We start from the raw sequence: 43,040 nt of genomic DNA on the forward strand, positions 1-43,040 counted from the left end.
ACGGACGGTCTTGTGGGGGGCATCTCGGTCGTGGTCGATGAGGCTGAGGCGGTGCAGGGCACTCAGGGCCTGCCGGGCGTCCCGGGCGGAGACGGGAGCCGGGTCCCCGGGCTGCTTCTCGCTGGTGGGGGTGCGGTTCGCGGCGAGGTGGGTGAGAGCAGGGGCGCTGGTCAGGACGTCCTGGGGGATGCCGTTGGGGTCCAGGAGCGCGGTCAGGGCGAGCAGGGGGCGTGCCAGGCCGGCGGGGCGCAGGGTGTCGGCGCGGTCGATGGACAGTGACCATGCGGCGGCCAGGGGCAGGGCCTGGCCGTCGGGCAGGCTGTCGGGGGCGGCGTCGGCGAGGGTGAGGGTGCGGTCGGCCAGCAGTTCCCGGTAGCCGGCCACGCTCTCGCCGGTGTCGATGAGGTAGGCGGCGGCCTGGGCGAGAGCCAGCGGCAGATACCCCAGCTCACCGGCGAGGTCGGCCAGTTCGCCGGCGGATTCCTCGCGGCCGTGGTCGGCCAGGGAATTGGTGAGGTAGGCGAGGGCCTCGGCCTCGGCGAACAGGCCGACTTCGATGTTGCGGCCCATGCCGCAGACGGCGGAGTCGCGGCGGCGGGTGGTGATCAGGGTACGCCCGTGGGGGTTCTCCGGTAGTTGCAGGCCTTGCAGGTCGTTGGAGTCGGCGAGGTCGTCCAGAACAACCAGCCACCGGCACGGCTTCGCGGTGGTCTTGGGGGCGAGCCAGGCCAGGAAGGTACGGGCGGCCTGTTCCGGATCATCCGGGTTGCCACGGCACAGTTCGACGCCGGCCTGGGCGTAGCCGGCCACGATCGCGGAGCGGGTGCTGGCGGTGACCCACACCAGGACGTCCAGGCCGCCACCCGCGCTCTCGTCGTTCCAGGCGGTGAGGGCGTAGTCCGCGGCGAGCTGGGTCTTGCCGACACCGCCCATGCCGGTCAGCAGCTGCGTCAGCACCATGGTGCCGCCGTCCGCCATCGCGCGCAGTCGGACCGTCTCGGCCCGGTGCAGGTAGGAGCGCGCCGGGGGCGGGACGACGCCGACCTGGTGCGGCCAGGCCGCCGGCTCCTGCGGCAGACGCTGATACACGTTCAGCTCGTCGATGTAGCCGCTGTTGGCGATACCGCCGTCGGTGGCCGAGGCATGCCCGGTCTTGTCCACGCTCACCTGGGCGGGTGAAGCATGATCGGCTTCCAGGGCTGGGCCGCGGTAGCCGGTGACCGCTGTGCCGCGGCCAGCGGCTTCGGCGTTGCCGGTGTCCGTCACGGTCACCGAAGGCTCAGGCGTCTCGCCCCGGTCCTTGCCCCACCATTTCCTGGCCATGAGGTGCGTCCCGGTTCTATTCGGAATAGTCGATGCCGGTGTTGGAGCCCTTGCCGCTGGCCTTTCCCGTCCGGTCGGCCCTCGCCGAACCGTCCCCGCGGCCGCCGGGTCGCTTGATGCCGGCGTTGCCGCCGCGGTCGGCCTCACCGGTCCGAGTGGCCTGGTCGACCGGGCCGGCGGAGGCGGGTACCGGCTGCTGGAACAGGGCCCAGATCAAGGCCGCGACACCGACAGCACCCTGAATGGATGCCCCCGTCAGTTCTCCCGCGCCGGGACTGTTCAGCAGCCAGATCAAAGGGGTGGAGACAATCCCCACCCCTCCCAGCACGATGACCATGACCTTCCAGCCCTGCGTCATGCCAACTTCCCCCACATCCCTGACTGGCGATCAGATTTACTGACGATACATCCGCTGTTCCCGCTCCCGGCGTGACGCCGTCCGGAGTGGGAGACGCACCCCGCGCCACCATGGTTCACCGCCTCCCGACCGGCGGGGCGGCAGCGGCGCTCACCAGCCGGTAACCGTACCCGCCGAGCGGCCCGGGGCATGGCCGTAGCCGACGACCACCCACGCCCACCGGGCGTTAGGGCCTGTGTGGAGTTGTGATCAAGGTCGTGATTCGAGGTGTCGGATCCAGAGGAGACCGGCGCATCATTCGAGTCCGGCCTGGTGGCTTTCAGGTTTTTTGTCGTAGCGGACGGTGAGGCCGCGCCAGTCCTTGATCTTGTTGATGGTGCGTTCGACGGTGTTGCGGAGCTTGTACAGCTGCCGGTCGAAGGTGACGGGCCGTCCGCCGCGTGAGCCGCGCTCCTTGCGGTGGGCGGCCTGATCCCTCTTCTCGGGAACGACCGCTTCAATCCCGCGTTCGCGCAGGTGGGAACGCGTCTTGCGGGACGAGTACGCCTTGTGGCCGGCGACTGCGCCGGGCCGGGTACGGGGCCGGCCGACCGGACCGGGAACGCGGATCCCGTTCAGGACGGGGACGAACCGCGGGCTGTCCCCCACCTGCCCCGCGGTGATCTTCAGCGGGAGCGGCAGACATTGCGGCCCGCAGGACAGGTGCGTCCTGGTGGTCAGCCCGCTGCGGGAACGTCCCAGGTCGGCGGCGGCGAGCCGGACCCTGCGCCGACGCCTCACACGTCGTCGCTCTTCCCGCTCCGGGTCCAATTGCCCGTCTTGTTCCCCGCTGGCGTACACGGTGGACCAGTGCCCGAAACGCTCGGGCAACTCCCGCCACTTCGCCCCGTTCCTGAACCGCCACACCACGCCCTCGAAGTGCGCCCGCAGGCTCTCCGGATACGGCCCATACTCACCGACCGGCAGAAACGAGGAGATGAACTCCCACTCGGCATCCGAAAGTTGAGATCAAGACACCCCACCCTTCTACCCCAAAAACCTCGACCCTCCCAGACTGGCGCCCCACGAGATACAACTCCACACAGGCCCTAGCCGCGGTGGGCCGCCACGGCCAGCAGTACGTTGACGAGCAGGTCGGCCGCGTCGGGCCTGCCGTGTTCGCGGGCCCGGTTCGCCATGGCCGTCCGCGCGGCGGGGTCGGACAGCAGCGGGGTCAGTGCCTCGCGCAGGGACGCCGGGGTCGCCTCGCCGGCCAGCGCCACCGCGGCGCCCGCCCGCTCCAAGTGGCGGGCGTTGTGCGCCTGTTCGTTGCCGGCCGAGGAGGCGAGCGGGATGAGGACGGCCGCCTTGCCCAGCGCGGTCAGCTCCGCGATCGTGCCGGCGCCGCTGCGGGAGATCACCACGTCGGCCAGCGCCAGGACATCGGGCAGTTCGGAGCCGACGTAGCCGGTCAGCAGGTAGCGGCCGGCCTGGTCGGCCGGGAGCGCGGTGGTGGCCTGGCGCAGGGCGTCGGCGTTGGCCGGGCCGCACTGGTGGATGACGTTGGCGCAGGTCAGCAGCCACGGCAGGATGTCGCGCACCAGGGTGTTGATCTGCATGGACCCCTGCGCGCCGCCGGTGACGTAGATCGTGGGCAGCCGGCGGTCGAAGCCGTGCAGGCCCAGCGTCTGCACCGCCTTGTCCGCCTGCCCGGTCAGCACCTCGGGGCGTACCGGGTTGCCGGTGACGACCGCGTTGCGGCGTGCCGACTCCGGCAGCAGCGGGAGCGTCGCCTCGGAGGACAGCGCCATGCGGGTCGCGGCGCGGGCGAGGCCGCGGTTGGCCAGGCCCAGCCGGACCGTCTGCTCGTGCACCACGAGCGGCACCCGGCACATCCGGGCCGCCAGCCCGACCGGCACCGCGACGTAGCCGCCGGTGGCCAGCACCACGTCCGGGCGGAAGCCGGCCACGACCGACCGCGCCTGCGCGACGCCGAGCGGCACCCGGCCCATGTCCTTGACGTTGGCGGGCGAGACGAGCTTCAGCGGGTTGCTGGAACGGCGGACCTTGCCGGTCGCCACCGTGGTGAACGGGATGCCCTCGCTCGCGGTGACCCGCGCCTCCAGGCCCTCGGGGGTGCCGACCCACAGCACGTCCAGCGCCCGGCCCTCGGCGGCCAGCCGCGCCTGGAGCGTGCGCACGGCGGTGAGCGCCGGGTAGGTGTGACCGCCGGTGCCGCCACCGGTCACGATCAGGCGGAAGGACTCACTGCTCACGGAGGGACGACCAATCTGGCTGCGCCGGACACGGACCACGCCGGGGTGGGGGAACACCCGGACGATAGCCGATCCCGCGCACCGGCACCGGCCCGGGCACGGGCGGCCGCGGGCCGGCGGCCCTCAGCAGCCGATCCCGGGCACGCGGGTTTCCTCCCGGCCACGCGGGTCATACGTCCAGCACGCTGCGGCATCCCGGCGCCGCACGGACCGGGCGGCGCCTCGCACGTCGTACGAGCGTTCCAGGAGGCACAAGTGACGTCTGCTCAGGCATCGGGCACGGGAGCGTGGCGCCGGGCGCTGCGGCGCACGCCGGGACGGCGGGGATCGCGGGGCACCGCGGTGAGCCCCGGCACGCGCAAGTTCCTGCGGGGGGCCGGACGGGCCGGGTTCGCCGCGCGCGGCGTGGTCTACCTGCTGATCGGCTACCTCGCCGTACGCATCGCTTTCGGCCACAGCGGCGGGGAGGCCGACCGGCAGGGCGCCCTGCGGCACATCGCCGGTGAACCGTTCGGCACCGAGGCGCTGTGGCTGCTCGCCGCCGGGTTCGCCGGCATGACGCTGTGGCGCGGGGCCGCGGCGCTCACCGGCAAGGGGCAGAAGAAGGGCGCGCGGGTGGCGGGCGCGGCGCGAGCGGCCTTCTACGCCTTCGTCTGCTGGGGCACGGCGCTCTACGCCGCCGGCGCGGGCGGCGGCTCCGGCGGGGACAGCTCGTCGCGCGACTGGACCGCCCGCGCGCTGGCCCTGCCCGGCGGCCAGTTCGTCGTGGGTGCGGCGGGGGTCGGCCTGGGATCGGCCGGAGTCGTCATCGTCGTCAAGGCGTTCCGCCGCACGTTCCTCAAGAAACTCGACACCGCGACCATGAGCCCCCGCACCCGGACCGTCGTGACCGCGCTCGGCGTCGGGGGCAACGCGGCCCGCGGCGCGGTCTACGCGGCCGCCGGCTTCTTCGTCCTCGTCGCGGCCATCCGGTTCGACCCGGGACGCGCGAAGGGGATGGACGACACGCTGCGCGCGCTGGCCCGCACACCGGCCGGCCCGTGGCTGCTGGTGACCGTCGCCGTCGGCCTCCTGCTCTTCGGCGGCTTCTCCTTCGCCTCCGCCCGCTATCGCCGCACGTGAACGCGTCCGCCCGGGCTGCGGGGTGCGAACGCGGCGCCCGTCCGGCTTGGGGGGGGAGCGCGTCCGCCGGTCCGACTGATGGCGGAACGCGCCTCCTTGTTGCCGGACTTGGGGTGGCAACGCGTCCGCTCGGTTGACCCGGCGGCGGCACGGGCCCGCGCGCCGGACCCGTGCCGGGAGCGCGTCCACTCGGTCGGCCTGACGGCGGAACGGGCCCGCTCGCCCCGCTCGGGGCGGGAACGCGTCCGACCTCGCGCCTGGACGTATGCGCTCGCCGGCCTGGTGTCTGAGCGGACCCGCCCGCCCGGCTTGGGGCCGGAACGCGTCCGCTCGCCCCGGAACGTCCCCGCTCACCGGCCTCGCGCCTGAACGCCCCCCGCCGCCCGCGCGTCCGAGCGCACCGGCCCGCCGGGACCGCTTGCCGCGGTGCGGGACCTCTCCGACCGCCGGGCCCGCCGACCGCCGCGCGGGCAGTCCGGGGCCGCCCGGGACCGCCTACGGTGCCCGCCTCACCGGCCGGGCCGCGTACCGCCGCCGTGGTCGGCGGGGCGGTGCCACGTCGCCCCGGCAGCGGCCCGCCGGCCGCCCGGTGCCGGGGCTCCGACGCGGCACCGGGCGGGACGGTTCACTCGGCCGCCGCCTCCCCCGGGGCCGGCAGGAAACCGGTGCGGATGAAGTAGGACAGGTAGGTGCGCAGGATGTCGGGGGTGAGGTCGGGGAGGGGGACGCCCGCGCAGCCGGCCGCGCGCAGGGTGCGGGAGGAGTCGAAGGTGCGCCGGACCGGCCGGTGGACGGCGGGTTCGGCCGGGGCGGCCGGCTCGCCGAGCAGGAGCTGGGCGGCGTTGCCGGGCTGGGCCTCGATCCGCTTGCGCCACTGGTCGGCGGGCAACTCCCTTACCGGATAACCGAGTTCGCGTGCCTCCCGGAAGACGTCGGACAGCGCCGGCGGCGCCGGGTGGGTGAGGTGGTGGACGGCCGGGGCGTCGTCGCCGGGGAGGGCGGACAGCGCGACGACGGCGGCGCTGACGTAGTCGACGGGTATCCAGCCGGTGGACTCGTCCGCGTCCTGCGGAATCGCGCCGGCCTGGAGGCAGCCCTTGATCAGGTTCCACAGCAGGTCCTGCTCCTGGCAGGCGCCGCCGCGCGTGTCGCCGGAGATCCGGCCCGGCCGGTAGACGGTCACGGGCACGCCCCTGGCCCGGGCGGCCCGCACGAGTTCCTCGGCCGCCCACTTGCTCTGCGAGTACCCGTCCGGCAGCGCCGTGACCGGGCCGGGCGCGGTCGCCTCGGTGATCGTGCCCGGCGTGTCGGCGGTCGCCGCGAAGACGCCGGTGGTGGAGACGTGGTGCACGGCGCAGCCGGCCGCTGCCGCGAGGCGCAGGATCTCCTCGGTGCCCCCGACGTTCGCGGCGCGCAGGTCGGCGTAGGGGGCGGCGAAGCTGACCTGGGCGCCGTTGTGGACGACGCTCCCCAGGCCGCGGCGCAGGGCGCGCAGGTCGGCGTCGGCCAGGCCCAGGCCGGGGGCCGCCAGGTCGCCGGGGAGCGGGTGGACCAGTCGCGCGTAGTGCTCGCGCCACAGGCCGTACCGCTCCAGGTTGGCGCGTATCCGGCGGGCGCCGTCGGCCGGGTCGGCGGCGCGGACCAGGCAGTCGACCGGCCGGCCGGTGCTCTCCAGCAGGTCGCGCAGCAGATAGGCGCCGAGGAATCCGGTGGCGCCGGTGAGCAGCGTGCGGGTCTGCCCGGCGGGTCCCGGGACGCGGTCGGCGCGGGCCGGGACGATGTCGGGGGCCAGCCGGACGTCCTGGCCCGGTTCGCGGCCGGCGGGGGCCGGCGGTCCTGACGGGTCGTCGTCCGGGTGGCCGAGGGCGCGCAGGACGCCGGCCACCGTGGGCGCGGCGAACAGCGTGCGCAGCGAGGGCCGGACGCCGAGGACGTCCCGGATGCCCTGGGCGAGCCGGACGGCGAGCAGCGAGTGGCCGCCGAGGGCGAAGAAGTCGTCGTCGAGGCCGACGTCGGTGATGCCGAGGGTGTCGGCGAAGACGCCGCACAGGGCGCGTTCGGTGTCGGTGGCGGGGGCGCGGCCGGCGCCGGCGCTGACAGCCGGGTCGGGCGCCGGCAGGGCGGACCGGTCGATCTTGCCGTTCACGGTCAGCGGCAGCGCCTCCAGGGCGACGAACACCGAAGGCACCATGTACTCGGGCAGCACCCGGCCCAGCGCGGTCCGCAGCGCGGCGCCGTCGGCCGCGGGGTGCCCTGGCGCCGCGACCGTGTAGGCGACCAGCCGGCGGTCGCCGGGCCGGTCCTCGCGGACCACCGCGCAGGCCGCGGCGATGTCCGGCAGCGCGGTCAACTCGGCCTCGATCTCGCCGGGTTCGATGCGGAACCCGCGCAGCTTGACCTGGCCGTCGGCGCGGCCGAGGTACTCCAGCTCACCGCCGGCGTTCCACCGTGCCACGTCGCCGGTGCGGTACATCCGGGTGCCGGGCGGGCCGGCCGGGTCGGCCACGAAACGCTCCGCCGTCAGTCCGGGCCGGCCGGCGTAGCCGCGGGCCAGTCCCTCGCCGGCCACGTACAGCTCGCCCGCCACGCCCTGCGGCACCGGGCGCAGCCGGGCGTCCAGCACGTGCACCCGGGCGCCGTCGACCGGGGAGCCGATCGGCACGGTGTGCGGGGTGTCGGCGGGGCCGGTGGCGGGGCGGGCGGTGCCGACGGTCGCGCAGACGGTGGTCTCGGTCGGGCCGTAGGCGTTGAACAGCGGCCGTCCGGCGGCCCATTGGCCCGCCAGCGCGGGTGGGCACGCCTCGCCGGCCAGCACCAGCGTGGTGCCGGGCGGGACGCCGTCGTCGGCGGGCATCACGGCGAGCACGGCGGGCGGGACGGTGAGGTGGGTGACGCCGCGTTCGGCGAGCAGGCGGGCCAGCGGGGCGCCGGGGGCGAGTTCGTCCTGGTCGGCCGTCTCCAGGCAGGCGCCGTTGAGCAGCGCCATGCAGATCTCCCAGAAGGCGGCGTCGAAGCTGATCGACGCCAGCTGGAGCACCCTGCTGTCCGGGGTGACCGCAAGGCGTTCCGCCTGGGTGCGGGCCATCGCGCCGACGCCGCGGTGCGCGACGACGACGCCCTTGGGGCGGCCGGTGGAGCCGGAGGTGTAGATGACGTAGGCGGCCTGGTCCGGCCGGGGCTCGCGCGGCGGGTGGCCGGGTCGCGGGTCGGAGCGCAGGGCGGGGTCGTCGAGGTCGGCGACGGGGACCGGGCCGGCCGGCAGCCGTTCGCGTACGGCGGAGGTGGTCAGGATGAGGGCGGGCCGGGCGTCGTCGAGCAGGTAGGCGATGCGGGACGGCGGGTAGCCGGGGTCGACGGGCAGGTAGGCGGCGCCGGCCTTGAGTACCGCAAGGACGGCCACGACCAGGTCGGCCGACCGGGGGACGGCGAGGGCGACGAGGTCCTCGGCGCCGATGCCGCGGGCGGCCAGGTGGAGGGCGAGCTGGTCGGACCGCTCGTCGAGTCGCGCGTACGTCAGGGTGCCGCGCGCGTCGCGTACGGCGGGCGCGTTCGGTGTGCGGGCGGCCTGGCGGCGGAAGAGCGACGGCACGGTCGATCCCGGTTCGGGTCCGGCCGGCCCGGTGCCCCAGCGTTCGAGACGGGAGCGTTCGCCGGGGACGGCCAACTCGTAGGCGTGGACGGACTGGTCGGGGTCGGCGGTCACCGCTTCCAGCAGGGCGGCCAGCCGTCCGGCGAGGTCGCGGACCGTGGCCTCGTCGAACAGTTCGGTGGCGTACTCCACGTCGGCCCGCAGACCGGCGGTGCCGGCCTCGTCGCGGGTGCGGGTGAAGGCGAAGGTCAGGTCGAACTTGGCGGTCCCGGTCCGCACGGGCAGGCCGGTGACCGTCAGACCGGGCAGGTCGAGCCCGGCGGGCTCCTGGTTCTGGAGCACCAGCATGGTCTGGAAGAGCGGGTGGTGGTCGCGCGAGCGGGCGGGGTTGACCGCCTCCACCAGCCGCTCGAACGGCACGTCCTGGTGCGCGTAGGCGGCGAGGTCGAACTCCCGCACGCGTTCCAGCAGTTGACGGAACGTCGGATCGCCGGACAGGTCGGTGCGCAGCACGAGGGTGTTGACGAAGAAGCCGACCAGGTCGTCGAGCGTCTCGTCGGTGCGGCCGGCCACCGCGGTGCCGAGCGGCACGTCGTCCCCGGCGCCGTGCCGCGACAGCAGGACGGCCACCGCGGCCTGGAGCACCATGAACAGCGTGCAGCCGGACGCCCGCGCCAGACCGGTCAGCGCGCGGTGTGTACGCTCGCCCAGTTCCAGGGTGAACGCATCGCCGGTGTGGCACGCGGTGGCCGGGCGGGGGCGGTCGAGCGGCAGCTCGAGCAGTTCGGGCAGGCCGGTCAACGCCGAACGCCAGAAGGCGAGTTGATCGTTGAGCGGGGATCGCGGGTCGTTCTCGTCGCCCAGCATCCGGTGCTGCCAGAGCGTGTAGTCCGCGTACTGCACCGGCAACGCCTGCCACTGCGGCGCCTGTTGGGCCACCCGGGCGCGGTACGCCTGCCCCAGGTCCCGGCCCAGCGGCGCCATCGACCATCCGTCGCCGGCGATGTGGTGGACGACCAGCACCAGTACGTGCTGGTGGGCGCTGAGCCGCATCAGGCGTGCGCGCACCGGGAGTTGGGTCTCGATGTCGATCGGTTCCGTGGCGGCGCGGGTGACGGCCTCGTCGAGGGCGGCGGGTTCGACGTCGTCCACGGCGAAGTCGAGGTAGGCCGCGGCGGGTTCGAGCACCGACTGCCGCGGCTCGCCGGCCACTTCGGGGAAGACGGTGCGCAGCGACTCGTGGCGGGCGACGACGTCCCCGAGCGCGGCACGCAGCGCGCCGGCGTCCACGCCGCCGTCCATCCGCAGCACGAACGGGATGTTGTAGAGGGCGTTGGGGCCCTCGAAGCGGTGCAGGAACCACAGGCGCCGCTGGGCGGAGGACAGCGGCAGGTCGGCGGGGCGCTCGCCGGCGACCGGGCGGGTGCGGGCCGGGCCCGCGGTGCCGAGGGCGGCGGCCAGCCGGGCGGGGGTGGGGTGTTCGAACAGGGTGCGCACCTCGGTCTCGACGCCGAGCACGGAACGCACCCGGCTGACCAGCCGGGTGGCGAGCAGGGAGTGCCCGCCCATGGCGAAGAATCCGTCGTCGGCCCCGATCCGTTCCACCCCCAGCACGTCGGCGAACAGACCGCACAGGATCTCCTCGCGCGCGCCGCGCGGCCGGCGTGCCCCGTCGGCGTCGGCGGGCCCTTCGGGTGCGGGCAGGGCGCGCCGGTCGACCTTGCCGCTCGGGGTCAGGGGCAGCGCGTCGAGGATGACGAACGCGGACGGCACCATGTAGGCGGGCAGGACGGCGGCCACCGCGTCGGCCAGTTCGGTCCCTCGCGGCGCCGTCCCCCGGGCGGCGACGACGTGGGCGACCAGCCGCCGGTCGCCGGGCAGGTCCTCGCGGACGGTGACGCACGCGGCGGTGACCGCGGGCAGGGCGGTCAGGGTGTTCTCGATCTCGCCGGGTTCGAGCCGGTGGCCGCGCAGCTTGATCTGGTCGTCGGCGCGCGCGACGTGGGCCAGGTTCCCGTCGGCGTTCCAGCGCACCAGGTCGCCGGTGCGGTACATCCGCCCGCCGGCGGCGTCGAACGGGTCGGCGACGAACCGCGCCGAGGTGAGCGCGGGGCGGCCCAGGTAGCCGCGGGTGACGCCGGCGCCGGCGGCGTACAGCTCACCGGTCACGCCCTGCGGCACCGGGCGCAGACCCTCGTCCAGGACGTACAGGCGCATGCCGTCCACGGTGCGGCCGATCGGCGGCGGGCCGTCGGGGCTGTCGGGGACGACCAGGAAGCGGGTGGCGAACGTGGTCGTCTCGGTGGGGCCGTAGACGTTGTGGAACGCGGTCCCCGGGCAGGCGGCCGCGGCGCGGCGCAGCAGGCCGGGCGCGGCGGCCTCGCCGCCGCTGAGCACCAGGCGCAGGTCCTCGAAGGCCCGCGGGTCGGCCTCGGCGACGAGCTGGAACAGGGCCGTGGTCAGGAACAAGGTGGTGGCGCCGGTGCCGGCGGTGACCCGCCGCAGGGCGCGCGGGTCGAGGATGCCCTCGGGGGCGACGGCGATCCGGCCGCCGTTGAGCAGGGTGGCCCAGATCTCGAAGGTGGAGGCGTCGAAGACGTAGGCGGCGTGCATCAGGACGACCGCGGACGCGGCGTCGCGGAAGGCGGAGTCGAGGGCCAGCGCCGCGACGTCCGCGTGGCGGGCCCCGACGGCCTTGGGCGCGCCGGTCGACCCGGAGGTGAACATCACGTACGCGAGCTGCCCGGGGTGGGTGGCCGCCTCACGGGGGCCGGGGGCGGCCGGGGCGCCGGCGGCGAGGTGGCCGGCGGCGTCCACCACCAGGACGGGCAGGCCGGTGCCCGCAGTCCGCGCCCAGGGGTGGCCGGCCAGGTTCTCGCCGACCACCAGTGCGGTCAGTCCCGCGATCCGGGCGACCTGCTCCAGGCGTTCGCGCGGCCAGCCGGGGTCCAGCGGTACGTAGGCGCCGCCGGCCCGGACGATGCCCAGGGAGGCGGTGACCACCGCGGCGGAGCGGTCGAGCAGGACGCCGACGGCGGCCTCGGGGGCCAGGCCGTGGCCGGTCAGGCCGGCGGCGAGTGCCGCGGACAGGTCGTCGAGCCGGGCGTAGGTCAGCTCCGTCGCGCCGGCGCTGACGGCGACCGCGTCCGGGTGGCGGGCCGCGCGGGCGCGGAACAGGTCCGGCAGGGTGCCGGTGCTGCCCGGGGCCGGTTCGGCGCCCCGGCCGGCGGCGAGCAGGTGTTCGCGTTCACCGTCGGCGAGGACGTCCAGGGCGGCGACGGGCCGGTCCAGGTCGCCGGCGAGGGCTTCGAGCACCCGGCGCAGCCGTTCGGCGGTGGACCGCACGGCGTCGGCGGGCAGGACGGCGGGGCGGTGGCCGAAGGTGACGCGCAGGTTGTCGCCGGGGGCGACGGTGAGGGTGAGCGGGTAGTGGGCGGCGTCGGTGCCGCGCAGGCCGGTCACGCGCAGCCCCGGCAGTCCCTCCTGGGCGCGGCGCAGCGCCTCGGCGTCCATCGGGTAGTTCTCGAAGACGGCCAGCGTGTCGAACAGGTCGTCGAGTCCGGTGAGCGCGCGGATGTCGGTGAGGCCGAGGTGCTGGTGGTCCATCAGCCGGGTCTGCGCGGCCTGGAGCCGTTCCAGCAGGCCGCCCAGGGTGTCGGCGGGCCGCACGGTGACGCGGACCGGGATGGTGTTGATGAACAGCCCGACCATGGACTCCACGCCGGGGATCTGCGGCGGCCGGCCGGAGACCGTGGTGCCGAACAGCACGTCGGGCCGGCCGGTGAGCCGGTGCAGCAGGATTCCCCAGGCGCCCTGCACGAGGGTGTTGAGGGTCAGGCCCCGGCCGCGGGCGGTGGCGCGCAGCCGCCCGGTGAGGGATTCGCCCAGGCGCAGGACGTGCTGCTGCGGCAGGTCGCCGCCGGTGCCGCCGGCCGGGGCGGTCCCGGACAGCAGGGTCGCGCCGGTCACCCCGTCGAGGGCGTGGCGCCAGGCGTCGGTGGCCGCCGCGCGGTCCTGGGAGGCGAGCCATTCCAGGTAGGCGCGGTAGGGCGCCACCCGGGGCATCGCCCCGTCGTCGCCGCCACGGGCGTACAGCTCGAACAGTTCCCGTACCAGGAGCGGCATGGACCAGCCGTCGAGCAGGATGTGGTGGTTGGTCATCACCAGGTGGTAGCGGTGGTGGCCGGTGCGGATCAGGGTGAAGCGCATCAGCGGCGGGGTGGTCAGGTCGAAGCGCCGCACCCGGTCGGCGTCGAGGAAGGCGGCCAGCGCGGCGGCCCGTTCGGCCTCGCCGTGGCCGGCCAGGTCGAGTTCGGCGACGTCCGGCGGGACCTCGGCGGCGACGGCCTGGACGGGTTCGTCGAGGTCCTCGCTGAGGAAGCCGACGCGCAGGTTGGCGTGCCGGCGCAGCAGTCCGGCGACGGCGGCGCGCAGCAGCCCGGCGTCGACCGGTCCTTCGATGTCGAAGACGAACTGGGCGGTGTAGACGTCCACGGCACGCGTGTCGTACTGGGCATGGAAGAGCATGCCCGCCTGCAAGGGCGTCAACGGCAGGACGTCCTGGAGCTGGAACCCGGTCACTTGCTTGCTCCCCACTTGATCTGCAGCTTGTCGATCTGGGCCTGGTTCAGGGAGACCAGGGGAAGGTCGGAAGGCGTGTGGCCGCCCGCGTCGGGGGCCTTGGCGTGTTCGGCGATGGCCCGCAGTGCCGCCAGCCATCCGTCGGCCAGCGCGGCGACGTCCTGGCGGGTGAGCAGGTCCCGCGGCCAGGACCAGTGGGCCACCAGGCGCGGTCCGCCCGGCAGGTCCTCGGTGTGCGCGTTGATGTCGAGCACGTGGTGGGCCGGCAGGTCGGGGTCCTCGCTGCGGGGGCCGCCCCCGTCGAGCAGCACCTGCCAGTCGTCGTGGCCGCCGGCCGGTGAACCGGCGTAGCGGCCCAGGTAGTTGAAGCCGATCTGCGGGGTGGGGCCGTCCTTGAGCAGGTCCGCGGCCGCGCCGCCGGCGTGCCGCAGCACCCCGTAGCCGATGCCGTGGTCGGGGACGGCCCGCAGTTGTTCCTTGACCTGTTTCAGCGCCCGGTCGACCAGGCGCGGGTCCCACGCGCGCCCGTCGAGCCGGCCGACCGGGCCGGGGTCGACGGCGACCGGGTACAGGCTGGTGAACCAGCCGACGGTCCGCGACAGGTCGGTGTGCCGGCCGATCTCCTCGCGGCCGTGGCCCTCCAGGTCGAGCAGCACGGCGGAGCCCGGCGTCCCGCGTTCGGCGCGCCACCCGGCGACGGCGAGGGCGAGGCCGGTCAGCAGCACGTCGTCGACGCCGGCGTGGAAGGCGGTCGGCGCGGTGGTCAGCAGCGGCCCGGTCCACTCGGCGGGCAGCGTGACCTTCACCGTCTCCAGGGTCTCGGCGGTGTCGCGTGCCGGGTCGAGCGGGCGGTGGCCCAACTGCGGGTCGGGGGTGCGCAGGATCTCGCGCCACAGCGGCAGTTCGCGGGTGCGCCGTTCGCTGTGCGCCTCGGCCGCCAGCAGTTCCGCCCACCGCCGGTAGGAGGTGAGCACCGGCGGCAGTTGCGGTGCGGCCCCGGCGGCGAGCGCGTGCCAGGCGGTCACCAGGTCGGCGGTGAGCGTCCGCCAGGAGACCGCGTCGACCGCCAGGTGGTGCACGACGATCAGCAGCCGGCCGGGGTCGGCCGGGCCGGCGTCGTACCAGACGGCCTCCAGTACCCGGCCGGCCTGCGGGGCGAGCCGGCGCCGGGCGCTCTCGGCGGCCCGCGCCACGGCCCGGTCGGCGTCGGCGGGGGCGAGCCCGGTGAGGTCGACCCGGGTGAGCCGGTCGTGGGCGGCGACCGCGCCGGGCGGCAGGACCTCCAGGTCGCAGCGGTCCCCGGTGCCCGGCAGGACCCGCATGCGCAGGGTGTCGTGGTGGTCGAGGAGTACCTGGAGGGCGGCGGCCAGCCGGGGTTCGTCCGCGCCGGCCGGGCAGCGCAGGACGGCGGACTGGTTGTAGCCGTCGAGCGTGCCGGGCCGGGCGAGGAACCAGGCGGCGATCGGGGTGGCGGGCAGCCGGCCGACGCCGTTGTCGGCCGTGCGGTCCGGTTCCGCGCCGACCGGCACGGCGACGGCGGCGATCGCCCCCGGGGTGCGGTGGGCGAAGACGTCGCGCGGGGTGACGACGAATCCGGCCCTGCGGGTGAGGCTGACGACCTGGATGGACAGGATGCTGTCGCCGCCGAGGGCGAAGAAGTCGTCGTCGACGCCGACGCCGGTGATGGCGAGGGTCTCGGCGAAGACCGCGCACACGGCCCGCTCGGCCTCGGTGCGCGGGGCCCGGCGCGAGCCGCCGCCGGTGACCGGGCCGGGCGCGGGCAGCGCCCGCCGGTCCGTCTTGCCGTTCGGGGTCAGCGGCAGCGCGTCGAGGCTGACGAAGGCCGACGGCACCATGTGGGCGGGCAGTACGCCCTCCAGCGCCGCGCGCAGTACCGCCGCGTCGTGGGCCGGCGTGCCGCCGGCCGCGACGGTGTAGGCGACGAGCCGCCGGTCGCCGGGGCGGTCCTCGCGCACCACCGCGCAGGCGGCGGCGATCCCCGGCAGCGCGGTCAACTCGGCCTCGATCTCGCCGGGTTCGATGCGGAACCCGCGCAGCTTGACCTGCTCGTCGGCGCGGCCGACGTACTCCAGCGCGCCGTCGGCGTTCCACCGCACGACATCGCCGGTGCGGTACATGCGCTCGCCCGCCGGACCGAACGGGTCGGCCACGAAACGCCCGGCGGTCAGCCCGGCCCGGCCGGCGTACCCGCGCGCCAGCCCCGTGCCCGCCACGTACAGCTCGCCGGCGACACCCGGCGGTGCCAGGCGCAGCCTCGCGTCCAGCACGTACACCCGGGCGTTGTCGACCGGGGCGCCGATCGGCACGGTGCCGCCGGGCGCGTCACCGGTGGGCACCCGGTGGGCGGTGGCGTCGATGGTGGCCTCGGTCGGGCCGTAGAGGTTGTGCACCTCGACGTGCCAGGCGGCGGCGACGCGGGCGGCCAGGGCCGGCGGCAGCGGTTCGCCGCCGGACAGCACCGCGCGCAGGCCGGCCGGCCGGGCGGCGGCGGCGTCGAGGACCGGGGCCAGGAGGGACGGTACGAACTGGGCGAGGGTGACGCCGTGGTCGGACATCCGCCCGGCCAGCAGGCCCGGGTCCCGGTTCGTCGCGGGCGCGACCACGCACACCGACGCGCCGTGCGTCAGGGGCAGCCAGGTCTCCCAGACCGAGGCGTCGAAGCTGGGTGAGGTGCGGGCCAGCACCCGGTCGCCGGTGGTGAGGCCGAGGTGGCCGGCCATCCACACCATGTGGTTGGCCGCCGCCTCGTGGCTGACCACGACGCCCTTGGGCCGGCCGGTGGACCCCGAGGTGTAGATCACGTAGGCCGGGTGCCGCGGGTGCGGGACCGGCAGGGGGGCGCCGGGGTCGCCGGTCCAGGCGGCCTCGTCGTCGAGGTCGACCACCGGCACCGCGGTGTCCGGCAGCCGGTCGCGCGACGCCGCGGTGGTCAGCAGCAGGACGGGGCCGGCGTCGTGCAGCATGTGGGCGACGCGGGCCGGCGGGTAGTCCGGGTCGACCGGCAGGTAGGCGGCGCCGGCCTTCAGCACCGCCAGCATCGCCACCACCGTGGCGGCGGTGCCGCTCACCGCCAGGGCGACCAGCCGTTCCGGGCCGGCGCCGAGCGCGGCCAGGTGGCGGGCGAGGCGGTCGGCCCGCGCGTCGAGCTGACCGTACGTCAAGGTGCCGTCGTCGGCGCGGACGGCGACCGCGTCCGGGGTGCGGGCGGCCGGTACGGCGAACAGCCCCGGAAGGGTGCGCACCGGCAGCGGCCGGGACCGGCCGCGCCCGGCGGCCAGCAGCCGGGCGGTCCCGCCGGCGTCCAGCAGGTCGAACTCGGCGACCCGCAGGCCGGGGTCGGCCGCCGCCGCGCCGAGCAGCCGCACCAGGCGGTCGGCGAGAGCGCGGGCGGTGGCCGGCTCGAACAGCTCCGTGGAGAACTCCAGGGTGCCGTCGAGCCCGCCCGGCGCGGCGTCGTCGAGCCGGCGTTCGGTGAAGGAGAAGGTCAGGTCGAACTTGGCGATGCCGGTGTGGACCGGCACCCCGGTGACGGTCAGGCCCGGCAGGTCGAGCCCGGCCGCCTCCTGGTTCTGCAGGACCAGCATGGTCTGGAAGAGCGGGTGATGGCTCTGCGAGCGCTCCGGGCTCAGCGCGTCGACCAGCCGCTCGAACGGCACGTCCTGGTGCGCGTAGGCGGCGAGGTCGAACTCCCGTATTCGGGCGACGAGTTCACGGAAGGTGGGGTCGCCGGACAGGTCGGTGCGCAGCACGAGGGTGTTGACGAAGAAGCCGACCAGGTCCTCCAGCGCCTCGTCCGTGCGACCCGCGACCGCGGTGCCGAGGGGGACGTCCTCACCGGCGCCGTGCCGCGACAGCAGGACGGCCACCGCGGCCTGGAGCACCATGAACAGCGTGCAGCCGCAGGCCCGCGCCAGCCGGTCCAGGGCGGTGTGCGTCCCGGGGTCCAGTGCGAAGGCCAGCGCGTCGCCCGTGTAGCGCGTCGCGGCGGGCCTGGGCCGGTCGGTGGGCAGCACCGGCGCCTGCGGAAGCCCTGCCAACGCCGAACGCCAGAAGTCGAGTTGACCGCTGACCGCGGACCGCGGATCGCTGTCGTCGCCCAGCATGCGGCGCTGCCAGAGCGTGTAGTCCGCGTACTGCACCGGCAACGCCTGCCACTGCGGCGCCTGTTGGGCCACCCGGGCGCGGTACGCCTGCCCCAGGTCGCGGCCCAGGGGCGCCATCGACCATCCGTCGCCGGCGATGTGGTGGACGACCAGCACCAGCACGTGTTCCTCGGCGCCCAGCCGCAGCAGACTCGCCCGGACGGGCACGTCCACCGCCACGTCGAACGCCTGCGAGACGGCGTCGGCCAGTACCCGGTCCAGGTCGCCCGGCGCGACGTCGCGCGGGCGCAGGTCGGGACGGACGACCGCCGGGTCCAGCACCAGCTGGCGGCCGACCCCATCGACGTCGGGGTGGACGGTGCGCAGGCTCTCGTGCCGCTCCACCAGGTCGGCGAGCGCCGCACGCAGCGCGCCGGTGTCGAGCGGGCCGTCGAGGCGCAGCACCAGCGGGATGTTGTACGTCGCGCTGGGCCCCTCCAGGTGGTTGAGGAACCACAGGCGGCGCTGCGCGAAGGACAGCGGCAGCACCTCGGGGCGTTCCGCGCGGACCACCGGCGGGCGCGCGCGGTCCGCTCCGTCGAGGGCCGCGGCCAGCCCGCCGGGCGTCGGGTGGTCGAACAGGGTGCGCACCTCGGTCTCGACCCCCAGCACCGAGCGCACCCGGCCGGCCAGCCGGGTCGCGAGCAGGGAGTGGCCGCCGATGTCGAAGAACGCCTCGTCCACGCCGACCCGTTCCCGGCCGAGGATCTCGGCGAACAGGCCGCAGAGGATCTCCTCGCGGGCGGTGCGCGGTTCACGCCCGGCCGCGGAGGCGACCACCGCTGGCGCGGGCAGCGCCCGCCGGTCCACCTTGCCGTTCGGCGTCAGCGGCAGCGCGTCCAGGGTGACGAACGCGGACGGCACCATGTACGACGGCAGCTCCCGCCCGATGCCCGCCGCCAGCTCCGACGCCACCGGCCCGGCCCCGGACGCCGGCACCACGTACGCCACCAGCCGCCGGTCGCCCGGCACGTCCTCCCGGATCGTGGTGAAGGCGGCGACGACGCCGGGCAGGGTGCCGAGCACGGTGTCGATCTCACCGGGTTCGATGCGGTAGCCGCGCAGCTTGACCTGGTTGTCCGCCCGCGCGACGTACGCCAGGTCCCCCTCGGCGTTCCACCGCACCAGGTCACCGGTGCGGTACATCCGCCCACCGTCCCCGGCGAACGGATCGGCCACGAAGCACGCCGACGTCAACCCCGCACGCCCCAGATACCCCCGCGCGACACCGGCGCCGCCCAGGTACAGCTCACCCGTGACACCCGGCGGCACCAGCCGCAGGCCCGCGTCGAGGACGTAGGTCCGCATCCCGTCCAGCGGACGGCCGATGGCGGGCAGCCCCGTACCGGAGCGCGGGGTGATGTCGTGGCGGGTGGCGAACGTGGTGGTCTCCGTCGGACCGTAGACGTGCCGGACCCGGACGTCCGGCACGGCCGCCGCGACCCGCTGCATGAGGCCGGGAGCGGCGAGTTCACCGCCGGCGCAGACCGTACGCAGCCCGTCGAGGCAGCCGGGGTCGACGTCGGCGATGACGTTGAACAGCGCGGTCGTCATGAAAACGGCCGTCACCCCTTCGGAGCGCACCGTCTCCCGCAACACATGCGGTTCCAGGGCCTGTTCGGGAGCCACCACCACCCGGCCACCCGCCAGCAACGGCACCCACATCTCGAACGTCGACGCGTCGAAGACATACGCCGAATGCATCAGCACCGCATCCGAGACACCCTCCCCCCACGCCGAATCAGCGGCCAACGCCACCACATCCGCGTGAGAAACGCCCACCCCCTTCGGCACACCCGTCGACCCCGACGTGAACATCACATACGCCAACCGCTCCCCACCCACCACCACCGGCAACACACCCAACTCCCGCGGCACACCCGACACCACCCGGCCCACCGCATCCACCACCACCACCGGCAACCGACCACCCACCTCAACCACCCACGGCAACCCCGCCAGCTCCTCACCCACCACCAACGCCCTCAACCCCGCCACCTCAACCACCTGCCGCAACCGCTCCACCGGCCACCGCCCGTCCAACGGCACATACGCACCACCAGCACGCACCACACCCAACGACGCCGCCACCACCGCCACCGAACGGTCCAACAACACCCCCACCGCACCCTCAACACCCACACCCACACCCACACCAAGACCCACCAACACCCCCGCCAGCACACCCGACAGGTCGTCCAACTCCCCGTACGACAACCGCACCCCGCCACCCGACACCGCCACCGCACCCCGGCACTCCCCCACCCGCGCCGCGAACACCGCGGGCAGCGAACTGGTGTCCGGGGCGGTGGGCAGGGCGTGACCGCTGCCCCAGGCCGCGAGTGCGGCGCTCTCGTCCGGGCCGAGCAGGTCGTAGGAGCGCAGCGGGAGGTCGGGGTCGGCGACGACGCCCTCCAGCAGCCGTACCAGTCGGGCGACCAGGGCTTCGGCGGTCGCGGCGTCGAACAGGGCGGTGGCGTACTCGACGCCGGCCAGCAGCCCGCCCTCGCCGCTCCCCCCGTCCTGGTCGTCCTCGCCGTTCGGGCCGCCCCGACCGCCCTGCTCGGTGAAGGCGAAGGTCAGGTCGAACTTGCTGACGCCGTTGTGGACCAGGCGGCTGCCGACGCTCAGACCCGGCAGGTCGACCTCCGCGACCTCCTGGTTCTGGAGCACCAGCATGGTCTGGAACAGCGGGTGGTGGTCGCGGGCCCGTACCGGATTGACGCTCTCCACCAGCCGTTCGAACGGCAGGTCCTGGTGTGCGTAGGCGGCGAGGTCGAACTCCCGCACGCGTTCCAGCAGTTGACGGAACGTCGGATCGCCGGACAGGTCGGTGCGCAGCACGAGGGTGTTGACGAAGAAGCCGACCAGGTCCTCCAGCGCGGCGTCGGTCCGTCCGGCGACCGGCGTGCCCAGCGGGATGTCGTCGCCCGCTCCGTGCCGGGACAGCACGGTGGCCACCGCCGCCTGGAGCACCATGAACAGGCTGCTGCCGCTGGCGTTGGCCAACTCCCGTACCTGACGGTGCAGTTCGGCGGGCAGAACGCGGGAGTACACGGCGCCGGCCGGGTCGGTCACGATGGGCCGGGGCCGGTCCAGCGGCAGGTCGAGCAGGGTCGGCAGACCCTGCAACGCGTCCCGCCAGAAGGCGAGTTGACCGGCGACGACGCTGCCGGGGTCGGCCTCGTCGCCCAGCATGGCGTGCTGCCAGATCGCGTAGTCGGCGTACTGCACCGGCAGCGGGGACCACGCCGCGGGCCCGCCGGCCAGCCGGCCCCGGTAGGCCTCGGCCAGATCGCGGGCGAGCGGCGCCAGCGACCAGCCGTCGCCGGCGATGTGGTGCAGGACCAGCAGCAGGACGTGGTGCCGCGGGCCGGCGGTGAACAGCCGGCAGCGCAGCGGGAGATCGCGGGTGACGTCGAACGGCCGGGTCGCCGCGTCCCGGACGGCCGCGTCGAGCGCGTCGGCGCCGACCGGTTCCGCCTCCAGCGGTACGGGGACGGCCGCGCGGATCACCTGGGAGGCGGTGCCCTCGTGGTCGGGGAAGACGGTGCGCAGGGTCTCGTGGCGGGCCACGACGTCGCTCAGCGCCGCGCGCAGCGCCGCGACGTCGAGCGGCCCGCGCAGTTCGAGCGCGAGGGGGATGTTGTAGGTGTGGCCGGGGCCGTCCAGGCGGTTGAGGAACCACAACCGCTGCTGGGCCGGCGACAGCGGCACGACCGGCGGGCGTTCGGCGGCGGTCACCGCGGCCCGGGCGCCGGCGGCACCGGTCAGGACGGGCGCCAGCGCGGCGACGGTGGGCCGTTCGAACAGGGTGCGGACCGCGAGTTCGACGCCGAGCACCGTGCGCACCCGGCTGACCAGGCGGGTCGCCAGCAGGGAGTGACCGCCCAGCGCGAAGAAGTCGTCGTCCACCCCGACCGCCGGTACGCCCAGTACGTCGGCGAACAGACCGCACAGCAGGTCCTCGTGCGGGGAGCGCGGGGCGCGTCCCGCGGCGGACCGCGGTGCCGTGGCGGGCGCGGGCAGCGCGCGGCGGTCGACCTTGCCGTTGGGCAGGAGCGGCAGCGCGGGCAGCGTCACGAACGCCGAGGGGACCAGGTGGACGGGCAGCAGGCCGGCCAGGCGTTCGCGCAGCCACCCCGCGGTCGGGGGGACCGGGCCGGCCGGGACGACGTAGGCCACCAGGCGCGGGTCGCCCGGCCGGTCCTCGCGCACCAGGCACACCGCGTCGGCGACCCCGGGCAGCGCGGCCACCACGGCCGCCGCCTCGCCGGGTTCGATACGGAATCCGCGCAGCTTGACCTGGTCGTCGGCGCGGCCGGCGTACTGGAGCGTGCCGTCGGCGTTCCAGCGCGCGAGGTCGCCGGTGCGGTACATCCGGCCGCCGGCCGGGCCGTCCGGGTCGGCGACGAACCGGGCGGCGGTGAGCCCGGGCCGTCCCAGGTAGCCGCGGGCGAGCAGGGCACCGGACAGGTACAGCTCACCGGTGACGCCGGGCGGAACCGGGCGTAACCGGCCGTCGAGCACCCGGGCCCGCGCGTTGTCCACCGGCCGGCCGATCGGGACGCCGCCGTGGCCGGGGGCCGGCGTGGCGACGTGGTGGGCGGTGGCGTCCACGGTGGCCTCGGTCGGGCCGTAGAGGTTGTGCGTCGCGCACCGCCACGTCTCGCTGGTCCTGGCGGCCAGTGCCGCGGTCAGCGCCTCACCGCCGGCCAGGACCGCGCGCAGGCTGCGCGGGGCGTCGAGCGTGGCGTGGTCGAGGACGGTGCCGAGGTGGGAGGGCACGAACTGGGCGAGGGTGACACCGAAGGTGTTCATCCAGCCCAGCAGGGCGTCCGGTTCCCGGTTGGCGTCGGCGGGCATGACGCAGACCGTGCCGCCGAAGGCCAGCGGGAGCCAGATCTCCCAGACCGAGGCGTCGAACCCGGGTGAGGTGCGGGCCAGGACCCGGTCGTCGTCGGTGAGGGCGAGGTGGCCGGCCATCCAGGCCATGTGGTTGGTGACGGAGGCGTGGGTCACCACGGTGCCCTTGGGGCGGCCGGTGGAGCCGGAGGTGTGGATGACGTAGGCGGGGTGCGCGGGGTGCGGCGCGTGCGGCGGGTCGGCGGTGTGGCCGGTGGACCAGGCGGCGGTGTCGTCGAGGTCGAGCAGCGGCGTGCCGGTGGCGGGCAGCCGGCCGGCCAGTGCGGCGGTGGTGATCAGCAGCACGGGCCGGGCGTCGTCGAGCAGGTGGGCGACGCGGGCGGCGGGGTGGTCGGGGTCGGCGAACAGGTAGGCGGCGCCCGCCTTGGCGACGGCGAGCATCGCGGTGACCAGGTCGGCCGAGCGGGGCAGCGCGAGGGCCACGACGTCCTCGGGCCCGACGCCGCGGCCGGTCAGGTGGCGGGCCAGGTCGTTGGCGCGGGCGTTGAGCTGCCCGCGCGTCAGGGTCCGCTCACTGTCGACCAGCGCGACGGCGCCGGGGGTGCGGGCGGCACGCTCCTGGAAGAGTTCGGCCACGGTCGCCGCCGGTACCGGGCGCCGGGCGCCGTGCTCCCAGCGGCGTAGGCGGGCGTGTTCCACGTCGCCGAGCAGGTCGGCGCCGGCGGCGCGCGCGTCGGGGTCGGCGGCCATCGCGTGCGCCAGGCGGGCCAGCCGCTGTCCGAGCGCGGCGGCCGTGCGGCGGTCGAACAGTTCGGTGGAGAACTCCAGGTACCCCTCCAGGCCGGCGGGGCGCCGGTCGTCGGTGTACACCTCGGCCAGCGAGAACGTCAGGTCGAACTTGGAGATCCCGGTGTGCGTGAACTGCGTACCGGCGGTCAGTCCCGGCAGGTCCACCGTGGTGGCCGCCTGCCCCTGGAGGACCAGCATGGTCTGGAAGAGCGGGTGGTGGTTGCGCGAGCGGGCGGGGTTGACCGCCTCGACCAGCCGTTCGAACGGCAGGTCCTGGTGCGCGTAGGCGGCGAGGTCGAACTCCCGCACGCGTTCCAGCAGTTGACGGAACGTCGGGTCGCCGGACAGGTCGGTGCGCAGCACGAGGGTGTTGACGAAGAAGCCGACCAGGTCCTCCAGCGCCTCGTCGTCGCGGCCGGCGACCGCGGTACCGAGGGGCACGTCGTCCCCGGCGCCGTGCCGCGACAGCAGGACGGCCACCGCCGCCTGGAGCACCATGAACAGCGTGCAGCCGCACGCCCGCGCCAGCTCCAGCAGGCCGGCGTGGGTCCGCGGGTCGATCGCCAGGGGCAGGGCGTCGCCCGCGTGCGTCATGACCGCGGGGCGGGGCCGGTCCACCGGCAGGTCGAGCAGTTCGGGGGCGCCGGCCAGCGCGCCGCGCCAGAAGTCGGCCGACGCGGCGCCGGGACCGTCCTGGTCGCCGTCCGCGCCGAGCACGCCGTGCTGCCAGAGGGTGTAGTCCGCGTACTGCACCGGCAGCGGCCGCCAGTGCGGGGAGGCGCCGGCCAGCCGGGCCCGGTAGGCGGTGGCCAGGTCACGGGTGAGGGGTTCCAGGGACCAGCCGTCCCCGGCGATGTGGTGCAGGTTCAGCACCAGCACGTGCGCGTCGGCACCGGTCCGCAGCAGCCGGGCCCGCAACGGCGCGTCGACCGCCACGTCGAACGGCTCGCTCACCAGCGCGGGGAGCCGTTCGTCCGCCCAGCGCCGGGCGGCCGCGCCGGTCGTGCCGGGCGGCGGGTCCTCCACCTCCAGCGGGGTCAGGCCCGCCGCCTTGGCCGCCGGCTCGACGTGCTGGCGGGGTACGCCGTGCTCCTCGCTGAACGTCGTGCGCAGGATCTCGTGCCGTTCCACCAGGTCGGTGACGGCGGCGCGCAGCGCGTCGAGGTCGAGCGGCCCGTCCAGGCGCAGCACCAGCGGGATGTTGTAGGCGGCGTTCGGCCCCTCCAGGCGGTTGAGGAACCACAGGCGGCGCTGCGCGAAGGACAGCGGCAGCACCTCGGGGCGGTCCTGGCGGGTGAGGGGCGGTCGGGCACCCGCCGCCTGTTCGAGCGCGCCGGCGAGGGCGGCGGGGGTGGGGTGGCGGAAGAGCGTGCGGATGTCGGCGTCGGCCCCGAGCACCGAGCGCACCCGGCCGGCCAGCCGGGTCGCGAGCAGGGACTGTCCGCCGAGCCGGAAGAAGTCGTCGTCGGGCCCGACCCGTTCGGCACCGAGGACCTCGGCGAACAGGCCGCAGAGGATCTCCTCGCGCGGGGTGCGCGGCGCACGGCCCGCCCCGGACGCGACCGCCGCGGGGACCGGCAGCGCCCGCCGGTCCACCTTGCCGTTCGGCGTCAGCGGCAGCGTCTCCAGCACCACGAACGCGGACGGCACCATGTACGACGGCAGCTCCCGCCCGACACCCGCCGCCAGCTCCGACGCCACCGGCCCGGCACCGGACGCCGGCACCACGTACCCCACCAGCCGCCGGTCGCCCGGCACGTCCTCCCGGACGGCCACCACGGCGTCGGCGACACCGGGCAGCGCGGCCAGTACGCGTTCGATCTCACCGGGTTCGATGCGGTAACCGCGCAGCTTGACCTGGTTGTCCGCCCGCGCGACGTACGCCAGATCCCCTTCGGCGTTCCACCGCACCAGGTCACCGGTGCGGTACATCCGCCCACCGTCCCCGACGAACGGATCGGCCACGAAGCACGCCGACGTCAACCCCGCACGCCCCAGATACCCCCGCGCAACACCGGCACCGCCCAGGTACAGCTCACCCGTGACACCCGGCGGCACCAGCCGCAGGCCCGCGTCGAGGACGTAGACCCGCATGCCGTCCAGCGGACGGCCGATGGGCGGCACGTCGTCGGCCGACGCCCGGGTGACGTCGTACCGGGTGGCGAACGTGGTGGTCTCCGTCGGACCGTAGACGTGCCGGACCCGGACCCCGGGCAACGCCCGCGCCGTCCGCTGCATCAGCCCGGGAGCGGCGAGTTCACCCCCGGCGCACACCAGGCGCACGCCCTCCAGGACCGTGGGGTCGACGTCGGCGACGACGTTGAACAGCGCGGTCGTCATGAAAACGGCCGTCACTCCCTCGGAGCGCACCGTCTCCCGCAACACATGCGGTTCCAGGGCCTGTTCGGGAGCCACCACCACCCGGCCACCCGCCAGCAACGGCACCCACATCTCGAACGTCGACGCGTCGAAGACATACGCCGAATGCATCAGCACCGCATCCGAGACACCCTCCCCCCACGCCGAATCAGCGGCCAACGCCACCACATCCGCGTGAGAAACACCCACCCCCTTCGGCACACCCGTCGACCCCGACGTGAACATCACATACGCCAACCGCTCCCCACCCACCACCACCGGCAACACACCCAACTCCCACGGCGCACCCGACACCACCCGGCCCACCGCATCCACCACCACCACCGGCAACCGACCACCCACCTCAACCACCCACGGCAACCCCGCCAGCTCCTCACCCACCACCAACGCCCTCAGACCGGCGACCTCAACCACCTGCCGCAACCGCTCCACCGGCCACCGCCCGTCCAACGGCACATACGCACCACCAGCACGCACCACACCCAACGACGCCGCCACCACCGCCACCGAACGGTCCAACAACACCCCCACCGCACCCTCAACACCCACACCAAGACCCACCAACACCCCCGCCAACACACCCGACAGGTCGTCCAACTCCCCGTACGACAACCGCACCCCGCCACCCGACACCGCCACCGCACCCCGGCACTCCCCCACCCGCGCCGCGAACACCGCGGGCAGGGAAGGGACACCGTCGACGGGGAGGGCCGCGCCGCGTCCCTGCGACAGCAGTGCCTCGCGGGTGGAGGCGTCGAGCGCATCCAGGTCGGCCAGCGCGGTGCCGGGGCCGGCGGCGGCGAGGCGGGAGAGCAGCGTGATGATGCCGCGTTCGTGCGGGACGACGTCCTCGGCCCGGTACAGCTCCTCGTTGACGTCGAAGCCGATCAACGGCCCCTGCGCCTCGGAGCGTTCACACACGAAGACGGAGACGTCGTCGACCGGGCCGGTGGACAGCACGCGGGAGACGCCGGGGCTGCCGGCGAAGTCCAGGTCGTACTCGTAGGTCATGATGTTGACGACCACGTCGGAGAGCGCCGCGCCGCCGGTCATGCCGAGGTCGCGGGCGAGCTGCTCGCGGGAGTAGCGGCGGCGGCGCAGTCCGTTGCGCATCTCGGTGGCGACGTGCCGGACGAGATCGCCGACGGTGGCCCGCGGATCGACGTGCACGCGCAGCGGGACGATGCCGGCGGTCATGCCGACCGCGTCGCGCAGGTTGTTGCGGCGGCCGTGGGAGGCCAGTCCGACGCAGACGTCCGCCGAACCGCCGGCCCGGCTGACGTGGACGGCCACCGCCGCCACGAACAGCACGGGCCAGGTGGTCCTGGTCGTCCCGGCCAGCTCCCGCAGGTCCTTCATCACGGCCGGCGCGAGCGTCTCGCCACCGTGCATGCCGACGGCGGACGGGCGGTGTCCGTCCGCCGTGCCCTCCCGGTGTCCACCGGTGGTCGCGTTCCGGGCCGGCCGACGCGGCACGAGGCGACCCCCGCGGTCGCCTCCTGCCGCGAGACTGGCGAACCGGCCGGTCAGGTACGCGCGGTCACTGTCGAAGTCGGCCGACGCCAGGTACTCCTGCTCGCTCGCCACCAGGTCGCCCAGCGGCCCGATCCGGCCGGTGGCCGCACGCCCCTCCACCGCGGCGGTGTACAGCTCGGCGATCCGGCGGGCGAGGACGGAACCGCTGAGGCCGTCCATGACGATGTGGTGGTACCGCGTGTACCACCAGTGCAGCTCCGGCGCGATCCTCAGCAGGGCGTACGTGTGCCGGGGCGCGCCGAGGGTGTCGACGGTCGCCATGTCGCCGGCCATGAACCGCTCGGCGGCCTCGCGCGGATCGGCGGCGCCGCTGAGGTCCACCAGCACCGGTTCGACGGCGGGCCGGCAGGAGATCCGCTGCCGGACCTGGTCGCCCTCGGTGAAGAACTCGGCGTTGAGGCTGTCGCACTCGCGTCCGACCTGGCGCGCGACGCCGAGCAGCGTCTCCGCGTCGAGCGGTCCGCGGATCTCGATGCACTCGCCGATGTTGAACTTCGGGCTTTCCGGGTCCAGTTGCTGTCCGTACCACACGCCTTCCTGAGCCTTCGTCAGAGGAAGGCGTGCGCGGTCGTCCCGCATGACAACTCCACTTTTCTTGGGATGCGATACCGGTCCGCCGGGCGGGAGCGCACCGGACGGGAACACGAAGAAGGCGTGCGGAGGGGGCGTCGCACGTCGTGCCGACCGTGGTCGGCGGGAACTGCGGGCAGGGCGAAGCGCGGTGGGGCGGCGCGGGGGGTGGGGGTCGACGGTCACCCTGCGCCGGAGCGCCTTCCGGCGCGGACCGGCCGGTGGATCCGGCGTACCCGGTGGAACGAGTGGGGCCAACTGCGGTACACGTCAACCGAGTTGGCCGGACGGCACACGCCGGCACCCCGGTCGCGGACCGCGGCCGGGCTGGGTGTGCCGGGGCACTTCGGCGTGCCGGTGCTTCAGGGGGCCGCGAGCGGCTGCTGACCCGGTGATCGTCGCGGCGTCGTCACGGCGGCGTCGTCACGGCGGCGTCGTCCCGGCGTCATCGCGTCCACGGCCCGGGGGCCGTCGGGTCCGCGCCCCGGTGCCGTCGGGGCAGGCGGGCGGCTTCCCGTCAGGACGCGCCGACGGCCGCGCGCGTCACACCGGGGACCGCGTCACCGGGTCCGTCGCGTGGGGTTGAACGCGTTATCCGGTGACCTCGGCGGCCATGGCCTCGACCAGCCCGGCCGGCCGCATGTCGGTCCACACCGTCTCCACGAACTCCAGGCTCTCGGCCCGCGATCCCTCGCCCCGCGCCACCGTCCAGCCGCCCGGGACCGCGAGGGCGGCGGGCCACAGCGAGTACTGCTTCTCGTCGTTGACGAGGACCAGGAACGAAGACGATTCCTCGTCAAAGGGATTTGGCACTTCCACTCCTTCACGATGGCTTCACAAGTCCTCTACAGTAGCCAGAACGCCGGCCGCTGGGAAGACTTGACATGGCACTCCATTCCCCAAGGCCGTGCTACGGACGCGAAGACGCCCCCGCCGAGCGCACGCCCCGCCGATAAAAACGGCCGGGCCGCACGCGCCGCCGAGGCACTCGTCCCGGCCTACCCGGCTTCTTCTGAGCCATACGTCCGCACGGACGGAAATCCATCAGCCGAGGCAGCAGAGTGCCACTCGCCCTGCATTCGAAAAGATTGCCGACGACGCCTCCCAAGACACTGACCTGCCCATTCTGGAAATGCATGGTCCAGGTCACTGTGACAAAGGCATATGCACGGCGGCGCGCGCCGAACGAGCCCCGGCCGTCCCGTGACCGCTACCGGCCAGCCGGCGCACCCGCCTCCCCGTTCGCACACCCGGCCCCCCGACGCCCCCTCCGCCCCGGCCGCCCCACTGCGCCCCGCCCGTGCGCTCGTGCGCCCCCTCTGTCCCAGGTCATGACCGCCGTGACCGGACGACGACGCGAACGAAGGCCCCACCGGTGGCGGCGGAGCCGTTTCGCCCCGCCGCGGGACGGACGCCCGGTGCGGCCCGGCCCCCTCGCCGTCGGGCGCGGCGCCATGGTCGAACAAAGCGTTCGACCGTACGGCGGAACCGAAGAAACGCTCCTTCTGGCCCTGAAGCCGCGCCGAAGCCGCTGCGCGCCCACCGCGATATCCGCCCCGCCTTTCCGCGCGTCCGCCGGACGACAGCACGGCGGACGGAAAATCAAGGCCTCACTTGTGACGACGTTTTCCGGACTGCTAAGGTCGCCGCCATTTCGGCGCCGAGAAGCGCCGCTCACCCAAGAGCGACGAGGTACCCACCGTGCGGACGCAGGACGTTGACGGCGCGATAGCACAGGGAATGCATCCGTGACCGCGGAATCCCGGAAGTCCCGCCTCCCCCGGGATTTCCGGCTCTATTGGCTGGCGGGCGGGGTCGACCGGCTCGGCACCCAGATCTCCGGGCTGGCGCTCCCCCTGCTGCTGCTGGACACCGGCGCGTCGGCCGCGCGGGCCGGACTGGCGGTCACCATCGCCGGGATCGGAGGGCTGCTGGCCGGACCGTTCGCGGCGGTCCTCGCCGACGGACGTTCGCGGCGCCCGGTCATGCTCGGCTCGGCGCTGATCGCCGCCCTCGCGATGGGCGGCGCCACCGCGACGGTGCTCACCCACCACATCTCCCTGCCGCTCCTGGTGCTCGCCATGCTCGTGGAGCGCCTGGCCGCGTCCTGCTACCAGGCGGCGGCCGGCGGCAGCATCGTGCGCCTGGTGCCGGCCGACGCGTATCCGGGTGCGGTGGCCCGGCTCCAGGCGGGCGACCAGGCCGCGCTGGTCACCGGCCCCGGGCTCGCGGGCATCCTGCTCCAGTGCGCCCGCTGGCTGCCGTTCCTCGCCGACGCCGCGTCCTACCTGCTCGCGGCGGTGTGCGTCCGGCTGATCCGCACCGATCTGACGCCACCGGCCGGCGCCGCGGAACACGACGCCGGGGAGACCTTCCTCAGCCGGCTCGCCGCCGGTGTACGCCACGTGCGCGAGGTGCCGTTCCTGCGCTTCGCCCTGGTGTGGATCACCGGCGCCAACCTGCTGCTGATGCTGCTGTCGTACGAGGCGGTCTTCGCCATCCACCGCGCGAGCGGCAACACCCCGGTCGGGCTGATGCTCGCGGTGGCGGGCGCGGCCGGACTGATCGGCTCGCTGGCCGCCCCGGCGCTGGTCACCCGGGTGGGCGGCCGGGCCGTCGTCGTGGCGATCTCCTGGCTGACCGTCCCGGTGGCCGTCGCACTGGCTCCCGGCTCCCCGGTGTGGGTGCACGGCGCGCTGCTCGGCGCCGTCTCGCTGCTGATCCCGGCGGTGGTCGTGGTCGTCCACTCCCGCATGGTGCTCATCGTTCCGCAGCACCTCCAGTCACGGGTCACGTCGGTCTGGGCGACCGCGGCGGCCGTCGTGATGATGGCCGCCCCCGGCGCCGCCGGCACCCTCGCCGACACCATCGGCACCGGCACGACGGACCTGTCCTGCGCCGGCGCGCTGACCCTGCTCGCGCTCTACGCGACGCTGTCCAGGGCGCTGCGCGAGACGTCCCGCACGGCGGTGCCGGGCGCGGTGCCGGGCGCGGTGCCGACGCTGGACGAGGACGCGGTGCCGACGCCGGACGCGGACGCGGTGGTGAACGCGGGCGTCGAGCCGGCGCCGGACTCCGCGCCGGCGTCGGACGCGGACCCGGCGCCGATGCCGAGCGCGGTACCCGCGGCGGACGTTCCGGTGGAGGCCCGGCGGTCCTGATCGGGCCGCGCCCGTTCCCCAACGCCCCTGTGGATCACGGGCGTTGGGGAACGGGCGGTGCCACAGCCGGAGTTCAGACCTGGACGGACGTGTCGCGCTCCTGCGGAGTGGGGCCGGCGGTGGGGGCCGGAGCCGTGATCGCGGGCAGCCGTTCCCCCTCGATGTCGAGGTCGGGCAGGACGCGCCGGAGCCGGCGGGGCAGCCACCAGGCGGCGTCACCGACCAGGGCCAGCAGTGCCGGGACGAAGGTCATGCGGATGACGAAGGCGTCGATGAGCACGCCGAACGCGAGGGAGAAGGCGATCGGCTTGAAGACCGCGTCGGCGCCGGGCACGAATCCGCAGAACACCGCGAACATGATGAGGGCGGCGCCGGTGACCACCCGGGAGGCGTTGCGCATGCCGGCCAGGACGGCGGGGCGGGCCGCGTCGCCGCGCACGTGGGACTCGCGCATCCGGGAGACGAGGAAAACCTCGTAGTCCATGGCGAGGCCGAAGAGCACGGCCATCAGGATGATGGGCAGGAAGCTGACGACCGGGCCGGTGCGCCCGACGCCGATCACCCCGCCGAGCCAGCCCCACTGGAAGACCGCCACCACCGCGCCGAAGGTCGCCGCGACCGACAGCAGGAATCCCAGGCTCGCCTTGAGCGGGACCACGATCGAGCGGAAGACCACCAGGAGCAGCAGCAGCGACAGCCCCACCACGATCAGGGCGAACGGGACCAGGGATCCGGCGAGCCGGTCGGAGACGTCGATGTTGACGGCGGTGGAACCGGTGACGGCGACCTCGGCACCGGTCTGCCGCCGCCACTGCCCCGAGCGGTCGCGGATCGTCTGCACCAGGTGCTTGGTCGCGCCGTCCTCCGGTCCGGAACCGGGGATCACCTGGAAAAGGGTGATGCCGCCGCCAGCCGCGTGGACCGGCGCGGCGACGGCGACCACGTCCGGCAGGGCGCGCAGGTCCTGGTCGAGCCGGACGTCGGTCGCCGAAAGCCCGGCACCGGAAGCACGATCCCCCGCACCGGAGCCCGTACCACTGCTCGAACCCGTACCGCCGCCGGAGCCCGTACCGGAACCCTTACCGCTGTCCGCACCCGCACCCGCACCCGCACCGGAGCCGGAACCCGCACCCGTTCCCGTCGCCAGTACCAGCAGCGGGCCGTTGAAGCCGGGGCCGAAGTGGCGGTCGACGAGGTCGTACGCCTGGCGGGGCGAACTGCCCGCGGCGGCCGATCCGTTGTCGGGCAGGGCGAGCCGCAGGTCGCGGGCCGGGGCGGCGAGGGCCAGCATGCCGATGAGCACGGCGAGCAGGGTGACCAGCGGGCGCCGGGTGACCAGCCGGCCCCAGCGTTCGCCGCGCGAGGCGGCCGTTCCGGCACCGGCCGCGCCGGCCGCCGACGCCCGTTCGCGCCGCTCGGTACGCGAGCCCGGCCGGGGCCGCAGCCGTTCACCGGCGAAGCCCATCACGGCCGGCAGCAGGGTGACCGCCACGGCCACCGCCACCAGCACGGCACCGGCGGCGCCGAGGCCCATGACGGTCAGGAAGGGGATGCCGACGACGGACAGCCCGGCCAGCGCGATGACCACGGTGAGGCCGGCGAAGACCACCGCGCTGCCCGCGGTGCCGGTCGCCCGGGCCGCCGACTCCTCGACCGGCAGGCCGGCCGCCAGCTGGGAGCGGTGCCGGGACAGCACGAAGAGCGCGTAGTCGATGCCCACGGCGAGCCCGAGCATCGCGGCCAGGGTGGGAGCGGTGGAGGAGATGGTGACCACGCTGGTGAGCGCGAGCAGGGCGAGCAGGCTGACGGCCACGCCGGCCACCGCGGTCAGCAGGGGCAGACCGGCCGCGAACAGCGAGCCGAAGGTGACGGTCAGCACCACCAGGGCTATCGCGATACCGATGACCTCGTTGGTGTGACCGCCCTTCTGCGCCTGGTTGCCGTACGCGGCACCGCCGACCTCGACCGTCAGGCCGGCGTGCCGGGCGGCCGCGGTGGTGCCGGTCAGCGCGTCCAGGCTCGCCGGCTTCAGGCTCGTCCGGCTCACCGCGTACTGCACCTCGCCGATGGCCGCCCGCCGGTCCGGCGAGACCACCCGCGCCGCGACCGGGTCGACGACCCCCGCGACCTGCGGTGCCGACTTCGCCGCGGCCATGGTGGCGTCGATCGCGCCGGCGTACGGCCGCTCGGTCACCCGGTGGCCGGGCGGCGCGACGAAGACGATCTGGGCATTGGTGCCGGAGGAGGCCGGGAACGTCCTGGCCATCGAGTCGAGCGCCCGCTGCGACGGCGAACCGGGGATCGTGAACTGGTCGTCGGTGGAACCGCCGAAGGCGAACAGGCAGGCCGCCACCCCCGCCAGTACCGCCAGCCAGGCCGCGAGAACGGCCCTGCGATGCCGGAACGCGCCCCGGCCGAGCCGGAAGAGCAGGGAAGCCATGACGGGCAACTCCTTAGAACATCGACGGGCCGGACCGGGCGGCACCCCCGCCGCACCGGACGGACGGGCGCCGCGGGGACGACGGCCGCCCGCGGGCGGTCCGGCGCCGCCCACAAAAATGTCAGCACTGACACAATAGCAGCAACTGTCATGACTGACAGATTTCACCGGCGTGACAGGATGCGCGGGTGAGCTCAACTGATGTCGGACTGCGTGAGCAGAAGAAGGCGGCCACCCGCCAGGCCCTTCGGCAGGCGGCGCTCCGCCTGTTCACCGAGAACGGCTACGAACGGACCACCGTCCGGGACATCGCGTCGGCCGCGGGCGTGACGGAGCGGACCTTCTTCCGCTACTTCCCCTCGAAGGAGGACCTGGTCTACGGCGAGCTCCTCGACCTGGTGCCGCTGGTGCAGCGGGAGATCGCCGAACGCCCGGCGCACGAGCCCCCGTTGACCGCGGTGCTGGAGGCACTGCTGGCGACGGCCAAGCAGCGCAGCCCGGGGCTGGCGGTCTTCCTGATCTCGCAGCCGGAGCGGTTCGTCGCCAGCCCCTCGCGGCCCGCCCGGCCCGTGCTGTTCGACTTCGAGCACAGCATCGCCGAAGCCCTGCACCACCGGCTGACCGCCCCGGGCGGCACCGGCGCCCCGGACGGCCGGGCCGCCTTCCACGCCGCCGTGTGGGCCAGGGCGTCGGTCGCCGCGATCCGCAGCGCCCTGATCGCCCACACCGACCACGACTTCGACGGCCCCGGCGGCGCGAAACTCACCGGCCTGCTGCGCGAGGCGTTCGCCGTCCTGGAGTCCGGCTGACGGTCCCGCGCGCGTACGGCGGCAGGCGGCGCGGCGGGCGACCGGAAGGCGCGGCGCGGCGTTCGGCGGAGCCTGGGCCGCGTCCGCGCAAAGTGTCAGCTGCGACATCTGTGAGCCGGGACACGTACGACGTCGGTAGGTACGGCGTCGGTAGGTACAGCACCGGCACGTCCGACGCCGGTACGTAGGGCACCGGCGGCATCGAAGCCGGCGGGGAGGCGGGGAGGGGGTCGACGTCGACCGTCACGCGGCGCCGAAGCCCGCCGGGGTCCGCGCGGTCGTGGCGAACGCCGGTGGCGGTGAGGTCCGGGGCCGATGATCCCGCGGAGGCACTGAACGCGGAGGTCTCAAGACCGAAGCCGCCGGGGTCCGCGCACTCGTGGGCGACCGGGCCGGCGGATCAGGCCGCCACGCACCGGCGGAGGCGTCCGTACCCCGCCCGCGATGCCCACGCCGAGGGCGCGGTGGACCCCCGACAGCCCCCATCCCCCGGCGCCCCCAACACCCCCAGCGGCCGTCGAACCGTGCGGGGCCCGCGACTTGCCGCGGACGGGCGGTCCGCGGAGGCGCGGGGCGGGCGGGCGCGGAGCCGGCCACGTGTCGCGACTACCGTGCCCGGGGGCCGTCGGTGACGATAGGACCGACAACCATACGTGGAGGAGCGCGAGATGCCGCACGAACGAGCGGGACAGCCGGCCGGGCCGGAGGATCTGGCCGACGTCGCCCGGCTGGTGACCGCCTACTACGCCCTGCACCCCGACCCGGCCGAACCGTCCCAGCGGGTGGCCTTCGGCACCTCGGGACACCGCGGTTCGTCGCTGGACACGGCGTTCAACGAGGACCACATCATCGCGACCAGCCAGGCGATCTGCGACTACCGGCGGGCCCGGGGCACCGACGGTCCGCTCTTCCTCGGCATCGACACCCACGCGCTGTCGGAGCCGGCCCGGGTCAGCGCCCTGGAGGTCTTCGCCGCCAACGACGTGACCGTGCTGATCGACAGCGCCGACGGCTACACCCCGACGCCGGCCGTCTCGCACGCCATCCTGACCCACAACCGCGGCCGCGACTCGGGCCTGGCGGACGGCGTGGTGGTGACCCCGTCGCACAACCCGCCCACCGACGGCGGCTTCAAGTACAACCCGCCGAACGGCGGCCCGGCGGACTCCACGGTGACCTCCTGGATCCAGGACCGCGCCAACGAGCTGATCGGCGCCGGCCTCAAGGCCGTCCGGCGGGTCACGTACACCCGCGCGCTGGCGGCGGAGACCACCGGCCGGTACGACTTCCTGGGCCGCTACGTCGACGACCTGCCGAACGTGATCGACCTGGAGGCGGTCCGAGCCGCCGGAGTGCGGATCGGCGCCGACCCGATGGGCGGCGCGTCGGTGGCGTACTGGGGGCGGATCGCCGAGGCCCACCGGCTCGACCTGACCGTGGTCAACCCGCTGGCCGACCCCACCTGGCGTTTCATGACGCTGGACTGGGACGGCAAGATCCGGATGGACTGCTCGTCGCCCTACGCGATGGCCTCGCTGATCGCCCGGCGCGACAGCTTCCAGGTCGCCACCGGCAACGACGCCGACTCCGACCGGCACGGCATCGTCACCCCGGACGCCGGTCTGATGAACCCCAACCACTACCTCGCGGTGGCCATCTCCTACCTCTACACGCACCGCGACCGCTGGCCGGGCACCGCCGGGATCGGCAAGACCCTGGTCTCGTCGGGGATGATCGACCGGGTGGCGGCCGGTCTCGGGCGGGAACTCGTCGAGGTGCCGGTCGGCTTCAAGTGGTTCGTCGACGGCCTGGTGACCGGCTCGATCGGGTTCGGCGGCGAGGAGTCGGCGGGCGCGTCGTTCCTGCGCCGGGACGGTTCGGTGTGGACGACCGACAAGGACGGCATCATCCTGGCGCTGCTCGCCTCGGAGATCACCGCGGTGACCGGCCGTTCCCCCTCCGAGCACTACGCGGCGCTCACCGAACGCTTCGGCGAACCGGCCTACGCCCGGATCGACGAGGCCGCCTCCCGGGAGCAGAAGGCCGTGCTGGCCAAGCTCTCCCCCGAGCAGGTCACCGCCGACACCCTGGCCGGCGAGCCGGTCACCGCGGTGCTGACCGAGGCCCCCGCCAACGGCGCCCCGATCGGCGGCATCAAGGTCTCCACCGAACACGCCTGGTTCGCCGCCCGCCCCTCCGGCACCGAGGACGTCTACAAGATCTACGCCGAGTCCTTCCTCGGCCCCGACCACCTCACCCGCGTCCAGGACGAGGCCAGGGAGGTGGTCAACGGCGCGCTGGCCACCGCCGACCACTGACCCGCCGCCCGGCCCCCGGCCGAACCCGCACCGGGACCGCCACCACCGGGACCGCCGCCGTGGGGCATCACCGTCGGGACCGCCGCCGGCTCCGGCACCGCCGGGACCGTCACCGCCGCCGGCTCCGGCACCGCCGCCACCGGTGACGGTGCCGGTCCGGACGCGGTCCCGGCGGCGCCCCGGTGCCGGTCACGGGGACCCACCGGTGCCGTGACCGTGTCGGCGGGAACGGCGGCCGGGGGCCGGATAGCGTGCCGGGCATGGAAGGGCTCGTACTGATCGTGGTCATCGGCGCCACGATCCTCGCCGGCGGTGCGATCGCCGGACGGCTGCGGATCGCCGAGCCGCTCCTGCTGCTGGTGCTGGGCGCCGCTCTCGGGTTCGCCCCGCGGCTGAGCGGCGTCGTGCTGCCGCCGGACGTGGTGCTGCTGCTCTTCCTGCCCGCGCTGCTGTACTGGGAGTCGCTGAACATCTCGCTGCGCGAGATCCGCAGCAATCTGCGGGCCATCAGCTTCCTCGCGGTCGGCCTGGTCTTCGCCACGTCGTTCGTCGTCGCGCTGATCGGCGAGGCGTTCGGGCTGTCGTGGCCGGTGGCCCTCGTGCTCGGCGCCGTCCTCGCGCCGACCGACGCGACCGCCGTCGCCTCGGTCGTGGGACGGCTGCCGCGCAGGACGCTGACGATCCTGCGCACCGAGAGCCTGATCAACGACGGCACGGCGCTGGTGCTGTACTCGATCGCGGTGGCGGACGCGGTCTCCGGCTCCCCGATCCGGCCCGGCAGCGCGGCGCTGCGGTTCGTCCTGTCCTACGGCGTCGGAGCCGCCATCGGTCTCGCGGTCGGCTTCGCGGCGGTCGGGGTGCGCCGTCTGCTGCGCGGGGACCGGCTGCTGAACAGCACCCTCAGCGCGCTGACGCCCTACGTCGCGTACCTGCCGGCCTTCGCGGCCGGCGTCTCGGGCGTGGTCGCGGTCGTCACCTGCGGGGTGACGCTGAGCCAGCTCGGGCCGAAGGTGATCACCGCGAGCATGCGGGCCCAGTCGTTCGGCTTCTGGCAGCTGACCACGTACCTGCTGAACGGGGCGCTGTTCGTGCTGATCGGCCTCGAACTGCACCATGTGGCGGGCGGCCTCGGCTCCGGCTGGGCGCGGACGGTCGGCCTCGGGCTGCTGTGCGCCGCCGCGGTGATCGGGGTCCGGCTGGCGTGGAACAACACGACGCCGTACCTGATCCGGATGCTGGACCGCCGCCCGTCCCAGCGGCTGCGGCGGCAGGGCTTCCGCGAGCGCCTCCCGCTGGGGTGGGCCGGGTTCCGCGGCGCGATCTCGCTGGCGGCCGCCCTCGCGCTGCCGGTGCGGGCGGCCGACGGGCGGATCATCGAGGGCCGCAGCGTCGTCATCGCGGTGACCTTCACCGTCATCCTGGTCACGCTGGTCGTGCAGGGCCTCACGATGCCCGCCGTCGTGCGGTGGGCCGACCTGCCGCGCGACCCGCGGGAGCTGGACGAGGAACTCCTCGCGGAGCAGGCCACCCTGGAGTCGGTCCTGGAGGCCCTGCCCGGCACGGCGGCCCGGATCGGTTCGCCGGACTCCGCGGTCGAGGCCCTGCGGGGGGCCTACGAGCGGATGCTGGGCCGCATCCACCGCGAGGAGGGCAGCCCGCAGCTCGCCCGGCGGGACGAGACCGCGTTCGACCAGGAGTCCGCCCTGCGCCTGGCCCTGCTCCCGGTGAAGCGCGAGGCCCTCTTCGCCCTGCGCGACCAGGGACTCATCGACGACGTCGTCCTGCGCCGCGTCCAGGCCCGCCTCGACCTCGACGAGCTGCGGCTGTCCGACACCGTCGAGCAGGAGTGACGCGGAGGGCCCCGGGGGTTCCGCGGGAGCGCGATGAGGCCGCCAATGGTCCGGACCAAGCCCGCGCACCGGCGCCACCCCGGGGCCGGCCGGGCGAAAAGCCGACCGGTCCGGGAACCGCGCCGCGTCGTGCGGCGACCGGCCCCGGCGCCGGAGGAATCCTCAACTTGTGTGTCTCAAAGGCTAGTTGAGACGCCCCGACCGACGAGAGAATCCGAGCCCGGTGATCCGGGGCCCGCTCGGCGGTGCGGGGCCCGCGCGGAACCCTCCCCGGCATCGCAGGACCGTCCGCCCCAGCCCCTACCCTTGGGGGGATCAGACGGAGGTACGTCGACGCGGATGCCGACGGTGCGCGGTGGGCGGCGCGACGGTTCCCGCGGGTGGGCGGCGCCGGGAGCCGCGCCCGGGGGCGCCGGCCGCACGGAGTCCGCCGGCACCGGAGCCGGCACATCAAAGGGAGAACGAGCATGGCGCAGACCCGCGCCGTCAGGACACGGGCCACCATCGTGAGAGCCGCCGGAGAGCTGTTCGGTGAGCGCGGCTACCACGGTGCCAGCACCACCGACATCCTGGAACGCTGCGGGCTGACCCGGGGGGCGCTCTACTTCCACTTCCCGTCGAAGGAGGCGATCGCGGACGCGGTCGTCGACCACCAGGCGCAGGCGCTGTCGGCCCCGGAACGCGAATCGCCGCTCCAGGCCACCATCGCCCTCACCTTCGCCTACGCCGACAGTCTGCTGCGCGACCCGGTGATGCGCGGCGCGGTGCGGCTCGCCGTCGAGCAGGGCACGTACCGCAAACCGGACGCGGCGCCCTACGAGGGCCCCCAGGAGGCCGTGCTGGGCCTGTTCCTCCAGGCCGAGGCGCGCGGCGAGCTGCTCACCACCGCCGACCCGCACGCCATCGCCCGGCTGATGGTCGCCGCCTTCACCGGCGTCCAGCTGGTCTCCGACGCGCTGACCGGCCGCGGCGACCTGATGGAACGTCTCACCGACCTGTGGCGCTACCTGCTGCCCGGCATCGCCAACCCCGGGCTGCTGCCCCACCTGCGCGTCCCGGACCTCGACAGCTGAACGCCGCCCGCCTCAGCGGGCGCCGGCCCGCTCCCGGGCGCCCTGGCGCACCAGGTCCAGCAGACCGGGGAAGCGGGCGTCCAGCTCCTCCTTACGCAGGACGACCTCGCACCGGTTGCCGTGGTCGCGCTGGATGACCAGCCCCGCGTCGCTCATGACCCGCAGGTGATGGGTGAGGGAGGACCGGCTCAACGGCAGGTTGAAGGACGCGCAGTTCCCGGCCGTCCAGTCGTCCCGCGTCAGCAGGCTCTCCACGATCCGGGCGCGGGCGGGATGGGCGAGGGCACTGAAGACGGCGGCCATCCCGATCGCGTTCAGGTCCGGGTGACGACTACGCGGCTCGGCCATGTCCCACCTCTCACGGTACGTATCACACCTTATCCCAGCCTTATCCCAGGTTGAACGCCGCACATAGGTAAGGACTTCCCCATACCTACGCATTGACTGTGAACTTCGGCCGGCACTACGCTCGCGTGCGAACGTGGACGTAATCGCCCAACCCCGGCCAGGATGGAACCGCCGGGTGTGCCGTGCGCCCCGCCGGCCGCACCGCCGCGACGCGTCCTCCCCGGCCCCGCCGGACCGCGTTTCCTCCCGAGAGAGGCAGCCGCATGAACGCACCAGGACCGCAGACGCTGGGCGTGCCCGCCGAGTCCGCCCCGGGGGAGACCCGGGTGGCCGCGACGCCGGAGACCGTACGGCGGCTGATCGCGCTGGGGTACGAGGTCGTCGTGGAGACCGGGGCGGGCACCGCGTCCGGCTTCACCGACGACGCGTACACCGCCGCCGGCGCCCGGTTGGGCGACGCCTGGACGAGTGACGTCGTGCTGAAGGTCAACGCGCCGGCCGGCCACGAGATCGAGCGGCTGGCCGACGGCGCGACCCTGGTCGGCCTGCTGGCCCCCGCCTTCAACCCGGACCTGGTCGACGCCCTCGCGGCGCGGCCGGTGACCGCGCTGTCGATGGACGCGGTGCCGCGGATCTCGCGGGCGCAGTCGCTGGACGTCCTCAGTTCGATGGCCAACATCGCCGGGTACCGGGCGGTGATCGAGGCGGCGCACGTCTTCGGCCGGTTCTTCGCCGGCCAGGTCACCGCGGCCGGCAAGGTGCCGCCCGCCAAGGTGCTGGTGGCCGGTGCCGGGGTCGCCGGGCTGGCCGCCATCGGTGCGGCCGGCAGCCTGGGCGCGATCGTGCGGGCCACCGACCCGCGCCCGGAGGTGGCCGAGCAGGTGCGGTCGCTGGGCGGGGAGTTCCTGGCCGTCGAGGTGGCCCAGGAGGCGAGCACCGACGGGTACGCCAGGGCGACCTCCGAGGACTACGACCGGCGGGCCGCGCAGATCTACTCCGAGCAGGCCGCCGACGTCGACGTCATCATCACCACCGCGCTGATCCCCGGCCGTCCGGCGCCGCGGCTGATCACCGCCGAGGACGTCGCCGCGATGCGGCCCGGCAGTGTGATCGTCGACATGGCGGCCGCCCAGGGCGGCAACGTGGCGGGCACGGTGGCCGGCAAGGCCGTGGTCACCGGCAACGGCGTCACCATCATCGGGTACACCGACCTGCCGGGCCGGCTGCCCGCCCAGGCCTCCCAGCTGTACGGCACCAACGTGGTCAACCTGATGAAGCTGCTGACGCCGGGCAAGGACGGGCAACTGGTCCTCGATCTCGACGACGTCGTGCAGCGGGCGATGACGGTGGTCCACGACGGCGCGAAGACCTGGCCGCCGCCACCGGTGCAGGTCTCCGCCGCACCGGCGCCGCCCACCGCGCCGGCGGCGGCCCCGGCCGCGCCCGCCGCGGCAAAACGGCTCCCGCCGGGCGCGGCCAAGTACCTGGTGACCGGCTGCGCGGCGGTGGCGCTGTTCGTGCTCACCGCGTTCTCGCCGAGCCAGCTGATCGGCAACTTCACCGTCTTCTTCCTCGCGATCGTCATCGGGTACTACGTCATCGGCAAGGTGCACCACGCGCTGCACACCCCGCTGATGTCGGTCACCAACGCCATCTCCGGCGTGGTCGTGGTGGGCGCGCTGCTCCAGATCGGCCGGGCCGGGGCCGCGGTCACCGTGCTGGCGTTCGCCGCGATCCTGCTGGCGAGCATCAACATCTTCGGCGGATTCGCCGTCACCCGCCGGATGCTCGGCATGTTCTCGTCGAGGGGCTGACCGCCATGACCGCAACCACCGCCTCCCAGGCCGCGTACATCGTCGCCGCCCTGCTGTTCATCCTCAGCCTGGCCGGCCTGTCGAAGCACGAGACGTCCCGGTCGGGCATCGTCTTCGGCATCGCCGGCATGGTCATCGCCCTGGCCGCCACCATCGGGCTGGCCGTGCGGAGCATCACCGCCACCGGCGTCGTACTGCTGGTCGCCGCCATGGTGATCGGCGCGGTGATCGGCCTGCGGCGGGCCCGCCGGGTCGAGATGACCGGCATGCCCGAACTGATCGCGCTGCTGCACAGCTTCGTCGGCCTGGCCGCCGTCCTGGTCGGCTGGAACGGCTACCTCGACGTCGAGGCCAGGGGCGGCGCGCAGACCGCGGTGCTCGGCTCGCTGCTGCGCATCCACCACGCCGAGGTCTTCATCGGGGTGTTCATCGGCGCGGTGACCTTCACCGGTTCGATCATCGCGTACCTGAAGCTGTCGGCGCGCATCCCGTCCAAGCCGCTCACCCTGCCCGGCAAGAACGCCGTCAACCTCGGCGCGCTGGCGGCCTTCGTGGTGCTGACGGCGCTGTTCGTGATCCACCCCGACCTGGGCCTGCTCATCGCGGTCACCGTGGTGGCGCTGGCCCTGGGCCTGCACCTGGTGGCCTCGATCGGCGGCGGCGACATGCCCGTCGTGGTCTCCATGCTCAACAGCTACTCCGGCTGGGCCGCGGCGGCCTCCGGCTTCCTGCTGAACAACACGCTGCTGATCGTCACCGGCGCGCTGGTGGGCTCCTCCGGCGCCTACCTGTCCTACATCATGTGCCAGGCGATGAACCGCTCGTTCCTGTCGGTCATCGCGGGCGGCTTCGGCATCGAGGCGGCGTCCGGCGACACCACGGACTACGGCGAGCACCGCGAGATCAGCGCCGAGGACACCGCCGAACTGCTGGCCGGCGCGGAGTCGGTGGTCATCACGCCCGGGTACGGCATGGCGGTCGCCCAGGCGCAGTACCCGGTCGCCGAACTCACCCGCGCGCTGCGGGCCCGCGGCGTCGACGTACGGTTCGGCATCCACCCGGTGGCCGGCCGACTCCCCGGTCACATGAACGTACTGCTGGCCGAGGCGAAGGTGCCGTACGACATCGTCCTGGAGATGGACGAGATCAACGACGACTTCCCGCGCACCTCGGTCGTGCTGGTCATCGGCGCCAACGACACCGTCAACCCGTCGGCCGCCGAGGACCCGGGCAGCCCGATCGCCGGTATGCCGGTGCTGCGGGTGTGGGACGCGGCCGACGTCGTCGTCTTCAAGCGGTCCATGGCCCCCGGCTACGCCGGCGTGCAGAACCCGCTGTTCTTCCGGGACAACACCCGCATGCTGTTCGGCGACGCGAAACAGCGGGTCGAGGACATCCTGCGGGCCCTGGGACCGGCCGGCGCACCGGGCGACGGCGCCGAACGGCGGTCGCTGCGCGCTCCGGCGGGCTGACCGGCACGGGCGGGAAAAGTGCCCCCCGGCCGGGGACGCCGGGGGCGCTCCCGGCGTAACGTACGGGCGTGTACGGAGGGGTGGAGCGGGGTTTCCGGGAACGCACGCCGACGCGGCGCCGGACGATCCCCCGCGTCGCCCGGCAGCCCAAAAGCACGTTCGTGTGACCATCGCACTTTGTTCGTCGTCGCAGGTCAGAGGCGATATCGGATGGGCATAGATCC

At 74.4% G+C, this 43,040-nt stretch carries 16 protein-coding genes and 2 pseudogenes (1 of these 18 only partly in view); 8 read left to right on the top strand and 10 right to left on the bottom strand.

All coding sequences use genetic code 11. The features are described from left to right. The 5 genes and pseudogenes from POF43_RS22200 to POF43_RS22215 form a co-directional block, all read right to left on the bottom strand. Positions 1–1,323: the beginning of a tetratricopeptide repeat protein gene (locus tag POF43_RS22200; RefSeq protein WP_282704709.1), read on the bottom strand. It extends 1,767 nt beyond the left edge of the window; the window shows 1,323 of its 3,090 coding nt (coding positions 1–1,323); its start codon is at positions 1,321–1,323; the stop codon falls past the left edge of the window. Between the two features lie 16 nt (positions 1,324–1,339). Continuing rightward, on the bottom strand, positions 1,340–1,681 hold the full coding sequence (locus tag POF43_RS22205; protein ID WP_271316821.1) for a hypothetical protein: 342 nt from the start codon (positions 1,679–1,681) through the stop codon (positions 1,340–1,342). 294 nt (positions 1,682–1,975) lie between these two features. Continuing rightward, positions 1,976–2,506, bottom strand: a pseudogene (locus POF43_RS22210) (transposase); the annotation flags it as partial. Positions 2,507–2,524: 18 nt separating this feature from the next. Beyond that, positions 2,525–2,671: pseudogene (locus POF43_RS35175) on the bottom strand (transposase); the annotation flags it as partial. A gap of 98 nt (positions 2,672–2,769) precedes the next feature. Further along, positions 2,770–3,936: a UDP-N-acetylglucosamine--N-acetylmuramyl-(pentapeptide) pyrophosphoryl-undecaprenol N-acetylglucosamine transferase gene (locus tag POF43_RS22215; RefSeq protein ID WP_271323806.1), complete on the bottom strand. Its 1,167-nt coding sequence runs from the start codon at positions 3,934–3,936 to the stop codon at positions 2,770–2,772. Positions 3,937–4,278: 342 nt separating this feature from the next. Between POF43_RS22215 and POF43_RS22220 the strand changes: the two genes are divergently transcribed. Further along, the gene (locus POF43_RS22220; protein ID WP_271316823.1) at positions 4,279–5,058 is read left to right on the top strand and encodes a DUF1206 domain-containing protein; all 780 of its coding nucleotides are present in this window, start codon (positions 4,279–4,281) and stop codon (positions 5,056–5,058) included. A gap of 625 nt (positions 5,059–5,683) precedes the next feature. On the opposite strand, the gene POF43_RS22225 is transcribed toward POF43_RS22220, so the two are convergent. The 3 genes from POF43_RS22225 to POF43_RS22235 all read right to left on the bottom strand — a co-directional run bounded on the left by POF43_RS22225 (position 5,684) and on the right by POF43_RS22235 (position 28,344). Next, on the bottom strand, positions 5,684–13,228 hold the full coding sequence (locus tag POF43_RS22225) for a non-ribosomal peptide synthetase (RefSeq protein ID WP_282704710.1): 7,545 nt from the start codon (positions 13,226–13,228) through the stop codon (positions 5,684–5,686). Further along, positions 13,225–27,540 (bottom strand): non-ribosomal peptide synthetase, encoded by a 14,316-nt coding sequence (locus POF43_RS22230; RefSeq protein WP_282704711.1) that lies wholly within the window; start codon positions 27,538–27,540, stop codon positions 13,225–13,227. Before POF43_RS22230 ends, POF43_RS22225 begins: the two co-directional genes overlap by 4 nt. A gap of 582 nt (positions 27,541–28,122) precedes the next feature. Then, on the bottom strand, positions 28,123–28,344 hold the full coding sequence (locus POF43_RS22235) for an MbtH family protein (RefSeq protein ID WP_271318801.1): 222 nt from the start codon (positions 28,342–28,344) through the stop codon (positions 28,123–28,125). A gap of 935 nt (positions 28,345–29,279) precedes the next feature. On the opposite strand from POF43_RS22235, the gene POF43_RS22240 reads away from it, so the two are divergent. Next, positions 29,280–30,692, top strand: coding sequence for an MFS transporter (locus tag POF43_RS22240; RefSeq protein ID WP_271324958.1), 1,413 nt, complete (start codon positions 29,280–29,282; stop codon positions 30,690–30,692). A 73-nt stretch (positions 30,693–30,765) separates the two neighbouring features. Here the strand turns inward: POF43_RS22240 and POF43_RS22245 are convergent, their stop codons facing one another. Continuing rightward, entirely contained in the window at positions 30,766–33,132 is a 2,367-nt protein-coding gene (locus tag POF43_RS22245) for an MMPL family transporter (RefSeq protein WP_271324959.1), read from the bottom strand. A 188-nt stretch (positions 33,133–33,320) separates the two neighbouring features. Between POF43_RS22245 and POF43_RS22250 the strand changes: the two genes are divergently transcribed. The 4 genes from POF43_RS22250 to POF43_RS22265 all read left to right on the top strand — a co-directional run bounded on the left by POF43_RS22250 (position 33,321) and on the right by POF43_RS22265 (position 39,182). Further along, a complete protein-coding gene (locus tag POF43_RS22250; protein ID WP_271324960.1) occupies positions 33,321–33,941 on the top strand; it encodes a TetR family transcriptional regulator in 621 nt (206 codons plus the stop codon). A 668-nt stretch (positions 33,942–34,609) separates the two neighbouring features. Beyond that, positions 34,610–36,259: a phosphoglucomutase (alpha-D-glucose-1,6-bisphosphate-dependent) gene (gene pgm / locus POF43_RS22255; protein WP_271322753.1), complete on the top strand. Its 1,650-nt coding sequence runs from the start codon at positions 34,610–34,612 to the stop codon at positions 36,257–36,259. 260 nt (positions 36,260–36,519) lie between these two features. Continuing rightward, positions 36,520–38,109, top strand: a complete 1,590-nt coding sequence (locus tag POF43_RS22260; protein WP_271322752.1) for a Na+/H+ antiporter — start codon at positions 36,520–36,522, stop codon at positions 38,107–38,109. A gap of 467 nt (positions 38,110–38,576) precedes the next feature. Further along, on the top strand, positions 38,577–39,182 hold the full coding sequence (locus POF43_RS22265) for a ScbR family autoregulator-binding transcription factor (RefSeq protein ID WP_271314471.1): 606 nt from the start codon (positions 38,577–38,579) through the stop codon (positions 39,180–39,182). A gap of 12 nt (positions 39,183–39,194) precedes the next feature. On the opposite strand, the gene POF43_RS22270 is transcribed toward POF43_RS22265, so the two are convergent. Continuing rightward, the gene (locus POF43_RS22270) at positions 39,195–39,530 is read right to left on the bottom strand and encodes an ArsR/SmtB family transcription factor (RefSeq protein WP_271322751.1); all 336 of its coding nucleotides are present in this window, start codon (positions 39,528–39,530) and stop codon (positions 39,195–39,197) included. Positions 39,531–39,793: 263 nt separating this feature from the next. On the opposite strand from POF43_RS22270, the gene POF43_RS22275 reads away from it, so the two are divergent. Beyond that, a complete protein-coding gene (locus tag POF43_RS22275) occupies positions 39,794–41,344 on the top strand; it encodes a Re/Si-specific NAD(P)(+) transhydrogenase subunit alpha (protein WP_271322750.1) in 1,551 nt (516 codons plus the stop codon). A gap of 5 nt (positions 41,345–41,349) precedes the next feature. Next, complete coding sequence (gene pntB / locus POF43_RS22280; RefSeq protein ID WP_271314473.1) at positions 41,350–42,816, top strand: Re/Si-specific NAD(P)(+) transhydrogenase subunit beta; 1,467 nt, start codon at positions 41,350–41,352, stop codon at positions 42,814–42,816. Positions 42,817–43,040 lie beyond the last annotated feature (224 nt).

It is taken from the genome of Streptantibioticus silvisoli (genome assembly GCF_027947535.2).
Lineage (GTDB): Bacteria > Actinomycetota > Actinomycetes > Streptomycetales > Streptomycetaceae > Streptantibioticus_C > Streptantibioticus_C silvisoli.

Coding starts and splice junctions, on each gene's coding strand:
- POF43_RS22205 (WP_271316821.1), bottom strand. CDS start 1,681: ATGACGCAGGGCTGGAAGGTCATGGTCATCGTGCTGGGAGGGGTGGGG.
- POF43_RS22230 (WP_282704711.1), bottom strand. CDS start 27,540: ATGCGGGACGACCGCGCACGCCTTCCTCTGACGAAGGCTCAGGAAGGC.
- POF43_RS22245 (WP_271324959.1), bottom strand. CDS start 33,132: ATGGCTTCCCTGCTCTTCCGGCTCGGCCGGGGCGCGTTCCGGCATCGC.
- pgm (WP_271322753.1), top strand. CDS start 34,610: ATGCCGCACGAACGAGCGGGACAGCCGGCCGGGCCGGAGGATCTGGCC.
- POF43_RS22260 (WP_271322752.1), top strand. CDS start 36,520: ATGGAAGGGCTCGTACTGATCGTGGTCATCGGCGCCACGATCCTCGCC.
- POF43_RS22265 (WP_271314471.1), top strand. CDS start 38,577: ATGGCGCAGACCCGCGCCGTCAGGACACGGGCCACCATCGTGAGAGCC.
- POF43_RS22270 (WP_271322751.1), bottom strand. CDS start 39,530: ATGGCCGAGCCGCGTAGTCGTCACCCGGACCTGAACGCGATCGGGATG.
- POF43_RS22275 (WP_271322750.1), top strand. CDS start 39,794: ATGAACGCACCAGGACCGCAGACGCTGGGCGTGCCCGCCGAGTCCGCC.
- pntB (WP_271314473.1), top strand. CDS start 41,350: ATGACCGCAACCACCGCCTCCCAGGCCGCGTACATCGTCGCCGCCCTG.